The sequence below is a fragment of the Pseudomonas sp. ITEM 17296 genome (genome assembly GCF_028895205.1).
Lineage (GTDB): Bacteria > Pseudomonadota > Gammaproteobacteria > Pseudomonadales > Pseudomonadaceae > Aquipseudomonas > Aquipseudomonas kermanshahensis.
This window is the reverse complement of record NZ_WJRS01000002.1, coordinates 115344-170192: the sequence shown is the minus strand read 5'-3', so window position 1 is coordinate 170192 and position 54849 is coordinate 115344. Positions and strand designations below refer to the sequence as shown.

Sequence of the window (54849 nt, the reverse complement as noted above, 5' to 3'; positions counted from 1 at the left end):
CCTGGTGCGTTGGCCATCTGTTGGAAACGGCGCCTCCTGAGGCCTATGGGGACTACAAGCGCTGGTCACTGGACGATCTGCCCATCATCCCAGTGCGTTGGCAACTGGTCGTCAAACCTAAGGTCGCCAGCCAACTGAAGGTGATTAGCCAATTGCTACGCACCTGCAGCGAGGTGGTGATCGCCACCGACGCCGACCGCGAGGGCGAGATGATCGCCCGGGAGATTCTCGAACGCTGCCAGTACCAGGGGCCGGTCCTGCGCCTGTGGCTCTCGGCCCTGGATGACGCCTCGATCCGTCGGGGCCTGGGTAGCTTGCGCCCGGGCGAGCAGACCTTGCCGCTGTATCACTGCGCGTTGGCCCGCTCCCGCGCGGACTGGCTGGTGGGCATCAACCTGAGCCGGTTGTTCACCGTGCTCGGTCGCCGTGCCGGTGTCGACGGCCTGCTACCGGTCGGCCGGGTGCAGACCCCGACGCTGCGTCTGATGGTCGAGCGCGATCGAGCCATCGCGAGCTTCGTGCCGCAACCGTTCTGGCCCGTCGACGCTCAGCTGGAAGTCGACGGCACGAACTTTCTGGCCCGCTGGCAGCCGCCCGCCACTGTCTGCGACGACGCTGGGCGCTGCATCGACGAGGTAGCCGCACAGGCAGCAGCGCGACGTCTGCTCCAGCAGGGGTCAGTCAGGGTCCACAGTGTGGAGGTCGAACACGTTCGTGAAGGCCCACCGTTGCCCTTTGATTTGGGCACCCTGCAGGAGGTCTGTTCAGCCAAGCTCGGGCTCGGTGCGCAGGAGACCCTGGGGGTCGTCCAGGCGCTGTACGAGACCCATAAGGCGACCACCTACCCCCGGACCGACTGCGGCTATCTTCCCGAGAGCATGCTCAATGAGGTACCGCGTGTCCTTCACGCCCTGGCGGCGGCCATGCCTTCACTGGGACAAACGCTGAAAGACGTCGACCCCTGCCGCCGCTCCCGGGCCTGGAACAGCGGGAAAATCACCGCGCACCACGGCATCATTCCCACCGCTGTTTCGCTGGACCTGGCGCAGCTCTCCGAGCGTGAACGGGCGGTGTACACGTTGATTCGCGCCCGCTACCTGGCGCAGTTTCTGCCCGAGCATGAGTACCTGAAAACCCAGGCGCTGTTGCACAGCCAGGCTGATCAGTTACTCGCCCGCGGCAAGCAGATTTTGAACCTTGGCTGGAAAGCGGTGATCAACGAAGGTGATGGTCACGAACCAGTTGCGCAGGCCCAGCGCCTGCCCGCCCTGCGTGAGGCGGGAGCGCTGACATTGATTGACGCGACGGTCAACGCGCAGCGCACCCAGCCGCCCAAGGCCTACACGGAAGGCACCTTAGTCAAGGCCATGAAAACCATCGCCAACCAGGTAGACGACCCTCGGCTCAAGCAGACGCTCAAGGACAGTTGCGGGCTCGGCACCGAAGCCACCCGCGCCGCCATCATCCAGGGCCTGATCGATCACGGCTACCTGATCAAGAAAAAACGTAGTCTGGCCGCCTCGGCGGCGGCACATACCTTGATCGAAGCGGTGCCACCGGAGGTCGCCGACCCGGTGCTGACCGCGCTTTGGGAACAGGCGCTGGACCGCATCGAGTCAGGGCAACTGAGCGTCGAGACCTTCCTCGCCAAGCAGGCAGAGTGGCTGACCCGGCTGGTGCGCAGTCACGCCTCGCTCAGCCTGCGCCCGCCTCCCAGCAAGGGGCCCTTCTGTCCGGTGTGCCGCAGTGCCATGCGTCAGCGCAAGGGTCGCACCGGCAGCTTCTGGTCCTGCACCCGCTACCCGGAATGCAAGGGCACCAAGCCGGTGGCGAAACCCAAGCAGGGGGAAAAACCGTGACTTGACTAGGCATCATAGCGCTGGTGTAGTGAAGGTGCCCTTCGCCACGAGGCGATCCAAGACCGATTCGCTCCGGGCAGCTCGGTCAGACTCGTAGAGTTCGGAGCCACACTTCACTGCATCTTCGGATGGCTTCACCGCGTTCCCAAGTTGTCCAGGTGGATGACCCGTGCGGCTTGTGCCAGGCCTCAGGGGTCATCCGCTTCGGCGACGATGTTCAGCTCCGGTGCCCGCCGGCGAAACACTGGGCACCTTTTGTGCGCGGATGCGTGCCAGTTGATTCCGACCCAGACCACGACAAGGGTCGGGTGATCCAGGTGGATCAACCGCGGAAGTTTTGCGACGAACTTCGCTGGTAGGTTGCCGGATCAAGGGTGGTCCAATTCTTCCTAGCCTGATGACCGTCGGGCTATTTTTTCGCCTTCGCGAATCCACTGAACTCCACCGCTTTCCACCCGCCCAGATCGCCTGCAATCCACGGTTGACGGGACTTTGCCCGCGTTTTATAGATGAGCTGCACACCGCTGTCGTTGACAGCGTTAAGGTAGCCAGAACCTTCGAGGCTACGCCCATTTCGGGTGGTTCTCCCCAAGTGCGATGCGCGCTCGGCAGCTCGCACGGTCACCGTCCCCTCGGTGATGAGCGCTCTCTACACCGAACCACGTTTTTGCACGTCCCCCTTGCGGCACTCACCCGCCGCCAGGGCCGGTGGCTGTCCGCGTTTCTGCTAAACAGGAGCTCTATCATGACGACTGCAAGCAATAACGCCCCCACCACCTACTTCAACCTGCACACCCAAGGCATTGGTTACCTGAACCGTGTTCGCGAAGTCCCGGTACGCCGCGGCCAAGCCTTCATGGCGTGTGACATCGCCGCCTTGCACGGTGCCTCGGACGACGTCGAGTACACCCGCTTCGACTGCAAGGTCGCCACTGGTGAAGCCGACCGGCTGATCCGTGAACACCTGGAAGACGTCCGTGCAGACCGCAAGGTCCTGATCGCGTTTCGCATCGGCGACATCTGGGTGGATCCCTTCCTGTACGAGAAAGGCGAGCGCAAGGGGCAACCCGGCGCCAGCCTCAAAGGCCGCCTGATCTTCATCGAGTGGATCAAGGTCGATGGCCAGCTCAGCTACCGTGCGCCCGCTCGCACTGACGCTGCCAGTGCCCCTGAAGCTGCAGAGGAAACGGAAGCAGAAAACGCGGACACCGGCGGTGACGCCGATCCACGCCAGTCCAATCCGACCGCCGCACCTCAGCCTGCCTGAGGCAGCTTGACCGCCAACAACAGGTGCTCCCACGAGCGCCTGTTGTTCACTCACGTCGGAGGTTGCCATGGAAAGCTTCTGGCTATGCGAGGACTGCCTACAGGCGGTCGCCTATGACGATTTCAGCGCGCTGTCGCTGTACTACAGCGAGGCTGAAGTTGAGCAACGCATCGCCCATATGCGCACCCAACTCCAAGCCCTGCTGCCACTGAGCGCCGATTTCGACCCACACACCGGCGCCGGTTTCGAGGCCTTTTCCACCCGACCGTGCGAGGGCTGCCAAAGCTCGCTCCACGGTCCCCGTCATCGCTTCACGCGTCTTTGAGTGGCGCATTTCACCAGCCTGGGGCACTCCCCCAGGGGGCGCTCCATCTCCCACGAGGAATTGCCCATGAACACTGCCCTGAACCGGGTCGACCCACTCGACCCCGTATTGGCCCAACGCGTCCGTGAGGATGCGCTGATCACCGAGGCCCTGCAGTTGCTGGACCAGCGTCACTTCCAGCGCGGCGAGCAGTTGATCACCCCCGCCGATGCCGCGGCCTACCTGAAACTGCGACTCGCCCCGTACCACCACGAGGTGTTTGCCCTGCTCTGCCTCGACTCGCGTCATCGCGTGTTGAGCTTCGACATCCTATTCACCGGCAGCATCGACGGGGCCTCGGTGTATCCCCGCGAGGTGGTCATCAAGGCACTGGAGCACAATGCGGCCGCCGTGATCTTCAGCCACAACCACCCTTCCGGCTGCTCGGAACCGAGCGGTGCCGATCGAGTACTCACCACTCGCCTGACCGAGGCCTTGGCCCTGGTTGAGGTCCGCGTCCTGGACCACATCATCGTCGGCGAAGCCACCCCGCTTTCGTTGGCCGAATACGGCTGGCTCTAACAGCCACCTCTGTCCAAGGGGGCCACCGCCAATTCGGGGTGGCCTCTGCGCCTTCGGAGAACCATCATGCCCCCTTCCCTTCGCAACCCGTTTCTTCGCGGCTTCCACGATCTTCGCTTCGAGCGTGTCGTCCAGATCAGTTATGCCGACAACTGCCCGCCCTGCTACCGCGCGCTGCACCCTGCCCAGAACCAGCTACCCAATGAGGCCGTCAACTTGCGGCCATGCCTGTTCAATGACGACTATGCCGTTATCACCGACAGCGAAAGGGTGCCATCATTTGTGCACATGCGCTGCCCGGCGGACGGTCTGGTGAGTACGGTGCTCTACCAGGTCATTGGCAGTCACCTCGGACGCCTGCTGCACCTCGGCGACCTCCCAGCGAGAAAGCTGCACGCGACCTGATCGAGCAGCTGTCCTTTGCCACCGGGCACTACAGCCGCAGTTGGGAAATCAGCAGCGCTCACCTGCCGGCGGAAGCGTTCGAGTACCTGCAAGTACGCGCGTGGTGTAATTCACCGGCGAGCTTCTTCGAGTGTTTTGAACTCAACAGCAGCCATGCCGTGGGCTGCAAGTTGTATTCGACACCCTGGATAGCAGGAATGAAGACAGGAAGCAGCAGTTGCAGCATCGACGAAGTCAGTGCACGCCTGCGCGATGATCCTGTACCGCCCGCGTTACTCCAGTTGCTCCTTCTGGCAGGTAAGGCAGACACCCGTTTTCTGATCTTTGACCCCGACGCAGCAGCGCTTCCGGAACTGCCCCTGTTCACTGAAAACTGATCCAAGGCGCCCCACATGGGCGCCTTTTTTTGTGGCCTCGACGGAAATCTGGCTGACTGGATTCGGTTTTTCAGTGGGGACCCGCCCGCACTTTCGCCAAGGTGTCGGCAACTTTTGTCGAGACCTGGTCATGCATACCTCCCCACTCCCCATCCTCGGTCTGATGATCGCGCTGGTTGGCTGCAGCACACCGCCACCGGCGCCCACGCCTGCACCGGCTGAGCCGTCAACCTCATCGTCCCAGCCAAAGAGCTTAGTACCGGCCTGGGTACGCCAGGACCGCTACACCCTGGCCAATACCCGGCCGACGCTGGAGCAGCGCCAGCCCCTGTACCAGCTCATCAACGTGCACATCGCCCCTGCCCTGCACGCGAGTGTCGGCGAAGCTCTGCGCTACGTGCTTCAGCGTTCGGGCTACTCACTCTGCCCCGACAGCGCGGTGGTGGATCGGTTGTTCCGCCGTCCCCTGCCTGCCGTGCACCACCAGCTCGGCCCGATCGCGCTGCTGGACGCCTTGACCATCATCGGTGGCCCGGCCTGGCGGCTCGACATCGACCCCGTCGAGCGGACCGTGTGCTACGCCCTGCGCTTACCACCGCCCGAAACACCCTTCTCGACCCTGGAGATTGCGCCATGAAGGTTCAACACTTTCAGGCCCTGGTGATCGGTGCGCTGTGTCTCGGCACCGCCGTGCTCGCCGCCGAAACGTACAACCATCACCAGCAACTGGCTGAGCTCCAGGCCGCCGCCCGTAATGCCTCCGCCGATCCCGCGCCGGCCCTGCGCCGCGACATCGATGCACTGAGCAATACGCTCGCGACGCTGCAGCCGCAGGTAGTAGCGCTGGGCGAAGCGCAAGACCAGAGTGCCTCAGCGCAGGTAGGCCTCAGCCAGCAACTGGCAGAGCTGACCGCTTCACTGAAAGAACTTCAAGCGACACCCCGAGGCCCCAGTAGCGCAGATTTGACCGCACTGGAGCAACGACTGGCCACAGCAGAGGCGGCGCTCGAGAAACTATCGTCAACACCGGCTGTGCCAGCGGCCGCCATCACACGGCCGGCTGCTTCCGCCGTCCAAAAAGCCAAGGCCAGAGCCCCGACGCCGCCCTTCACCCTGCTCGGAATCGAGACCCGGGGCGCCGTCAGGTTTGTGGTAGCCCAGCCCGCCGGTGCGGGCGCACTGTCGGATGTGCACCTGCTGCAGCCCGGCGACAGCCTGAACAACTGGCAGTTGCGTGCGATCCGCGCAGACCAGGCCGTGTTCCACGTCCCGGGTCATGACGACCGCACACTGCCGCTGCCGTGAAGAGGTGCTTATGGTTCGGCTCTTCGCCCTCCCTCTCATCCTGCTCCCCGCCGGCCTGCTGGCAGGCTCGGCCTGGAGCGCGCCGACACTGGTCGACTCTGCCCCGCAGTACAGCGAGCAGACGCCACTGGACCAACAGCATTCCGCTGCGACTCAAGCCAAGGCCTGGGGGCTGACCGATGACGAGTGGGCCTTGTTCAAGCGCCTGCAGGCCGGGCCTCGCCACTACTGGTCGCCGCAGCTCGACCCGCTCACCACCCTGGGCGTGGAGGCCAACTCAGACCAGGAACGACAGCGCTATGCCGAGCTGCAGGTCCGCCTCGAAGCCAAACGCGCCGAACGCGAGTTGGCCTACCAGAAAGCCTACACCGCCGCCTGGGCGCGACTGTACCCGGGAATGCTGCCCGTCCAGGGCATGGCCGACGACGCAGCGTCCACGAGCAGCAGCCGCACTGCTCTGTTCGTAGAAGAACATTGCCCAGCCTGTGTGACCCGTACCCAGCAGTGGCTGCGTGCCGGCGCACGCCTGGACGTGTACCTCGTCGGCAGCCAAGGTGACGATGCGCGCCTGCGCCAGTGGGCGCGTGGCGCTGGCATTACCCCCGCCCAAGTCAGCGGCGGTCAGGTGACCCTCAACCACGACCGCGGTCGCTGGTTCGCGCTGGGCGCCAGCCGCCCGTTGCCGGCACGCTTCCAACAGGTAGACGGAAAATGGCAGCGTCTCGACTGATCCTCGCCCTGGCCTTGACCGCGGTCAGCGCTGTCCAGGCGGCCGCCCTGCCGCCGCCAGCCTATCAATTGGCCGCCGCGCGGGCCGGTATCCCCGTCTCCGTGCTGTTTGCCATCGCCCTGCAGGAAAGCGGCACGCCGCTGCGCGGTCACCTCATGCCCTGGCCTTGGACCTTGAATGTTGCCGGCACGCCGCAGCGCTTTGCCAGCCGCCATGAAGCCTGTACCGCACTTCGCCAGGCGCTCGCCGACCACAACCCCAAACGCATCGACGTCGGACTGGGACAGACCAACCTTGGCTACCACCCGGACCGCTACCCCAGCGCCTGCGACGCCCTCGACCCACGCGCGAACCTTGCCGTCACCGCCGACCTGTTGCGCACGCACTATGCCGACACGGGCGACTGGGTCGTTGCGGCAGGCCGCTATCACCGGCCTGCCGGCGGTGCACCGGCGGCGCGCTATCGCAGACAGTTCAGCCGACACTGGCAACGCATCGAGGCGCTTGCGTCTTTTCCTAGAGGGGCGCTGCCATGAACCGCTTCTGCCTGATGGCGCTGGTCATCTGCCTGTCGTTACCGCTCGCCACGATCGCCGCCCCGAGCATGTTCCCCGATCCCAGCAAACTGAAATGGGTGCTGCCGGTGCGCAGTGAGCGCCTCACGCCGGGTACCGTGCAGACTAGAGCTCTGAACCTCCCCGCCATCACACCATTGTTCCTGGTCGGGCAGGACGCCGTCTCCTTGGAGTGGTTGTCCCGCCATGCGCAGGTTCTGCGGGACCTGGGCGCCAGTGGACTGGCGGTCGAGGTCGCCGACGTCCAGGCCTTGCGCCGTATCCAGGCGGCGGCCCCTGGGGTGAAGATCTGGCCAGTGAGTGGCGACGACATCGCCGAGCGGCTGGAGCTGGAGCACTACCCCGTGCTCATCACAGCTACCAGCCTGGAGCAATGAGGAAACATCATGGGCGATCACGCGATGGAATCCCTGCTGCGGCCGGCGGTGGAGCTGTACACCGTGGGCATCTGCGCCGGTGCCGGCGCCTTGTGCCTGCACTCGCCCTGGGCAGTGGCATTGTCGCCCGAGGTCGGCGCCGGGATGGCCCTGGCCTACACCGCGTTCGGCCTCAAGCGGCTCAACGAGGCGCGAATCGTCCTGCGTTATCGCCGTAACATCCGACGCTTACCGCGCTACTCGCTGACCAGCCGGCAGATTCCGGTGAGTGGCAAACGCCTGTTCATAGGCCGCGGCTTTCGCTGGACCCGCCTGCATACGCAGCGCCTGCTTGAGGCTCAGGATCCAGCGTTGGCCCGCTACGTCAACCAGTCAGCCGCCTATCAATGGGCGCGGCGGATGGAACATGTGCTGGAGAAGGCTCCACCCGGGCTGTCGCTGCTGCCCCGCCTGACTGCCTGGGACAGCCCGTTCAATCCGGTGCGTCCGCTGCCTCCGGTCGGCGGCTCACCGTTGTTGCATGGCGTCGAGCCGGATGAGCAGGAGGTCTCGCTGCCATTGATCGAACGCGTGGGCCACACGTTGGTGCTGGGCACCACCCGGGTAGGTAAAACACGGGTAGCTCAGGTATACATCACTCAGGATATCCACCGGCCCTCTCGGGAAGTGGTGATCGTCTTCGATCCCAAGGGCGATGCCGCGCTCCTCACCAGCATGTATGCGGATGCAAAGCGAGCTGGCCGCGAAAACGAATTTTACGTCTTTCACTTGGGTTGGCCGGAGATCTCCGCGCGCTACAACGCCATCGGCCGCTTCGGCCGCATCTCGGAAGTCGCTACACGGATCGCCGGCCAGTTGAGCGGTGAAGGCAACTCCGCAGCGTTCCGTGAATTTGCCTGGCGCTTCGTCAACATCATCGCTCGAGCGCTGATAGAGCTCGGCCGGCGCCCGGACTACCTGCAGATCCAGCGGCACGTGGTGAACATCGATGCACTGTTCATCGAGTACGCTCAGCACTTCTTCGTCCGCCATGATCCGCAGGCCTGGGAAGCGGTCGTGCAGATCGAAGGCCGCCTGAACGAAAAGAACATACCGCGGCATATGATCGGTCGAGAAAAGCGCGTGGTCGCCATTGAACAGTACTTGACCGCCAAGCGCATCTTCGATCCGGTGATGGACGGCCTGCGTTCGGCAGTGCGCTACGACCGCACCTACTTCGACAAGATCGTGGCTTCGCTACTACCGCTGCTGGAGAAGCTCACCAGCGGCAAGACCGCGCAACTGCTTGCCCCCAACTACACCGACTTGGACGACCCACGGCTGATCTTCGACTGGCTGCAGGTCATCCGCAAACGCGGCATTGTCTACGTAGGCCTGGATGCGCTGTCTGATGCTGAGGTGGCTGCTGCAGTCGGCAACTCGATGTTTGCCGACTTGGTCTCCGTTGCCGGCCACATCTACAAGCATGGCATCGATCACGGCCTGCCAGGCTCCTCCAGCGCCACGGACAAGGTGCCGATCAACCTGCACGCCGACGAGTTCAACGAGTTGATGGGCGACGAGTTCATTCCGCTGATCAACAAGGGTGGAGGCGCTGGTATCCAGGTCACTGCCTACACCCAGACCTTGAGCGACATAGAGGCGCGAATCGGCAACCGGGCCAAGGCAGGCCAGGTCATCGGTAACTTCAACACCCTGCAGATGCTGCGGGTGCGGGACACCGCGACCGCGGAACTGTTGACCAATCAGTTGCCCAAGGTCAACGTGCAGACCCGCGCACTGGTTTCTGGCGCGACCGACACCGCCGACCCTGATGCTCGCACCGATTTCACTTCCTCCTCGCAGGACCGAGTCACCACCACTGCCGTGCCGCTGATCGAACCGGCGCACATCATCGCCTTGCCCAAGGGGCAGATGTTTTCGTTCCAAGAAGGCGGGCAACTGTGGAAGGTACGGATGCCACTGCCCAAACCGGCCAGTGAAGATGACATGCCAGCGGACCTACAGACCCTCGCTGCACGCATGCGTGACTCCTACAACGCCAATGCGGGTACTTGGTGGACCAACGCCGGAGGTGCGCCGACGGTCGACTTCGATCCCGAGATACCACCGCCTGGACGTAGACGCTCCTCGTGAACGGCCCGGCAACAATCGAGCCCTGTGGAGCCCGTATGCCCGACACCGCACCCAGCCAACCTCCCGCACAACGACGCCCGGGGCTCATTTTCGGTATGGTCGAGCTATGCCTAAAGCTGCTCGGCCTGCTGTTCGCCGCGCTGGTATTCTCCATCGTGTTGGAGTTCGTTGGCATGGTGTGGTTCTGGCCAGAACAGGGCTGGCATCACAGCCATGCCATGTGGCAGACCGAGCTCGGCTGGCTCAGCAGCCACTTTAAGAGTTCGCTGCTCGTGCAAGAGCCGGCACAAGCGACCGCGACAATCCTTGAGCACCTGAACGACTGGGTCGTGGTCCGCTCTGGCTGGGCGCAATCCGACACGCAGGTAAAACTGCTCAATCGAGAGCCGTCGCTGCAGGGGCAATTTGCCCAGGCCTACGTCGAGGTGCAGAACTACTTGTTGGCAGCCCTGTTTACAGTCTTCACATTTGTGGTTCGCCTGGCCGTTCTCACTCTCGCTATGCCTCTGTTCCTGCTTGCCGTGGTTACCGGAACCATCGATGGTTTGATGCGCCGTGACCTACGCAAATTCGGAGCCGGCCGAGAAAGCAGCTTTATCTACCATCGAGCGAAGCGGACATTGTCGCCATTAGTCGTGAGTCCCTGGGTCATTTACCTCTCCCTCCCTTTCTCGGTGAATCCCTTTTGGGTGTTACTGCCATGCGTCGTACTGCTTGGATGGATGGTGGCAATCACGGCTGCAACGTTCAAAAAATATCTTTGACTGTCCGCTACCGGCTGATTCTGTTGAAAAAGTCGGATTTTCAAATGGACTGAACTCAGGCACGACCACCACCGGAGAACCTGCTCACCACATTGAGTGGTTTTTCGGCCCTTCGATGACCTTTGCTGCTCTGTTATTGGGTTAATTTGAGATTTTTTGCTTGGTGCAGGCGCACCTATCCCGTGACTGGTGGCCCTTGAGATGAAAATTTGGCCAGCCGTCGCAGGTTCTGCACCGCAGCGGCCAGCGTGAATTCATCCGTCGCACCACTCATGCCACGTAGTCTCAGGCGATCCAATTTCAGGATGCGCTTGAGGTGGGCAAACAACATTCGACCTTTTTACGTTCGTGGCGAGAGCGCTGATATGCCGGCGTTGCTGCAATGCGCCGAGCCACATCGCGAGCGGCTTCATGGACGCTGCGAGCGATCTTGCGGAACGCAGTGTTCGGGCAGCACTTGGCTTTCATCGGACAGGCAACGCAGTCGGTCTGCCGGGATCGGAAGATGATGGTGTTGGCTTTGGTGACGTGCGAACGCTCATTCTTGAAGGCTCGCCATTCGCTGCGCAATGGGTTGCCGGCCGGGCAGCGGTATTCCTCAGCCGCTTCATTCCAGTGGAAATCGTTACTCGAAAAACTATCGTTCTTGCGCTCGGTTTTGTCCCACACCGGCACATGCGGCTCGATGTCTTTTTCCTCCACCATCCAGGCCAGCATCGGCGCTGTACCGTAAGCGGTGTCGCCAATGAGGCGTTCCGGCTTGATGTCGAACTGCGCTTCGACCCGTTCGATCATCGTCTTGGTGCTCTCGACTTCTGCGGTTCGATGAGCCGGTGTGGATTCCACATCCACAATCACACTGTGCTCGGTATCGATCAGATAATTCGTGGAGTAAGCGTAGAAAGCTGGGCCTCCTGGAGCAGCGGTCCAGCGGGCCTGAGGATCAGTCAGCGACAGGCGCTTCGGTAGCGTTTCGGCCAGAGCCTCTTCATCGAGTGCCTCAAGGTACTCACGCACGGCGCGGGTGCTCAGAGATGGATCGCTCCAGTTGACCTGTTCATCTCCCGGTACGCCGCGCTGTCGACTCGCATCTGCTTTGATAATGCTGGCGTCCACGGCAAAGCCTTCGCCCTTGACCAGACCGGCGTCCATGCAGCGACGCAGCACTTCATTGAACAACCAGCGAAACAGATCACTGTCCCGAAAACGGCCGTGTCGATTTTTGGAAAACGTCGAGTGATTGGGTACTTCATCTTCAAGGCTCAACCGGCAGAACCAGCGATACGCCAGGTTCAAATGGGCCTCTTCGCACAACCGCCGTTCGGAGCGGATGCCGTAGCAGTAGCCGACGATCAGCATGCGGATCATCAGTTCAGGATCAATCGACGGACGTCCAATCGGGCTATAGAAATCGGAGAGGTAATGGCGCAGGTCGCTCAGATCGAGACACCGATCAATGCTGCGCAGAAGGTGATTGGCTGGGATGTGATCTTCAAGGTTGAACGAGTAAAACAGTCGCTCCTGCCCACTCGATAACTGTCCCATCATGCTGTGTGATCCCCTCCGGCCAATGCGGAGATTTTGCCGGAGGCCAGCCAGGGGAGCTACTTTTTCAACAGAATCGGCTAAAAGCAGCCCCTCAAAGGCGCATAGTATAGCCGGGGCGATTCATTTTAGGCTGGCATAACAATGGAGTATTATACGACATTCATCCAGAGATTATGCGGCAGCATGGGTCGCCTACTTATTACTTAGGAGTAAGGATTGAAACGCCACATTCTAGCACTACTAGTGTCTACTTCGTCACTCACAGCTGCAGCCAGTGAGACGGTGACAATGCCAGGCCCAGCCATTTACTCGTGCACACAATGGAGCGACTCAGCCGGCCATTCATTAAGGCTACCACTCGCAATGTGGCTATTGGGTTTTGCCAGTGGTAGCAATGTGCGCACAGCACCAAATAACCTTCAGGCAGAGATCTATGATAACGATAAGGCACTTGCATTTGCCGATAGCTACTGCAAAAGCAATCCTGATCACTACATGAGTCAGTTAGCACTAGCCTTAGTAGAGAAATTTGGCGGCCCTAAAACTGAGCATGAATGGTCGGAGTAATTCCCATTAATTATGTCAAATCGTTCACTGCACTAGTTTCGTGTATGGCCCCAAGCTGCCCTTTGCGGTGGACAACTTCAGCAAGCAAAGGATCTCGACATGCCACGTCGATCAGCCCCCGATCCTTTCCATCCAAGGTCAAGTCAAACGAGTCAGGTGACTTTGATAACTACTTTGCCAAATATACCTCGTGCCAGATCTTCGAACGCCTTGTGCACGTCGTTGAACGAGTGGGTCTGATCGATAACCGGGCGGAGCTGGTGCTCGTTCAGGAATGCGTTCATGCGATTAAACGACGAACGAGGCGCAACGGCGATGCCACGAATCGTGGTTTGGAGGAAGATCAGCGGCATGAGGCTCAGCAAGGGGGTCTGGCCGGTGAGAAAGCCGATTTGAGCGATCTTGCCGGCGGCTTTGGCTGCCAGGGGACTGTTTCAAACCCTCGCCTGCAGCCACATCAAGAAGCAAATCGACGCCTTTGGCCTTCGGTGAGTTTCAGCACTTTCTCTTCCCGGCGAGGGAAGGCCCGATAATTCACGCCAGCCACTGCGCTGAGCTTTTTCACTGCCTCCAGATTGGCATCGCTGCTGGAGGTAACGATCACCGTGGGCGCCGAGTGCAGTTGCCAACTGCCCGGCAAAAATCGATACCGATGTGTTTACGGCGTTTACACAGAGCCTGGATCCAAAGCAGACATCTGCGATAGGAAGCAGCATCAATTCATTAGCCTGCGATGGCGGCCGCCACTGCAGGTCGTGATTAATGTGGAGTGACGAAAGGGCTTCCGCTGGAATGAAAATGCTTTCGAGCAACAGGGAATGGTTCAGTTGAAATTCTGAGCTGGATTTCTAAACCTGCAAGCAGCCGCTTGGCCCTTTCGGCGTAAGCGTCCGGGTAAGTCACCGTAAGCTCCTGACATCATCCGGTTCTAGCGTCCGGCGCGAGATCCCTACCGGCCCGGCCACCATCTGTCAGGTATGCTTCCACCATTCCCTTCCGTAATTTTTTATTGACACCCCCAAAGCCTCTCAGTATCGTCCTTCCTCCCTCCTTTCCGGCTACCTCTGCCGTGAACCGCCCAGGCGTTAACTCGCGAAGCGGTCATACACGTTGCCGACACTTATACGGTCGCTATCTACTAGCGCGCCTCATTTCCGATATCAAGTGTAAAGGATGATTCTATGATCATTCGTCAGGCTACTAACGCCGACCATCCGCAACTGCTCAACATTTGGCTGCGCTCCGTTCGCGCCACACATCACTTCCTGCAAGAATCCGATATCGAGGCATTGCTTCCTCAGCTCCGCGATATTTACCTACCCGCTGTTGAATTATGGGTTGCGGTAGATGCCGAGGACTGCCCGCTAGGGTTCATCGGGCTCAATGAAAACCACGTAGAGATGCTCTTCATCGAACCAGATCTGCGAGGGAAAGGGATTGGCCGCGCACTGCTGGATCATGCCCGCAGTTCGCGCAGTCAGATGAGTGTTGATGTGAATGAACAGAACCCTGAAGCGGTAGGGTTCTATTTACATTACGGGTTTGTTCAAACAGGTCGTTCTCCGCTAGATGGCGAGGGCCGCCCCTTCCCCTTGTTGCACCTGAGTCTGCCCGGCTAGGGCTGTAATCGTGAATCGCTCCTAAGCTTCTGCTTCGGGGCGATTCATTATTCATCAGGCCGGCATCCATTGATTGGGTAGCAATTGCCCGATATCACTGGCTCGCTGCGTCGGCAGCCGGGTCAGCACATCTCTGAGATAGGCATACGGATCATGCCCATTCATACGCGCCGATTGGATCAGGCTCATGATTGCAGCCGCCCGTTTACCACTGCGCAGCGACCCGGCAAACAGCCAGTTCGAGCGCCCGAGTGCCCATGGCCGTATCTGGTTCTCGACCTGATTGTTGTCGATGGGTACAGCTCCATCGTCCAGGTAGCGCGTCAGCGCTACCCAGCGTTTCAGGCTGTAATCGAGGGCTTTGGCCGTGGCTGATCCGTTGGGCACCATGTCGCGCTGGGCCAACATCCAGTCATGCAGTTTTTTGCTGATCGGTACCGCCAACTTCTGACGTGTTCGCCACCGATCTTCATCACTCATGTCCCGCGCCTGGCGTTCGACCTCGTACAAGCCGCTGATCGAGTGCAGCGCTTGTTCGGCCAACTGGCTTTTGTTCGCGACGTGCAGATCGAAAAACTTGCGCCGGGCGTGGGCCATGCAGCCGATTTCAGTGATGCCTTGCTCAAAACCAGCTTTGTAGCCTGCGAAGTCGTCGCAGACCAACTTGCCGCTCCAGTCGCCCATGAAGTTACGCGCATGTTCGCCGGCACGACTGGGGCTGAAGTCATACACAACGGCTTTCAGTGCTGAAAACGGGGTGGTGCTGTACGCCCAGACGTAGGCCCGGTGGGTTTTCTTCTCGCCTGGCGCAAGCATTTGCACCGGTGTTTCGTCGGCATGAATCACACCTTGGTTCAGCACTGCTTCACGCAGTGCATCGACCAGCGGCTGGAGCCGCACGCCGGTTTGTCCGACCCACTGGGCCAAGGTCGAGCGAGCGATTGCCAACCCGGCGCGGCCAAAGATTTTCTCCTGCCGGTACAGCGGCAAGTGATCGGCGAACTTGGCTACCATGACGTGGGCCAGCAAGCCTGCGGTCGGGATGCCTTTGTCGATTACTTGGGCCGGTACCGGCGCCTGGATCAGTATTTCGCACTGACGGCAGGCCCATTTGCCACGCACATGTTGCTCGACCGTGAACACGCCGGGCGTGTAATCCAGCTTTTCGCTGACATCTTCGCCGATGCGCTGAAGTAAGCAGCCACAGGCGCACTGGGTGTTTTCGGGGTCGTGACGAATCACGGTACGCGGAAACTGCGGCGGCAATGGCGCACGTTTCGGCGATTGCCGTGGCTCGGCCTGTGATGAGGCTGGGAGGAGTTGTTTCAGCTCGGCCTCGATAGCTTCAAGGTCTGTATCGAGCAGGTCATCCAACAAGCTGCCTTGCGCCGGGCTGATTTGCTCGCTGCGCTTGGCAAACTTGTGGCGTTTGAGCAGGGCGATTTCGTAAGTGAGCTGCTCGATGATGGTTTCATCGTTCTGGATCTTTCTGCTCATCGCCTCGACTTGGGACTGCAACTGCAACGCCTGTGCCGCCAAAGCACGAAGCTGTTCCGGGGTCATTTGGTCGAGGTTGTGCGAGAAACTCATGCCGCCGATTGTGCCAGAGCAAGCTTGATACGACGACAAGCAGACCGGCCAAATGGCCGGCGGTTACAGCATGCTGATCACGCCGCCTGAGCCGACCCGCTGCCACGGCAGGCCAAGTACCAACGCTTGGAGTTGCTCGCTGTCGAGTTCGACCTCGCAACCATGGCGAATGCCGGGCCAGTGAAACTTGCCTTGATTCAGTCGGCGCGCGGCGAGCCAGACGCCCACGCCATCGTGCACCAGCACTTTCATCCGGTTAGCCCGTCGATTGGCGAACAGATAAGCGCAGTGCGGCTTCGCCGCACCGAACACCGCGATCACCCGGGCCAATGCCGTTTCGGTACCGGCGCGCATGTCCATCGGCTCGGTGGCCAGCCAGATTGCATCAATGCGGATCATTGAGCGACAGCCCGGATAAATTGCGCGCAGCCCTCGGGATCTGAGGTTGGCCATTTCACTGTGATCACTTGGTCGGCCATGGGCAACTCGATGATCACTGACGCTTCGGCTGGCCGTTTAGGTGCGGCTTTTAGCGGGACGAATTCCGGTAGTGAAGTCGCTGCGGGCTGATCTCGGTAGAGCGGCAGCCATTTGCGGATGACGTTGGCATTGATACCGTGGCTGATGGCGACTCTGGAAATGGATGCGCCAGGTTGCAGGCATTCCTGAACGACCTGGGCTTTGAATGGTTTCGGATAAGAGCTTCGTTGGCGCATGGAAATCCTGGCGATAAGGGTGATCGCGTCCGCTTAAAAATACGCGGACACCATCGCCCTTAAAGCTGGCGTTCGGAAGGTGAGTTCACCGGACGCTTACCTTTCGGCGGGTTCACAGCAGGGCCAAGGTGGGCAGTGCTCTCTTACTTTGTTTCAGCAATGCTCTTCATGGCTTGCCAGCCATGCGTGATGCCTCCACCCGCGCGAAGAGCCGTGGCCACCATGATTGCCTCAGCTACATCTTGCTTCGACGCACCCGTAAGGACAGCTCGCTTGGCATGGTCGGCAATGCAGTAGGAGCACTGCGTCGTGACGGCTACTCCCACAGCGATCAACTCCCGCGTGGCGAGATTCAGGCTACCGACATCCTTGTTGAAGACAGCTTTATCGAAGCCGAAAAAAGCCGCGACCATTTCGGGCGCAGCCTCTTGCAGGTCGCGCATGTAGTTTGCGTCAGCTTGATGGTTGTGCATTTTGAGTACCTTTTGAGCTCTTCATTGGGGGAAGTTAAATTGGAAGCCTGTTCAGTGCTTGGCTAAAGTCAAACTCATGCGGTGGCCGGACTCAAATACATTGAGCCCCCGCTCTGTCAGTGCCCTACCGGCTGGCGTTTGCGGCTCATAGGCAGAGAGATAAGCCAAGCGCTCGGCCGCGCGTTGATTGAGCCAATCAGATGACAGTCGTTTCTCCCGCATTTTCTTAATATCTGAATCAAGTGCTGTTAGAGTGCGTCGCTGCAGCCATGTGTGTTTGGGCGGCCCTAATAGCGCGAACCCCGCATATAGCATGCTGAGACCTGCTGCGATTCCCAACCCAGTGGATAGACACTGATCAATTGCAAATGTCATGTAGTTACTCGGCTGAACAAGCACCGCCAAAGTGAGGCAGAAACCGAGACCGTAGGGGGAGAGCGAGGGTGACGTCATGCTCATCAATCCCAGAAAAAGCGGCGCAGAAAGCACCAAAATCAATATCTCGAAATCGATCGAGCCTTGAGCAAGCAAACCGAGCACGAACAAGATGGCGACAGGGATGGCGATCAACGCTCCTCCCAGCAACTTGGCAGTTGCCACGCGTGGCGCTGGGTGTGAGGAGAATATCTGGGAGAGTAGAACCGGTAGCACGATCATCATGATGAGTGCGGCGTGCCCACCTGACAGGATCCATATCCCGATGGCACTCAGGAAAACAAGCGAGCTGCGCAGTGCCGATCTGAATCCGACAAGCCAGTCACGGTGTCGCTTGAACCTTGCAGGGCGCTGCGTCTCGCCCGGCTCGTCAACGACTGAGAGGGAGGCCGCGAGCATCACTGAGAGTGCTTCGGATACTTGATCCAGACTCTCCATTAATGCGTGCGCAACCCTATCTGCCTGGCCCAAGGCGCGTAACTCTTCGGTCGGCTCGCAATCCTCAAGGGTTCGCCGGCGAGCAGCGGGAGATAGATGATTCAGCGGGTTGCAGCCTTGGGCGTACTGATCGATAAAGCAAGTCAGGGTGTCCGATAGCTGCAGTGATTTATCACCCACTATGCGCTCTATGGTTTGTCCCCAGGCAACGAGGGTTAATGCGTTGCTGGCGGTTAGTAGGGCCGCATCGGTGCTTGCCTGTTCGTAGCGTCCTGCATTGGCGTCGTCGTTTATGGATGTGGCCAGGGCGATGATGCCTATGCGCTGTTGATGGGCCGCTGTTGGATCTGATTGACTTTGAAGGATCGTCGAGACGTGGTTCAGGCTTAAATCCAATAGGCGACTCATGCTCGCCTCAAGCACGGTCTTAAGCTTCAAAGGATAGAGGAGGACGCTAGGCAGGATCGCGCTACTTGCTCCGACGAGAACTTCGCTCAACCGAGCGCGTACCACCATAAAGATCGATTCGCTGCTGGTGGTTGCAGGGTCGGCCATGGCAAAAAGTACAATCAGGGTCGCTGTGACACCCACCAATGCCGTTGCGAAGTAAGCGTCTGCCGAACACATCTTGCACCAGCCCGTTTGGTGTAGACGGACGCTCGAAACACCCTGTCGAGACTATCGCGCTATTCGGTTTCGACGGCAGCTTGCTCCCCCTATGCTCTTGACTCGTCTAGGAGCAGCAACCAGAGCGAGCCCCAGCAACGGGTTCGAACAGTGACTCAACAATCGTACAGTCTGGAGTGTTCGAGCCTAGGCATGTTGACTCACACGTGCCTGTCATTGAGAGCAGCTCTATCCGGATCTGCTGGAGCTTAGCTACCTTAGATTCCACTTCTGCCAAGTGCTTCTTGACCACTGACAACGCATCAGCACACGGACGATCAGCATCTGCCGCGAGCGCAATGAGTTCGCGGATATCGTCGAGTGGAAAGCCCAGTTCACGATTCTGCCTGATGAAGATGAGTCGTGACCGATGCTTTTCGGTATAGATTCGATGCCGCCCTGTCGACCGTAGGGCCGGAGGGAGAAGGCCTATTTTCTCGTAGTAGCGAATCGTTTCAATGTGGCAACCCGTTGATTTCGACAGCGCTCCGATTCCTGACATCCAAACTCCCCAAGCATTTTCTTGAACCTGTAGTAGCTACAGATATTAACCTGCTCAATCGAAAAATGATTTCACGCGTTTTAAGGGCATTCCGTGGACAGAGAGCAGCTAGAGAAGAACCAGATTCCCGTTTACTTCGTCGCGGTCATTGTCGCGGCTATCGGAGGCCTGCTCGCACCTGATGCCTCTCAAGCGTTAGGTGCGTTGGTGACACCAGCCATTGCTGTGCTGATGTACGCCATGTTTCTACAGATCCCATTCCTGGATCTCCGCAAAGGGCTTGCAAACAAGCGTTTCATGACCGCGCTGCTGACCGCCAATTTCGTCGCCATCCCCCTGTTGGTTTGGGCGTTGACGATGGGCCTAGCCGACCACCCGGCGATATTGGTGGGCGCACTATTGGTCTTGCTGACGCCTTGTATCGATTATGTTGTGGTGTTTACCCATATCGGTAAGGGCGACTCCAAACTGACTCTGGCGGCAACGCCATTACTACTCGTGCTTCAGCTTGTGCTACTACCCCTCTATCTAGCCTTCATGGTGAGTGATGACTCGGCGGTGGTTATATCGGTCGGCCCATTTGTTGAGGCCTTCGTAGTGCTGATCGCTTTACCCTTGGTCTTGGCAGTAGCAACAGCTGCCGGGGCAAAGGGGTCACGCGTCGTTGAGGGCTGGAACAATGTATGGGCTTGGATGCCTGTGCCAGCTATGGCGGCTGTATTGGTCGTAGTGATCGGCTCTCAGATTTCAACGGTGGTCAGAGACATGGACAAGCTGCTGCCTGTTATTCCCGTCTACATTGGTTTCATGCTCTTGGCACCCGTGTTGGGTGCGCTGGTGGCTCGGGGGTTTAAGTTACCGGCTAGCACGGCAAGATCAGTCGCTTTCAGCAGCTCGACACGAAACTCATTGGTAGTTCTACCATTGGCATTGGCCTTGCCCGAGGAAATCAGAGGGCTCGCTGCGGCAGCAGTCATTACTCAAACTCTGATTGAGTTGGTCAGCGAACTAATTTACATCCGAGCAATTCCTGCTTTGGTGTGGCGCAAAATGTAGATGCCAGGGAAGACCTAAGGACAAAACACCCTGCGCGATTAAACAGGTGCCCACCTGTGCGGCAGCAGCTTATTAAGCTCACTCGCGCGCTGCGTCGGCAGGCGCGTGAGAACATCCTTTAGATAGGCGTACGGATCATGGCCATTCAGCCGCGCTGACTGGATCAAGCTCATGATCGCCGCAGCCCGTTTTCCGCTGCGTAGCGACCCGGCGAAGAGCCAGTTCTTGCGCCCAAGAGCCCATGGCCGGATCTGGTTCTCCGCCCAATTATTATCAATGGGAACCGCCCCGTCATCGAGGTAGCGCGACAGCGCCGCCCAGCGTTTAAGGCTGTAATCGAGTGCTCTGCTGATGGCCGAACCTTCGGGCACAAGATCACGCTGCGCATTCATCCAGGCATGCAGCCTATCCATCACCGGTACGGCTTTTTCTTGCCGTATTCGGCGCCGTAAATCCGGCTCCAGGTCTCTGACTTCTCTTTCGATTTCGTACAACAACTGGATATAGCGCAGGGCTTGCTCGGCGAGCGTGCTTTTATTCGTAGCGTGCAGTTCAAAGAACTTGCGCCGTGCATGGGCCATGCAGCCGATCTCGGTCACGCCGAGTTCAAAGCTGGCCTTGTAGCCGCCAAAATCGTCGCAGACCAACTTGCCATTCCAGTCCTGAAGGAAGTCGCGAGCATGCTCTCCGGCGCGACTGGGGCTGAAGTCATAAACCACCGCTGCCACATCCGAGAACTGACTGGTAGCGTAGGCCCACACATAGGAGCGGTGGGTTTTCTTTGTTCCCGGCATGAGCATCTGCACCGGTGTTTCATCTGCGTGGATGATTTGTTGCACAAGCACTACTTCGCGCAGCGCATCGACCAGCGGCTGCAACTGAACTCCGGTCACGCCAACCCATTGAGCCAAGGTTGAACGTGGAATCGCCAAGCCCGCTCGACCGAAGATCGACTCCTGACGGTAAAGCGGCAGATGGTCAGCAAACTTGGCGATCATGACGTGTGCGAGCAGGCCCGAAGTCGGGATGCCTTTATCAATGACCTGCGGCGGAGCCGGTGCCTGGATCAGCGTTTCGCAGTTATCGCAGACCCACTTGCCACGGACATGGCGTTCGACGGTGAACACGCCGGGCGTGTAGTCCAGCTTCTCGCTGACGTCCTCACCGATGCGCTTGAAGGCGCAACCGCATGGGCAGTGAGTGTTGTCCGGTTCGTAATGGATCAACGTTCGCGGAAATTCTGCCGGCAATGCCGTGCGCTTGGGCTTTTGCTTTTCCTTGGTCGCCGTTGGTGCTATTTGCAACGCCTGAAGCTCGGCCTCAATCGCCGCGATATCAGTATCGATCAGGTCATCTAGCAGGCTGGCCTGTTCAGGATTCATCTGCTCGCTGCGCTTGGCAAACTTCAAACGCTTGAGCTGGGCGATCTCATGGGTCAGTTTCTCAATGACTGCTTGGTCACGGTTGATTTTCTTGCCCATAGTGTCGCCTTGCGAGAGCAACTGCGCTGCGAGGACGCGCAGTTGATTGGGAGACAGTTGGTCGAGATTGGGCGAAGAAGTCATACGCCGGACTTTGCCAGAGCAGGCGTTTCGCGACGATAGACCGATAGGCTAATGGCAGCCATTAAAGCAGTGTGATCGAGCCTCCAGAACCTGCGCGTTGCCATGGCAGCCCCAGCACCAACGCTTGAAGTTGCTCGGCATCCAGTTCCATCTCAGAACCATGGCGGATGCCAGGCCAGTGGAATCTATGGTCACCCCATTTTTTGCAATACTGTTTAACGGATGAAGTTGTTGGCTTGCTTAAATCTATCCGGCGTCTAATTGGGGTATACCCCGCGCCACGATGAGAGTCGCGCCTGACGAACCTTAAGAACTTGCTCGGCTTCTCTAGCTAGCCGGTTTCACTGTCAGGATCTTCGCCAGGCCGGTAGGCCGTTCATTTCATCTGTTGTTCAGCTATCGCAAAACCTGAAAGGTGAATCGTGGTACAGCATCAACCGCAGGGCTAGGTGTTCAGCGCGTCTGGCCCTGCTTTGTATTGGGTGTGGTGTGCGGCGATTGCCCACGCTATGCGTGCCAGCTTGTTAGCCAGCGCGCAGGCGACTACGTTGGAATGACGTCGCATCAGCAGGCTGCGCACCCAGTCGGCCAGAGCGCCTTTCTGATGCTCTAGACGCTGCATGTAGACCCTGGCGCACTGCACCAAAAGCCGTCTTAGGTTCTTGTCACCACGCTTGCTGATCCCCAGCAAATTCGCCCGTCCGCCCGTGCTGTATTGTCTGGGCACCAGTCCGACGGACGCTGCGAAAGTCGCGACTGCAACCGTATTGCTGGCCATCACCCATTTCTACAGCCAGCAGGCTGGCGGTGATCGGCCCGACGCACGGCATGCTCAGCAAACGACTGCCCAGATCATCGTCAGCAAGTTGGCCTGCTAGCTCTTTATCAAGCCCCTTGACCTGCTCGTCCAGGTAGACGAAATGGTCGTGCAAGCGCTGTAGCAGCATTGTTAACCGAACAGGCAACTCGTGCTCGGCGAGCACATCAGACAGGCGCTTCATGACGGCCAGCCCCTGCGGCAGGCTGACGCCGAACTCCAACAGGAATCCATGCATCTGATTGACGGCCTTTGTGCGGTCGCGGATCAGCGATTCGCGCAGGCGGTGCAATACTGAAAGGGTTTGTTGGGCTTCGGTCTTAGGTGAAACAAAGCGCATTGTCGGGCGCGAAGCGGCCTCGCAGATCGCTTGCGCATCGATGAAGTCGTTTTTGTTGCCTTTGACGAAGGGCTTAACGAACAGCGGGGAAATCAGCTTGGCTTGATGGCCCACAGCTGTCAGCTCGCGCGCTACGAAATGCGCACCAGCGCAGGCTTCCATCACCACGGTGCAAGCGGATAGGTTGGCGAAGAACCGCATCATCTGCTGTCGTGAAAGCTTCTTGCGAAACAGCTCTCGACCGGATTTGTCCTGGCCGTGCAGATGGAAGGTGTGTTTGCCGAGGTCGATACCGACCAGTGCCAAATCGCTCATGGTGATGGTCTCCGAATTAAAAACACCCTGCGAAAGCGTAGCCCTCGCAGGGTGAGGGGTGACCATCTCATTACTTGCCTTGGTTTAACCGGCGCGCCGCCAGCCATATTCCGAAGCCGTCATGCACCAGCACTTTCATGCGATTGGCGCGGCGGTTGGTGAACAGATAAGCGCAGTGCGGCTGCGCCGCACCGAACACCGCGACCACCTTGGCTAGCGCCGTTTCGGTGCCTGCGCGCATGTCCATCGGTTCGGTGGCGAGCCAAATGGAGTCGATGTGAATCATCGCAGAATATCTCGAAGAAAAGTCGCGCAGGCGGCAGCACTTTCAACGGGCCAGTCCACTTTGATGATGGCGCGCGGGTGCTGTATTTCAACGCAGATATTCGATGATGCTGGATGGGAGTTCGCCCCCGCCAGCGGCATGGCTAACGGAATAAATGCAGGTGGGTGCGCCGGGATTTTCTGCGTTTGCAGCCGAATCCATTTGTGGACGAGGTTTGCGTTGAGGCTATGGCCGAGCGCGACGCTGGCAATCGAAGCGCCTGGTTGGGCGCACTCTTGAATGATCTGGGCTTTGAAGGATTTGGAATAGGAACGGCGTGTTGGCTGCATGAAATACCCGCTTGAGAGCTAGAATTGGTGTCCACTTAATTTAAGTGCACACCATGTCTTCGCTTTGCAGGGCTGGGTAGATGACTTGGCCGGACGGTTACGTTGCGAAAACAAAATTGACATGCCGAATTGTAGAGGCAATCGCAGATGTGACGGCAACGCACAGCGCGAGTGCGCCAATGGCTAATACAGGGTAAGGGATCAGGTTATCCAGGATCAGAATAGCTATGACAGCGCCAACCGTTGACCCCAGAATAAGACATACCGCCTTTTCGATGACCAGTCCTGCTTCCGGGCGAGCTTGAAGCATCATCGATGCCACCATCGCCCAGAACGGCTTGTCCAAATCCAGGCTCATTGCTATTGCTAAAGCGAGCGTAACGGCAGAGAGCCCCTTGCAAGCGAACACGATGGTGCGCAAATCAGGCTTCAGGTAATGCATCAGGGCAAGTCTCATCGGTTGCCCATCTCAGTAGGGTTTTTGTAGACCCTCACCGATGCGCTCATGCCAGCAACCAAGCGCGTGCGCGCAGTGTTCGCGTCCAGCTTTATGTCGACCGGTATGCGTTGCGCCAGTCGCACCCAGTTGAAGGCTTGCTGTACCTGAGGCAGTAACATTGGATCTGCTTGTGTATTGGTGTTGGCGACACCTTTGGCGATGCTCAGCACACGACCAGTGACCAACGGCCCTCCGGCCATGAATGAGACATCGGCCAAGTCCCCTTCACGGATATCGAGGAGTTTGGTTTCCTCGAAGTAAGCGGTTACGTAGAACGAATCGTCTTTGACAAGTGAGAAAGCGGGAGAACCTTGGGCTACGTAGTTGTCTTCCTGCAGTCTGACATTGGTAATCGTACCATCCGCCGGGGCCGTCACGGTTGTACGGGCCAAGTTGATCTTGGCAGTTTCCCACTGCGCCTTGTTGACCTCATATTGGGATTTGGCCAGCGCGACTTGGGCATGGGCGTTATCCAGATCCTCAGCACTGATGGCCTTGATCCTGGCCAGGGGAACACGGCGGCGCTCCAGAAGTGCTGCTAGCTCACCCGCATGCCTTGCGTGTTCCATCTTCGCTTTGGACTCGTTCACGAGGGAGCGATAACGGACAGGATCAATTTCAAACAGCAGATCGCCTTTTTTTACCGCCTGGTTGTCTCGCACTTCAAGCTTGGTTACCCAGCCCGCCACATCGGGTGCTATGACCACGACATCGGCCCGAACTCGCCCATCCCTTGTCCAAGGCGAGAGTCGATAGTGGTTCCATGTCCACGACCCTGCCAGCAAGGCGCAGCTGGTGATCAATAACGTTACGCATACCCGGATCGTCGAATTCATCTCCATCCCCCATCGAAAAAGGCAAGAGTAGTGGCGATGTAGCAAACGAATAGGGAAAGCCCCAGCCATGAGCGCTTCCAAATCCATTGCTGCATTACCCATTCCGGAATGAGCAGATGCGTAATCCATGTCAGAGATACCGCTGTGCCAACGCAGATCACCATTGGGGTAATCAACAGGCCCGCGACTGAAAATTCACGCAACATCGACTACCTCACAACTCATCTGTACCGCAATGCGGTGAATGTACCGAAATTTTGCGCTGTATCGCAATATGATACAGTGACCGAAATTTTGGAGGTGACGATGGACGAGCGGGTTTCAACTGTGGTCAACGATGAGCGTGGTGGGGGTATCCAGGTCATTGCCCGCGCGGCGAAAATTCTGAATTTACTGGGAAGAAACGCTGGTGGTATGAGTCTGGGCGAAATAGCCCAGGCAGTAGATTTGCCTCGTTCAACCGTGCAGCGGATTGTAGGCGCGCTCGAAGAGCAGGGAATGATTAGGAGTGGAGGCGCTGGCGGCATCAGCCTTGGCGCAGGTTTGTTGAGGCTTGTAGCGAACGCTCATGTCGATCGCCTGACCGTCGTTCGCCCTTGGCTGCACAAGCTGAGCGAGGGGATTCAAGAGACGGTTGTCTTGTCGAGGCCAGCCGGCATCCAGCTGATTGTTGAAGATCGTGTTGTGGCGGATCGTGAATTGCAGGTCATGCCACGTCTTGGCCAACTGGATACGCCGCTGTATGGAACATCTGCTGGACGGGCCCTTCTGGCTTTGGACAGTGATGAGGATGTCACAGCTTTGCTCGCAGCTGGGAGCGCTACGAAGCAGCAGGCGGCCGCCCAGAGTCTGAGGGTTCAGTTAGAAGCTATTCGAAAAAACGGGATTTCCAGTGACCACGGCGAGCATATCGAGGGAATCACGACGACCGCCGTGGCGCTCGATACGGTGCTAGGACGTTTCGCAATTTCGATGCCTATTCCGACATTCCGTTTCGAGCGGAGCCGCGACTCCTACCTCGAGGAGCTGTTGCGCTGCAAGGCCGGATTACTTAAAGAAGTCGGTATAGATAGCTAACTGGAAAATTATCTAGCATCTGACCACCCATTCGCATTCACGCTGACCAGTCGTTTTCATCCCGGTTGACCACCTGGTTGCAGTCAACTTGACCAATCAGTTGCATCAGTGATGACCGTACGTTCTATCGGGGGATTAGCCACATCAGTAGAAAGCGAACAATTACGATCCGGGACGAAAAAGCTTATTTGAATAGCTAAGCCCCCGTTTGAAGATCAGCTTATTGTTGGTTTAATAGATATTCTGCTTCACACGAAACCCAGGACACCTTCAAGGAGCTCAGTAACAATCATGAAAGACGCTACCATCGCGCTGCACCACGGCTTCAAGTCGGATCCAACCACCAAGGCCGTCGCCGTGCCGATCTATCAGAACGTCGCTTTTGAATTCGATAACGCCCAGCACGGCGCCGACCTGTTCAATCTGGAGGTGCCTGGCAATATCTACACCCGCATCATGAATCCCACCAACGATGTGCTGGAGCAACGGATGGCCGCCCTCGAAGGTGGTATCGCCGCCCTGGCCGTATCGGCTGGCAGCGCCGCAATCCACTATGCGATCCAGACCCTGACCCGAGCTGGTGACAATATTGTCACCACTCCGCAACTCTACGGCGGCACCTACACTCTGTTTGCCCACCTGCTGCCAAGCTTTGGCGTCGATGTGCGCTTCGCCCGCAACGACTCCGCCGAGGCCATCGCCGAACTGATCGATGACAACACCAAGCTGGTGTACTGCGAGAGCATCGGCAATCCAGCGGGTAATATCATCGACCTCGAAGCCCTGGCCCAGGTCGCTCACGCCCGTGGCGTGCCATTGATGGTCGACAACACCGTGGCCACGCCGATCCTGTGCAAGCCGATCCAGTTTGGTGCCGACATTGTCGTGCACTCGGTGACCAAATATGTCGGTGGCCACGGCAATTCCTTGGGCGGTGTGATCGTCGACAGCGGCACCTTCCCCTGGACCCAATACCCGGAAAAATTTCCCGGTCTGAACCAACCTGAGCCGGCGTATCACGGTGTGGTCTATACCGAGAAATTCGGCTCCGCTGCTTTCATCGCACGCGCACGTACAGTGCCATTGCGCAACACCGGCGCAGCGCTGGCGCCGATGAACGCATTCCTGCTGCTGCAAGGCTTGGAAACCCTGGCCCTACGCATGGAGCGCCATACTGAAAACGCCCTCAAGGTCGCGCTATTTCTGCAAGGCCATAGTGAGGTCGAGTGGGTCAGCTACGCTGGCCTGCCAGATCATCCCCACCACGCATTGGCGCAGAAATACATGCAGGGTAAACCGTCCGCGATCCTATCGTTTGGCTTGAAGGGCGGCTATGAAGCAGGTGTGCGGTTCTACGATGCACTGCAAATCTTCAAGCGCCTGGTAAATATCGGTGACGCCAAGTCTCTGGCCTGCCACCCCGCCTCTACCACCCATCGGCAGATGAACGAGCAGGAACAACTCAAGGCCGGTGTAAAACCTGAGATGATTCGTTTATCAGTCGGCATTGAGTCGATTGACGACCTGATCGACGATTTGCAGCAGGCGTTGGGTTCAACACAACTCTGAGGGCAAGTCGTTAGCGTGACGCGCTCAAGTAACGGTGTAGGCATTCTTTACTATAGGTTGTCTTTGATCATGCTAAGAATGCCTGTCGCAACCAAAGCCTGGACCGGCCGAGACACTCACCCAGCGTCAACCCGAGGGTTGGCTATGAGCTCTGGCAGTTTCTGCGCAGCGCGCTCCTGCCAGGTCTGGCGCTGCAGCACCAGCCGTGAACGGTGCATCTGTGCCTGCTTGACGAAGGCTGCCGCCAAGCGGCGGAAATGGTCGATGCTGCTATCGTCCAGCAGCAGGTCGAAGCGCAGCAGCCCATGCACGGCTGAAGGCAGTAGCCGTTTCAACCCCCTGCGCCTGCGCGGCCTGCAATACCTTGCGGCGCTTGCTGTCGGAAACGCTGCCACGCTCGTTGAGTACACGGTCGACGGTACTCAGGCTTACGCCCGCCTGCTGGGCAACGTCGGCCATGCCTTGACGGCGGTCATTCTTGTTCACGGCGAACATCCTGTAGCCTAAGACGCGGAGTCTGCCACGGCCGCAGCTTTTCGCCTACTCCGCGGGCCCGGCTAGCAGCCTTAGGTCAGGGAGGCCTGGCGATCCGAACATGGACACAGCCTTCACCAGGCATCATTTCGCGTATCACCAGTTATAACTAACCGCCCCCACCAAACTCCGCTCATCGCCATACCGGCAGGAATTAGCGCAATACAGATACCGCTCATTACCCAGATTCTGCGCCCGTGCGCTCACCTGCCAGTTCTCGTCCACCCGGTAGGTAATGCGTGCATCGAACAAGGTATAGGCCGGGATCTTGCGGTCGCTGATGCTCGGCACGGTGTGCGTAGTGCCGTTGTAACGAGCGCCGGCGCCGACACTCAGGTTGGGCAAGCCCAGTAGGGCCAGGCGGTAGTCCAGCCACAGCGCGGCGCTGTGGTAAGGGGTGCCTTCGATGCGCGAGCCTTCCAGCGTCTTGTCGTTGTCGGAAATGACATGCGCATCGGTGTAGGCGTAGGTGGCGTTCATCCCAAGGTTTTCGCTCAATTGCGCCTTGGTTTCCAGCTCGAACCCGGTGCTGCGCTCCTTGCCGGTCTGCTCGTCAAAATCGGACCCTGGAATCGAGGTCAGTACATTGCGCTGGGTCAGCCGGTACACCGCCGCGCTGATCAACAGCTCGCGGTCGGCGGGCTTGTAGCGCACGCCTATTTCATATTGCTCGCCTTCGGTAGGCTTGAAGGTGGCGCCGCTGCTGTCGGTTCCGGCGGACGGCAGGAACGACTGGCTGTAGCTGATGTAGGGCGCCCAACCGCTGTCAGTGAGATACACAAGGCCCACCCGTCCGGTGGTCTTACTGTCGCTGACGGTGCTGCGCGAGCCGTCGCGGTAACTGCGGGTGTTGTTTTCGGCCCAATCCTGGCGTACGCCCAGCATCACCACCCAGCGCTCATCGAACTTGGCCTGCTCTTGCAGATAGATGCCCATCTGCGTGCTGTGCAGGTCTGACCCGCTATCGACGGCGGTAATGACGGTGGGCAGGTTGCCGTAGACCGGGTTGGCCAGGTCCAGGGTCGGCGCGCTGCCGCTGTGGCGGTGGCTGTCGTAGGTCTTGCGGTAGTAGTCGATGCCGCCCAGCAGGGTGTGTTGCCAATTGCCGTGGGCGAGGTCCAGGGACAGGTTGCTGTCGCTGGTCCAGCCGGTGGAAATGTCCTCGCGGGAGTTGTAGCTTCGGGTCAGGTTGTTCAGGTTCGCCCCGGTGACGCGGCTGTTGTTCAGGGTGATGTAGTCGTAGTCGCTGCGCGATTCGAAATAACGGGCGGCATGGCGCAGTTGCAGGTTGTCGCTCAGGCGGCGCTCGAACAGGTAGCCAAAGGTCTGCAGAGTGCCGTCGTAGTCGTCGTAATCCGGTTCGCCGGGGAACAGGTCGTACGGCACCTTGTAGCCGGGGGTATCGCTGAACGTGGTCAGGTTGTAGCGGATCGGCGGGGTCAGCGTGGTTTGCGTGCGCTGGTGGCTGGCCAAGAGCGTGAGGCGCGTGTCGTCGTCCATCTGCCAGGTCAGGGCGGGCGCGATGTACTGTTTATCGTCATCGATCGCATCTAACTGGGTGCCGCTGTCACGCACCAGAGCCGTTAGGCGGTAGCTGAAACGGCCCTCCTCATCTAGTGCACCACTGTGGTCGATGGAGATCTGCCGGCGCTGATGGTTGCCGTATTCCAGGTTGAGCTCATGCAGCGGCGCCAGGGTCGGGCGCTTGCTGATGGTGTTGATCAAGCCGCCCGGAGCCAATTGCCCATACAGCACCGATGACGCGCCCTTGAGCACTTCGACGCGTTCCAGGCCGTACGGCTCCTGGCCGCCTTCAAACTGCGTGCTCTGCATTTTCATGCCGTCGCGCAGTACGCTGCCGGTCCGCGGGCCGATGTCGAAACCGCGCAGCCGGTAGTCGTCGGCCACTCGGCTGTAGCCGTTGGGCTGGGTGACGACACCTGCGGTGTAGCCGAGCACGTCGGCCAGGCTGTCGTGCTGGCGCGAGACCATTTCTTCGCGGGTGATGACCGAAATCGACTGGGGGATTTCCACCAGCGGGGTGTCGGTTTTGCTCATGGTTGCGCTGCGCCGGGCCACCTTGCTGTAGGCCGGCCCCCAGGCATCCTGCTCGAACGCCTGGGCCGACACGTTAATGTCAGCAAGGTGCAGCGCATCGGTTGCGTGCGGCTCAACGCTCAAGGCGCCGCTGGCAGTGACATTGAGCTGCAATGCGGTGCCTTGCAACGCTTGATGCAGGGCTTGCTCGGTGCTGAACTGGCCACGCAATGCAGGCGCGTTGAGCCCTCGGGTCAGCGCAGCGTCATAGGAAATGCTGCGCCCGCTGTACCGGGCGATGGCGGTCAGGGTGGCATCCAATGGGCCGGCTGGCAGGTCGAAAACCAACTGTTGCTGCTGCGCATCGGCTTCGCTGGCCAGAGCGGCACATACGGGCAATGCGCTCAGGGCCAAGGCCAAGGCCAGCGGGGTCAGGCAGAAACTGTGTGTCCGGTACATGGGCGGCGGTCCCGATAGGTAGTCGATACCCGCTATGTGGCGCGAGGGGCTGCTTTATTAAGGGGGCAACGAAAATAAAATCAGCGCAGGCTCACCTGGGTCCACAACGGCAGCGGCTGCTCGACGCGCACTGGCAAGGTTTCTTGCAGCGTGCGCAACACGTGTGCGCTGTCGTCCAGCAGGAAAACCCCGGAAACCCGCAACGCAGCAGCCTCAGGGCTGATCCGCAGCACACCACGCCGATACGCACGCAGGGCATCGATCACCACGCCCAGCGGCTGGTCATGGATTTCCAGGTAGCCGTCTTCCCAACGGCCTTCTGCGGCGCGATTGGGGTCCAGGGCATGCACGGCGTTGCTCGTCAGTACGGCGCCCTCCCCACTTCGCAACTGCACAGTGGCGCCATTGGGTGCTTTTACCTGAACGCGCGATTCCTGCACCCAGACATCGGCTGCGCCTTCACGCAGCGTGACGGTAAAGCGCGTGCCCAGGGCCCGAGCCTCACCAAAGGGGGTGACCACGATCAGCGTCCGCTGCGGGTCGGCAGCAACCTGGATGCTCAACCCGCCCTCGCGCAGGATCAACGTGCGCGCGTTGCCAGCAAACGCCAGATCCACCCGGCTTTTCGCGTTGAGCACCACACGGCTGCCGTCGTCCAAGGTGAATGCGCGGCGCTCGGCAAGCCCGGTGTGCAGGTCGCCCTGGGCAAAAGGTAGCAGGCCGCTGCGCTGCAACCACCAGCCGCCAACGCCGATACCGGCGACCGCCAGAGCCCCGCGCAACAGCCCACGCCTGCTAGTCGCCGGGCTGCTGAGCACGTGATGAGCAAGCGGTGGCACATCGGCGAAGGCCTGGCCAAGGTGTTGCTCAAGGCGTTGCCAGGCAAGTGGATGATCTGGGCTGAGTCCTAACCAATGCTCAAAACGCTGGCGATCAGCGTTGGTCATGCTCCCTGAGCGGTGCAGTGCCAACCACTCGATAGCTTCGGCCACTGCGGGTGGCAGTCGGTTGTGCGCCATGCTCACTCCAGCGCCAGGTAGCACAAGGCCAGTGCCTTGGCCACGTACTGATGCACCCGCGGTGCGGAGATGCCCAGGCGTGCACCGATTTCGGCGTAGGTGAGGTTTTCCAGCTGGCTGTACAAAAAGGCGCTGCGCCCCAGTGGCGACAGCCCGTCCAGGATGCGGTCAAGGCTGGCGAGGGTTTCGATGGCCTGCACCTGCTCCTGCGCCGATGGTTGGTAACCCGGTAGCTGCTGGGCCAGCGCTTCGAGGTAGGCACGCTCCAAGTCACGGCGCCGCCAGGTGGCGAATACCAGCCGTTTGGCGATGGTTGTCAGTAGCGCTCGCGGCTGTTGGATAGCTTGCGGGTCGGGCAACTTGACCACTTGGGCAAAGGTCTCCGAAGCCATGTCGGCAGCATCATGGCAGCAGCCCAGCCGCGCACGCAGACGCTGCAGGAGCCAGTCATGGTGGTCGCCGAACATCTGATGCAACACACGGTTGCGCAGGGCCAGACGCTGATTGTCGAGGGGAATGGAGGGCATGCGGTGATTTGCTAATGGGAACTATTAGCAAATGATGCCGGGAGATTGGGTTTATCGCAACTGGAAGCTAGTGTGGTGTTTCAGAAATAACGCTCACGACTTTCTATTCAATGCCTCGGCCGCCCTGCCAACGCTCGCCTATATGTCCTCGGCCTTTCGATACCAGCGGGAGGGTCGAGGTTGGTATTGTGGGTGGTCAGGCAGTACTCAATAGATTCTTCTAGATCTTTCACGCTGGTGTGCGCCTGGCGCTTGATCCACTTCTCACTCAACGTCGAGAAAAAGCGCTCAACCATATTCAACCAAGACGCCGACGTCGGTGTGAAATGGACGTGTAGCGCGGGTGTGCTGCAAGCCAAGCTTTGATCTTGTCGGTCCTGTGAGTCGCATAGTTACCCATCACCAAATGGACGGGTATATCGCCCGGGACGCTGGCGTCCACCTCCTTGAGGAAAGCGAGAATTCTGTGCTTCGATGACGGCGCTTCAATCGCCCAATAACTTCACCCGTAGCAATGTCCAGCGCTGCAAATAAAAACGTAGTTCCGTGCCGCTTGTAGTCGTGAGTGCGAGTGACGGGTTTCCCCGGAGCCAGAGGCAACCCTGGCTGGGTGCGGTTTAACGCCTGAATCTGGCTTTTCTCGTCTATACAGAGCACCAAAGCCTTATCGGGCGGAAGGTCCCAGATGAGGTTTTAGTCCGAAAGCGTGCCATATCCGCATCACGCTGGTAGGACAGATGCCAGTCGCCTGACTCATTGAGCGAGTACTCCAATGGCTGTCATCTTTCGGCTTGGACTTCAGCAGCTGATTCAAGACAGCCTGCACTTGCTCATCAGTGATGCTGCGAGGCCGGCCTGAGCGCTCTTCGTCATTCAGGCCATCGAGCCGCAGTCGGCTGAACCGCACTCGCCAACGCGATTAGGTTCTAAAGCGAAGGCCCGCAGATCCCTTTATTCCGTGCCAAAAAGTGCCTAACCCCTCAGGGTGGATGCCAGTTACTCCGGCCGGATTTCGCCATGAAGACCACTTCCTCGTCCCTGCTACTTGTCTCCTTGTTGTCGCTCGGTGTCACAGCTCAAGACGCGCCCGAGCGCTCGGATCTCGGGCTGGTGCAGCGGCAGATCACTTCCATCGAACTGTTGGTCGACCGCGCCAGCAGCGGCTCAGTCGATGCCGCAGGCGCCCGCTATCGCTTCGATTATTCGAGGTTCGCAGCGGACCTCGAGCGTGTGCGTCAAGGCATCGACAAATACCTTTCGCCCTCCCGCGCGCAGCCAGCTGACATAGTCGAGCTGACCGGTGATTACCGGGCTGAAGCGCCTCACTCGGGTACCTCCGATGAGCATGACTGACGCCCAACTCAGCGCGTTCTCTGCCGTTGCCGGGTTCACCCCGCAGCTCAGCTCAGTGCTATGGCGCTCATCGGTGCTGGTGCTCGCATTGCTCTGGTGCACCTGGGCCCTGTGGACCGGCTACCGCGGCTGGGCGGCCGGCAACCTCAATTTCGGCGCGCTCGGGGGCTGCACGCTGCGCCTAGCCCTCGCCCTGATCGTGCTGATGTTTTTCATGCTGTCGTAATCAGGAGACTTTGCCATGAACCTCTCCCGTCGCTGCCATCGCCCGCTCGCTCTCCTGCAGGAATCCTGTTCTCAAGCCCTGTTCGGTGGCTTGGCGCTGCTGAGCTCGACGCTGGTTTGGGCTGATTTGCCGACCATGGAGGCGCCCTCCCGTGGCGAAGGTTCGGGCCTGATCGACACCATCAAGAACTATGCATACGACGGCGGCATCCTCCTCGGCCTGTTGATCGCCACGCTTGCCTTTCTGGGCGTGGCCTGGCATTCGCTCACCGTCTACGCCGACGTGCAAAATCAGCGCAAGACTTGGAAAGATCTCGGCGCCGTGGTCGGCGTCGGCGCGCTGCTGGTGGTGGTGATCCTGTGGTTCCTCACCAAAGCCGCGACGATCCTGTGAGGTCACCATGTCCGACGCCCCTGCCACCCTGCCTGACGGTACGCTGACCTTCCTGCCGGAACGCCTAAACCGTGATCCGGCCGTTCTTCGCGGGCTCACCAACGACGAGATGTGGGTCGCGCTGATCGTCGGCGCCGGCCTGGGTGTGATCCTCGGTGCACCGCTGGCGGTGGCCACCGCTTCCATCGCCACCCTCCCCACCTGCATGTTCATCTGCATGGCGCTGGTGTTGCTCGGTGGAGGCAAGCTGCTGCGTCGGGCCAAGCGCGCCCGCCCCGAAACCTGGCTTTATCGTCGCCTGCAATGGTATCTGGCAGTGCACTGGGGTGTCGGCACTCATCAGTTGATCCTGCACTCGGGGCCTTGGACAGTGCGCCGTACGCGTCGGCATACGAGGGCCACGTCATGAGCCGCTTCCGCAACAAGGTGGATGCGCAGCAGGCGCATACTTTCAGCCTGCGTCTGGCCGTTTCGATCCTGGCACTGCTGTGCTGCGGGCTTTGGTACGGCTGGCAGTCCGCGCCTTCCGAGCTGACCATCCACGTGCCGCCCGATCTGCGCTCTGGCAGTACGCGCAAGTGGTGGGATGTACCACCGGAAAACATCTACGCCTTCGCGCTGTACATCTTCGGCCAGCTCAACCGCTGGCCCACCGATGGCGAGGTCGACTACCACCGCGCCATCTTTGCCCTGCAGCCCTACCTCACACCGGCGTGCAAGACCTTTTTCGACGGCGACTTCGAGTACCGCAAGACTGCCGGCGAACTGCGCGGGCGGGTGCGCGGCGTGTACGAGGTGCTGGGCCGCGGCTACAGCGACGACCCAGACCTGCGGGTGAAGCAGCTGGACAAGCACAGCTGGCTGGTAAAGCTCGACCTCAACGCCGACGAGTACTACGCCGCCGAGCCGGTGAAGCGCGTGGTCGTGCGCTATCCGCTGCGAGTGGTGCGCTTCGACGTCGACCCCGAGCACAACAAGTGGGGCCTGGCCCTGGACTGCTACGAAGGCACACCGCAGAAGCTGACGCTGCCTGGAGGTGCGGGATGATGCGTATCTTGATCATGATGCTGGCGGTAGCCGCAGGCTGGTGTTCAGCCGTTGGTGCCGTTGAGGTCAAATACTGGGATCGTCTACCGCTGGCCGTTCCACTTACGGTGGGCCAGGAGCGCGTCCTGCTGCTGGATGAGGATGTGCGCGTCGGACTGCCTAGTTCGATCGCCGGCAAGCTGCGTGTGCAGTCCGTCGGCGGTACGGTGTACTTGCGAACCGCTGAAACCCTTCCCCCTACCCGACTGCAACTGCAGTCGGTGAAGTCAGGCGACATCATCCTGATCGACATCGAGGCGCTTGAGGGCAACGAGGCGCTGGAGCCGGTCAAGATCGTGGCCCAGGCTTCGGCACCGGACGTGAAAGCTGCGAAGGAGGCGGCACCTGCTGCGACGCCGGTATCGGTGGTACTCACCCGCTATGCGGCGCAGAACCTCTATGCGCCCCTACGTACCGTGGCCCCACTGCCCGGTGTGCGACGGGTACCGCTGAGCGACTCTGTTGCGTTCAGCTCGTTGCTGCCCACCGAGCGGGTTTCGATCAAGGCACTCGCCGCCTGGCGGCTGGGCGACTACTGGGTGACGGCGGTGAAGATCGTGAATCGCGGTCCTGCCAAGGTCGTGCTTGACCCGCGTCACCTGCAGGCTACGCTGTACGCGGCAACCTTCCAGCACGCGGACCTAGGGCTCACCGGTACGCCTGAAGACACCACCGTGGCCTACCTCGTCACCCGCGGCGGCGACCTGAAGCATGCGCTGCTGTTGCCACCGCCAAAACCGGAGGCTGCCGATCATGAAAGCTAACGGCCTGCTGAAATGGTTGGTACCCGGGGTGCTACTGGGCATCGTGCTGATCATCATCAAATCGTGGGTGGCCGCTCCAGATGGCCAGCCCACTCACGATCCGGAAAACGCTTCACTCAGCGCGGAACAAGCAAAGGCCTTGGGCATCGCCGGTGATACCCCGCGCGACACCGTGGCCACGCTGATCGGCCAGGTCAAGGCGATGCGCAGCGAGATGCAGACGCTGATGAAAGGCAACGATGCGCTGCAGACCGAGAACAACCGGCTGCGCACCCGCGAAGGCAACATCGACACGCGCATCCAGAGCACCTTGAGCAGCGTCACCCAACAGGTTACCGAACAGCGCCAGCAGTCCAACGATGCTCGGCAGAAGGCCGAGCAGCAGCACCGCGAAACCCAAGGCATCTTGTCCAGGCTTAAGGACCAGCTCACCGGCAAGCCAGCCGCAAAGTCGGATGTTCCTGCGGGCTTCGGTCTTGAACCGGGCGACGAGCAGCAGTTTTCCGGCGCTCAAGCACCGGCAGATGCGGTGCAGTGGATCGAACCGTCCAATGCACGCGTCGGGCAAGAGTACATCACCAAAGCCGACGGTCCGCTGTCGTCGCTGACCCCGAAGTTCAAGGACCTGCACGGTCTGGACAATAACGCCATCGACCGTGGCCAGGACCGCTTGCGTGCCGTCGCCAAAGGCGAACGTGACCTGGAGAACGCCCAAGACCGTACCGAAGGTGCCCTTCCCATCTACACCATCCCCGAGAATTCGACGCTGATGGGCTCGATCGCCATGACCGCGCTGATTGGCCGGGTGCCGGTGGACGGCACCGTGAACGATCCCTATCCGTTCAAGGTGCTGGTGGGGCCAGACAACCTCACTGCCAACGGCATCGACCTGCCGGACGTGGTCGGCGCGGTCATGAGCGGCACTGCCGCCGGTGACTGGACGTTGTCCTGCGTGCGCGGCCAGGTCGAGTCGATCACCTTCGTCTTCAGCGACGGTACTGTCCGCACGGTGCCGCAGCCGCAGAAGGTCGTCAGCCGAAATCGCAGCAGCACCCAGACCTCGGACACCGAGAAGATCCGCGGCGGCCTGGGCTACATCTCCGACCCTTACGGCATTCCCTGCATTTCCGGCGAGCGCCGCTCCAACGCCCAGCAGTATCTGGGCAGCCAGAGTCTGATCACCGCAGCCGGCGCCGGCTTCGCTGCAGCCCTGGGCAGCGAGCAGACCAACACCTCGTTCATCAATTCGGCCAGCGGCAGCCTGGGCCTGTCCCAGAACAGCGGCAACAGCGCGCTGAACTCGGTGATCAGCGGGGGTATTGGCGACATCCGTGAGTGGATCAACAAGCTCTACGGTGAAGCATTCGCCGCCATCTACGTGCCGCCTGGGGCCAGAGTGGCCCTGCATCTGGACCACGAAATCAGCATCGACTACGAACCCAAAGGCCGGAGAGTGAACCATGAAAGCCCATCCGTCTCGGTACTGGATCTGGATTAGCCTGCTGCTCGGCCTGCACCTGGCGGGCTGCTCCACCAACAAGGAAGAAATGCTGCCCCACGGTGATCACACCATGCTTGATATCTGGAACGGCGGTGGCTCGGTCGGTACTCAGCAACAGCTGTTGGAGGCGCGTGGCGAACTGCGTCGACCGGTGCTTGATCCCGAACGCCGGATCAACGACCAGAGCGCCTACACGCGCACCGCCGCCAATGAAATCCGTGCTCAGTTCCCACGTCTGCCCAATCCAGACCTGGTCATGTACGTCTACCCGCATCTGGCCGGTACCCAACAAACGCCGGTGCCTGGCTACTCGACCGTGTTCCCGTTGTACGAGAAGGTCCAGTACGCGCTCCCCGGCGAGCGCCTGGACGATCTGTGATGGCCGATGATGCGAGTCGCGACCCACCATGCTGGAAGCCTTGGCGCGCGGCGCAGCGTCGGCGCGCCACGTTGGCCGATGAGGTCGCCCAGTACGCACACAATCCCAGCTTTGCCGACCACCTGCCCTGGGTCGAATACCTCGAGGATGAGCAGTGTTTTCTGCTCGATGACAACCGATCGGTGGGTGCTGTGTTCGAGATGCAGCCTATCGGCACCGAGGGCCGTGAGCCCGAGTGGCTAATGGCGGCACGCGACGCCCTAGAAGATGCGCTGCAGGACAGCTTCGACGAGCTCGACCAGGCACCCTGGGTGGTGCAGTTCTTCTGCCAGGACGACAGTGACTTTGCCCCATACCTCGAACGCCTGGAGCGCTATATCGCGCCCCGCGCGCGAGGTACGCCCTTCACCGAGGCCTTCCTCGCGTCGATGCAACGCCACCTCGACGCCGTCGGCAAGCCGGGCGGGTTGTTCGACGACCATGTGGTGTCTCACCTCCCCTGGCGCGGCAGCAATCGGCGGATTCGGCTGGTGGTCTACCGCTGGCTCGGGGAGCAGGCCGACGAGGATGGGCAGAGCCCGGTCCAGCTGTTGAGCCGCACCTGCGAGCGCCTGGTGGCTTCGCTGCAGGCCTGCGGGGTCTGCCCTCGGCGGCTGAACGGGCGCGATTTCTACGCCTGGTTGCTGCCTTGGTTCAACCCCGCCCCTGCCCTCACCGGCGAATCCCCCGCCGCGTTCTATCGACGTGTGCCCTACCCGGAAGTGGATGACGGCGAGAATCTGCCGCTGCCGTTCGACCACGACTTCGCCGAGCGGCTGTTCTTCCAGGAACCGCGCTCCGATAGCGAGCAAGGTCTGTGGTACTTCGATCAGCAGCCGCACGCCGTGATGGTGGTCGACAAGCTGCGCAGGCCACCGCATATCGGCCAGCTGACCGGCGAGACGCGCAAAGGCGAGGCGTTGAACGCCCTGTTTGATCAGTTGCCTGAGCAGGCGTTGATGAGCTTGACCTTGGTGATCACGCCCCAGGATGTGCTCGAGGAGCAGCTCAATCGCCTGGCGCGAAAAGCCATCGGCGAGAACCTCGCCTCGACCCAAACCCGTCAGGACGTGGAAGAAGCCCGCGCGCTGATTGGTCGCCAGCACAAGCTGTACCGCGGCACGTTGGCGCTGTACTTGCGCGGCGCCGATGAACAGCAGTTGCGCCAGCGCTCGGTCCAGGCTGCCAACGTCCTGCTCGGCGCCGGCCTGCAGCCGGTGCGCGAGGGCGATGAAGTGGCCGCGTGCAACAGCTATCTGCGCTGGTTGCCGATGGTCTACAACCCGGCGCGGGACACACGTAACTGGTACACCCGGCTGCTGTTTGCTCAGCACGTCGCCAACCTGCTGCCCCTCTGGGGACGTAGCATCGGCACCGGCAACCCGGGCATCACCTTTTTCAACCGTGGCGGTGCGCCGCTGTCATTCGACCCGCTATCACGCTTCGATCGCTCGATGAATGGTCACCTGCTACTGTTTGGCCCGACCGGTGCCGGCAAGTCGGCCACTCTGGTTTCAATCCTGATGCAAGTCATGGCCGTGTACCGGCCGCGGCTGTTCATCGTCGAAGCGGGCAACTCCTTTGGCCTGCAGGGCGACTACTTCGCCAAGTTCGGGCTGTCTGTCAACAAGGTTCAGCTCAAACCGGGCAGTGATGTGAGCCTGGCACCGTTCGCCCATGCCCGGCGCCTGATCGAAAATCCGGAGCAGGTCGCCAGCTTGTCGACCGAAGACCTGGTTGAGGCCGCGCCAGACAGTGATGAACAGCGCGACGTGCTGGGCGAGCTGGAGATCACCGCGCGGCTGATGATCACCGGCGGCGAAGCTAAGGAAGAGGCGCGCCTGACCCGGGCGGACCGCAGCCTGATCCGCGAGTGCATCCTCGATGCCGCCCGGTACTGCGCGACCACTAAGCAGCAGGTGCTGACCCGCCATGTCCGCGATGCCCTGCGTAAGGTCGCCAGCGACACCCACCTGCCCGACAAACGCCGCGAGCGCGCACAGGAAATGGCCGAGTCCATCGACCTGTTCTGTCAGGGTTTCGAAGGTGCCTTGTTCGACCAGCCCGGCACACCCTGGCCGGAGAGCGACGTGACGATCGTCGACCTCGCCACGTATGCCCGTGAGGGTTACGAGGCGCAGATGTCGATCAGCTACATCAGTCTGATGAACACGGTGAACAACATCGCCGAGCGCGATCAGTACCTGGGGCGACCGATCATCATGGTCACCGACGAAGGCCACATCATCACCAAGAATCCGCTGCTGGCCCCCTTCGTGGTCAAGGGCACGAAGATGTGGCGCAAGCTCGGTGCCTGGTTCTGGCTGGCGACGCAGAACATGGCCGACTTGCCCAACACGGCGCAAACCATGCTCAACATGATCGAGTGGTGGATCTGCTTGAACATGCCGCCAGCGGAAATCGAGGAAATTGCCCGCTTCAAGAAACTCACGCCGGCGCAGAAGGCACTGCTGCTCTCCGCGAGCAAAGCCTCGGGCAAGTTCACCGAGGGCGTGGTCATGTCGAAGAATCTGGAGACGCTGTTCCGGGCGGTACCACCGAGCCTGTACCTCGCGTTGGCCATGACCGAACCCGAGGAAAAAGCTCAGCGCTGGCGATTGATGGAAGAGCACCAGCAGTCCGAGCTGGAAGCCGCCCTGCAGGTCGCGGCGGAGATTGATCGCCTGCGCGGCATCTCGTGAACGACACCGTCAGGGCTATCCGAACCCTTCTGCTCAGTAAAAATCGGAAAGAGCACATTTGTACTCCCCTGGCAGTTTTCTCATCTCGCGGCGCTAAATTGAGCGCCCGACGAAACCGATCACCCCGGACTCGGTTTGTCCGCCCTCATCCAGCACCGGATCCGGGATGCTGAAACTTGGCGCACGGATGCACACCGCTGCCACCTGCGAGCGTTGCCCATGAACGTCACCGCCTTCACCCGAAGCAAAGCGCCGAAAACCAGAACGGCTCGCCGTGGCCGAACCTTCACCGCGGCAGCACTGCTGGTCGCCGCCGAGCAGTGCCTGGCATTGACCACGCCTACCATCATCGCCTCCGTCGGATCGCTGCAGTGCCTGGAGTATCGAGTCGTCGGCATCTGCTACTGGCTGCTCTGCACGCCGTTCGGCTGCACAGTACGGACCTCACCGAAGATCCGTCACTTCATTCCCGAGCTGGTCGTATCGAGCTATGCCGACACCGGCAGCAATCCCTGGAGCGAGATGTCGGCGCTGTCGACGCCGACGCTGGCGTCGCAAGGGGGTGGCAACCTGATCACGCCTTCGCTGCAGCGCGATAACCTGCCCAGATTCAAGAATGTCGACGGCATTGGGCATCCCGGCGGGGCAGCCCTGACGGCCTTGGCACACACGTTCGGCTATGCGTGCCCAAGCGGAGCCGTGCCCTTTGCGCCCTACTACCTCAGCACACTCGACCCGCTGGCGTGGCGCCAGGCCGCTCCGGAGTCCGTCTACCCGCAGGCACTGGTCCCGGGAATGCGTGAGATCGGCAACCAGGCACTCGGGAACATGTGGGGCAGCGTGTATCCGCGCCACGGTTTTCTGGTGCAGCCCGATGATTTCAAGGCAGCTGCCGTGATGGCACAGCGCGCCAGCGACTTCATCACCCGCGTCGGCCAGCCGCATGTCTATCTACGGCTGCAGCCGATGCCGGCTCCTGGCTATTGGCCGCCGCGGCCGGTGATGGAGAACAACGTCAACAATCACCGCTGGCAGTTGCTGGTCCCGGTCATCCAGAACACCTGCGCCATCTTCCCCAGCCCAACGATCCAGAGCTCCGACGGCGCCTATGCCTGGTCGCTGTGGCGGCCCTACCGCTGCTGCCAGCGTATGGGCCAGACGTTTCTGTTCAGCATCGACTTTGATGGAGGCCAATGATGAAAAACCTCGCGCTCGGGTTGGTGTGCTTTCTCGTGTGCGCCGCGAGCTTCGCCGCAGAGAACGGCTACCACCTCGGTGACCAGGCCCCGGTCCTGGACGACCGCGTGATGTACACCATCGGCGGTGGTACGGCGGCGGGAGCGCCCTCCTCGCTTTACCGTCCCAATGGCCTTGGCGTCGGTATGTCATGGCGCGCCAACATGATGTGCGGAAACATGAACCTCTCGAACACCCTGCAGAACCAGCTCAACGGCGCCACCCAGGGCTTTCAGCAGATCATGGGCAACGTCATCCAGAGCGCCACGAAGGCAGTAATGTCGTTGCCGGCGATGATCATCCAGCGCGCCAATCCCGGTCTGTATGAGCTGCTGAGCAATGGAGTGCTGCAGGGACGCATCGACTTCGATCGTTCCAAGCTCACCTGCCAGGCGATGGCGGCGAAAATGGCCGACAAAGTCGATCAAGCTGGCTGGGGCGCGCTGGCTCAGAATCAGGAAATGCAGCACAACCTCGAGCAGTCCGGCGGCGATGCCGTCATGGCCGTGAAGGATACCGAGTCGAACAACGGCAACAACGGCGTCAGCTGGGTCGGTGGGCAGAAAGCCGGTGGTAACGGACAGCAACCCATCCGGGTGACTTCGGATGTGGTCAAGGCCGGCTACAACCTGCTGCACAACCGGGCCGTCGAGGACACCTCGGCCGTCGGGTCGGCTTGCCAGAATGGCGCTATCTGCCAAGCCTGGTCGAGCCCCGAAGAGGCCTCGGAATGGGCGACACGAGTGCTCGGTGAAACCGAGGTGGAAACCTGCGATGACTGCGAGACGCTGCGTGTAACCGCCGGTACGGGCCTATCGCCTTTGATCCAGGAAACCTACACGGAACACCTGGAAGGCCTGCAGCGCATGGTCTCGGACGCCGACCAGCCTACCCCAGAGAACCTCAGCAAGGTCTCCAGCCCCTTGCTGCAGGTCTCGCGCGGCGTCATTGAGGGGCTGCGCGATGACCCTGATCAGAACCTGCTGGCCCGACGTCTGGCCAGTGAGACCGCACTGTCCAGCGTGATCTACAAGGCGATGCTGCTGCAACGCACGCTGTTCGCCGGCAGCCATGAGCCGAACGTGGCGTCGGCGCAGCCCGCCACCACAGCCCTCAACAGCAACGTCGAAACCCTGGAACGGGAGATCCGCCTGCTGCAAACCGAGCTGCAGGTACGCCAGTCGCTGGCCACCAATACCGCCAGCCTGGTTCTTGATCGCCACGCCGGCGGTGCCGACGCCTCGCGCAGCATCGATCAGCGCGACCCGGTGCCGGACCGACTGCGCCGGGCTGAACAGGAGAGGAACACGCCATGATCACGTCATCTATGAGATCACTGACTGTCCACATGCTGCTGATCATCGGCGCCATGCTGGCCATGTTGCTGATTGCCTGGATGGCACTTCAACTGCCCGCCGCCCAACTGGATTGGCTCGCACCAACGCGGGCGACTGCCGCCTTCTTGGCGTGGTGGCGCACCCTGCTGTACACCCTGATCTTCACAGGTTGGGCCGCAGCGTTGCGCATGCGGCCTGCGCCTGTGGACCAGCAACTGTTAAAGCGTCTGGGGTTGATCGGCTTCAGCTCGATCATCCTGGTCGAACTGTCTCGCGTGTGAGGTGCGGCCATGAACATGAGCACCAACAGCTACCTTGAGTACTACCTGTCGCTGCTGGCCTGGATCATCAACAACGGCATCTGGAATACGCTGGTGGACACCGGGCTGTTCGCCGCCCCCTTCGGTGCGGTCATCCTGCAGGAATGGCTGTCGGCCCGCCAACAGGGTGCTGACGAAGGCAACAAGGGCCTGCTGTCGATCCCTCGCGTCGAGAACCGGCTGTGGATGAGTTACGTGGTCATTCTGTTCGGGTGCATGCCGTTCTTCCCGTTGAGCCTTTCATCGGTGACTTTCGACGATGCCGCGAGCCAGCGCTGTGGGATCTCATTGGTCAGGCCCGCCGACACGGCCTGGGCCACGACTTTCAACACCATCGGCGAGAAGTCAGCGAACGTGCCGGTGTGGTGGTTCCTCGTGCATACCATGAGCAAAGGCATCACCGCCGCTGCCACCGCGGCGATTCCATGCGCGCCCGACATCCGGGCGATGCGCATGGAGATCGACAGTTCGCGGATCAACGACCAGGTGCTGCTACAGGAAGTCGCCGACTTCACCCGGGACTGCTACGGTTTTTCGCGCTCGCGGCTGTTCACCAATCGGCCCGAGCTGGACGAGTCGCAAAGTTACGACGCGTCCTGGATAGGCTCGACGTACCTGCTCAACACACCGGGCTACTACGATACCGACCGCTCGCGAACGCCCCGAGTCGATTGGCCATACGACGAGACCCGGGACACCTCTCTGCCTCAGCTCGACAACGGCGCTGGCTACCCTACCTGCAAGCAGTGGTGGAGCGACGGCACGATCGGACTGCGCGACCGCTTGGTGGCCGAGGTTGATCCATCACTGCTATCGCAGCTACGGGGCTGGCTGACGGGGCGCACCTCTACGGAGGCCGAAGACGCCACCTTACGCGAGCTGGTAAGCCCACGGCAGCAATCATTGAGCATGGCACCTGGGCAGGTGTTCCAAGACTACGGTAGCAGCGCCCGCGGCGGTTCGCTGACGCAAGGGCTGAACAACCTGGCCACCAATACCGGTTTGGCCCTAGGCTCGTTCAGCAACTTCCCGGCAATGAATGCACTACGCGCGGCATTGCCGATGGTCCAGGCCTTTCTGATCATGGGCACGATCATCAGCCTACCGCTGGTGCTGCTGATCAGCACCTACCAGCTCAAGGCGCTCATGACGATCACATTCGCGCTGTTCACGCTGCACATGCTGACATTCTGGTGGGAGCTCGCGCGCTGGATAGACTCGAGCATGCTGGAAACGCTGTATAACCAAGTGTCTACCACGGACCAGGCGCTATTGTCGTTGCCGACTGCAGGGTTCATGGATGGGACCGTTACAGCACAGGTGATCGAGTACGTCATGGGCGCGATGTTCATTGTCTTGCCAGCTTTGTTCGTGGGCACTATGAGCTGGGCCGGCTACGCCGTGGGTAACGGCATCCAAAGCATGTTGGCATACGGGGGCAAGACTGCGACGGACGCCGGCAGCAGAGGCACAGCGCAATTGACGAGCGCCGGTAGGAAATCAATCAGGTGATTTACAATCACCTATGTAGTGGCCGTTGCTATCGTAATCGCCAATATAAAAATCAGCGCCCAAGTAGTCTGGGGATGTATCTTCTCGACTCTCTGTAGGCCCAGTCTTATCCCACCAGCTACGCAGCAGCGCAAATGTCAGGTCGGTGATGATCAGCAAAGCAAAAGCGAGAGCTACAGTAGCAAGACCAAGCAAGCAAAGCAATTTGCTAGCTACTGTCAGCAACAACTGTCTACGTGGTTTTTGAGCCAGACGACGAGAGCCAGATAGCTTGGAGACCCGATTTCGCCAGGCTATTCCCAGGCTAGAACCCAGGCGGCCCGAAAATGAAGGACGGATTGGATTTGTCATCTTGCACCTCCAAAGGCGAACAGCCCGTTGGATCCAAGATTAAAGTCTACTCCTTTCCGAACTACGAACAGCACCGCTCATCGTTCAGAAGCAGACTGAAACATCACCCTGGAACGTTGTGGACTCGCAGCCCGACTGCGCACCCTTCCCGTCGTTGACCGAAGCCATTTTGCTTGGTATTGAGTAAGTGCAATCGCTGGTTTTCCAGCACCCCAGGTAGCCATAACCTTTGAGGCTACGTCACGCATGTGATGGTTACCCCGAAATGCGATTCGCGTTCGGCAGCTCGCATGGTCACCGTTCCCCGGTGATGAACGCTTTCTAATCCCCGGGTTCACTGAACCTGCGTCTTCGTTGCACCCTACTCACATCCAATCCAGTGCTGGGAACTCTCCCTCACGGGATGGTGTTCCTCCGCACTCTCTGGAGGATCTCATCATGCTGCGTTTCACAGGCACTGAACTTCACGCCGTGTTGGCCGAGGCTGGTATCAATGGTTGCAGGCTGATATTGGTGAAGGACCACGGTGTTTACCTCATGTCCGAGATCGGCGAAAGCAAACCGGACGGTGGCGGCCGCAAACGCGTGGCCTATGCCACTGGCTGCAACCCCAACGTCGACGACTTCGACACCTGGTGGAATCGCGCCCGCGATGAGTTCGGCGGCGATGATTTTGCCGAGTATTTCGACATTGATGATCCTGTCCTCGCCAGCCTTCGCGGTACCGCAGGATCGCTGGTGGTGGAGGCCACCTCCACCCACCTGTACCTGGCCGCCGAGGTTGATCCCGCAGGCAAATCTTGACGCAGATGCGAAGTCCACGCGTATCCAGTGCGGCACCTTAACCGGGCCGCTCTGGACGCATCTCGCATTATTCTTCAGTCGCTTGAAGATCGCCATTTGTCAGGAATCCAAGGCCTGTAGTCTTCGCTGGACCTCCCTGGATAGAGCCCTCCATTGGAGGTAGGGATCGGAGATTGACCTCACGTCCAAGCGCGGTTTAATACATGGACGCACCCTGCTCAATGCCTTGTTCAGATTGAGCAGGTCCACGCACGAACCTCACATGAGGTGTCGCGGGATCAGCTACGCGGAGGTCCCAATGTCCAGGATGAAGCGCTTTTCCAATGCGGTGGTGCTGAGTCCAGGCGTTTGGCAGCAGTTCATTGAACCTGCCACAGGCGAGGAACCGATTGGAAAATCAGCCATGCGTTTGGCAGACCTGCTAAACAGCGTGCAGGCTTCGGCTTCGCGTACCTCACACTGCCCCATCGAGCTGCAACTCGACCGTTCGAAGCGCGACGGCACTTCAGTATCTGCTCACCTGCAGCAGCTCCAACTGACTCGGATCACCCCACGCAGCGGCCCGGCCTTTCTGCTCATCCGACTGCCCGGGGAGATCGTTGTCGATATCGCCGCCCTCTGACCCTGTCAGCACCGCTACTGCCTCTACCCCACCGGGAACCCTTCCCGGCTGGGCAGCGTTCCCCTACACGCCCGGAGAACGCCATGTCCGATATCTATTTGGATGTCACCAACAAGATCGTCAGCGCCTTGAGCCAAGGCGTGATCCCCTGGATCAAACCCTGGACCACCACCGGTTCAAGTGCTGACTCCCCTTTCCCCATCAACGCCATCACCAGACGCCCCTACGCCGGGATCAACATTCCTCTGCTGTGGGCCGAGGCGCGCCTGCGAGGTTTCACCCAGGATCGCTGGCTGACCTTCAACCAGGCACGCAAAGCGGGCGGCCATGTACGCAAGGGGGAGCAATCCACCCTCGCGGTGCTGTACAAACCAATGAGCAAGGAAGCGCATGACGAGGACGGCCAGGTCGTTCGCGATGAACAGGGCAATATCGAGATGGTGCAGTTCGCACTCTTGCGGACGCACTGCCTGTTCAACATCGAGCAGACCGAAGGCGTGCCTGGCGAGGAGCCAGGCCCCGCGGAACACACCGAGCCGCCCGCGTTTATCGACCATGCCCCGGCCGAACAGTTGCTGCTAGCCAGCAGCGCGCAGATCGAGCATTGCTACGGCGATAGCGCGTTCTATCAGCCGCTGCGCGATCGCATCCAGCTGCCTACCAAGGCTCAATTCGAGGACGTCGGCAGCTATTACGCGACGGCCCTGCATGAGCTGACACACTGGTCGGGTCATCGATCGCGCCTGAATCGCGATGGCATCACCGGCGGGCACGCCTTCGGCTCCGCAGCCTATGCCTTCGAGGAACTGGTCGCGGAAATGGGTGCAGCGTTTCTCTGCGCATTGACTGGTACGCATGGAGAGTTACGCCACGAGGAGTACCTGGCCTCCTGGCTGAAGATCCTCAAGGAAGACAAGCGCGCGATCTTCCGCGCCAGTGGCCAGGCCCGTGAGGCGTCGGAGTACCTGCTGGCGCTGCAGGCAGACCGCACCACAGAAGCGCCGGAGCGACTCACAGCGTGATTTCCCTCAACCAGCAAAAAGGCCCCGATTTGGGGCCTTTGTTTTTTCTGTGGGGCGGGCATCGACCGCTTACGCGGAGTCGATTACTCCAACCAGCTCTCAACGGTATCCGAGCCGTGTTCCTGCTTCCACTGCTTGAGGATCTTGTGATTGCCACCCTTGGTTTCCACGACTTCGCCACTGTGCGGGTTCTTGTAGCGCTTGACCGCGCGCGGCTTGCGCTGAGTGCCGCTCGACACGCTAGCAGCACTCACGCTCACGCCTTTGGACGGGTCCAGAATGGTGATCACCTGGCGCAGGCTCATGCCGTACTCTTCCAGCAAGGCCTTCAGCTTCTGTTCAAACTCAATTTCCTGCTTCAGGCCCGAATCGTTTTTCATCGCATCCAGCTGTTGAAGTTGCGCGGCCAGCTGCGCTTCCAGTGCTTTAAATTCGGCAAGTTTGGACATGAGAAATTTTTCCTAGGCATGATACATGTGAAAGCATAGTAACTGAGGCAAACTCAATATCCGAGTATTAATTTCCAATCTAAGAGTCATTTCATGCTAATTAATTGCAAAACTCTGTGACAGATCAGTCAGCCAAGTTTTGGCAGAGGTGAGCCACAAATTCGCGAGGCGCCGTACTGCTGCCAATCTTGAACAAGATGTCGCGCTGGCAGCGCGGCAACTTTTTCACATAGCGCTTGGCGGCAGACCGAATGGTAGCATCTGTGCCATGAATTCGGTCCACCAGCAGCACGATCAGTACAGCATCACTCAGCGTCATCAGCGCCCCAGCTCAGAAAAATGATGCCGGGCAATCTAACCCCACTCGAAAGGGTCGGCCATGCCGATCGGCCGGCTAACCCGACACGCCAGACTTCGGATTATCGCACTCGCGAAAAAGGCCAAGGCGGTAAAGGGTAATGGTGTCAATGGAAGGGGGCGCAAGGGTAAGAGGCTTATCCGAAAAGGCAAAAGGACCTTTTGAACGCAAGGCAGGTACTGCGATGAAACGCTGGTGGTTCAAACCGCAAAAAGGCCTTCCCGAAGAGATAATCCCCGCTGCCGAGGGATTTCTTCAACCAGTGTCGGCGGAATCACTGCTCGCTGCCAGCCACCGGAAAAGGCTGCTCGAGCGCATCTGGCAATACACGGCCCTCTCCCCGCTACAGTTCGAACAACTCTACCTCGAACCGATTCGTCGCTACGCCACCTATGTACAGCAACTACCGGCCAGTGAGAGCCATCACCATGCCTATCCAGGGGGCATGCTCGACCACGGCTTGGAGCTGGTGGCGTGCAGCCTGAAGCTGCGCCAGTCCTACCTGCTCCCCAGCGGGGCCGCACCGGAAGACCAGGCCGCACAGGCAGACGCCTGGAGCGCCGCCATTGCCTACGGTGCCCTGCTCCACGACGTTGGCAAGGTTGCCGTCGATCTCCAGGTGGAGTATCAGAATGGCGTGGTGTGGCACCCCTGGCACGGCCCCCTGAACCAGCCTTACCGGTTCCGCTACCACCTCGACCGGGATTACCAGCTGCACGGTGCCGCCGCCGGGCTGCTGTATATGCAGATCCTGACGCCCACCCTTCTCGACTGGCTCAGCAGCTACCCAACCTTATGGGGGCATTTGCTCAACTTGCTCGCCGACCACTACGAGCACGCCGGCAACCTCGGAGAGCTGGTCCTGCAAGCCGACCGGGTATCCACGGCACAGAACATCGGGGCCAACCCGACAAAGGCACTGCAAGCACCCAAGCATTCGCTGCAGCATCATCTGCTAACAGGGCTACGCCACCTGATCAAAAACGAGTTCAAGCTTAACCAGCCCGGCGCGGCCGGCTGGCTCACCGAAAACCACCTGTGGTTGGTCAGCAAAACCGCGACCGACAAACTGCGTGCCTACCTGCTGGCTCAATCGGTGGACGGTGTTCCCTCCTCCAATATCGCCTTGTTCGATGAGCTGCAATCACATGGATTGGTGGACGCATCACCGGAAGGAAAAGCTGTGTGGAGCGCAGCTGTCACAGACGGGGACTGGCAGCATCGCTTTACCTTTCTCCGCCTGCAGCCGAGCCTGGTTTGGGCCGCGGGACCCCGGCCAGGCTGCTTTAAAGGAACGGTGGAGCCCATGATGGAACATCCTTTGCCGGCCGGTGAAACCTGCGAGTCGGCTTTGAATCGACAGCAACCAACGCCGGAAGAAAAACAGCCCGTACACGAGCACCCGAACCAGGATTTTGAGTATCTAGACGATTTGATGGGCATGTTGCAAGAACCGAGCGAGGTCGAAACTGGACCAAGCGCGGGAAGCCTGCAATCCACCATTGCGCCCCCCAAGGATGCCGAGGGGCTGGCCTTCCTCGAATGGCTGCGCAAAGGAGTTCTCAATCATCGCTTGATGGTCAACGACAGCAAGGCCAAGGTCCACACCGTAGACGGCACTTTTTTCCTGGTCACCCCGGGCCTTTTCCAACGCTATGCTGCCGAGCACCCAGAGCAGTCGGAGGGAGGCAACCAGATCGAACATTGGCGGCGCATTCAGCGTCAATTTGAGAAACTGGGCATTCATCAGAAACGAGCTAATGGGCAAAATATTTGGACCTGCGCGGTGAGAGGCCCTCGCAAAAAAAGCGTTCTAAATGGCTACCTGCTGCTAAGAGCAGTAGAACTTACTAGTGAGCATCCGGTAGACAACCCATACCTCGCATTGGTCAGGTAAACCAACCTCGAGGGACAGACAGGGACCTTGAAGCTTGATAGAGAGCTACCCGCTTTGATAGGGAGATTTAGACCATGGCGATATTTGTAAAGGAAGCTGCTAGCGAACCTTTACGCTAAACCCGCTAGCGGAATTTGCGCAGTTGGCTATCGTTCATGCTGTCATATTGGAATCACGACCTGAAGCGAAGGTGATTTCGAGTCAATAAGGATGGGCTGTTTCAAAAAGCGGATGGCTCGGCACAGCAGCTGCTAAGCCATCTGGGCGAGCAGCTACAAACGGAAGGTTTACGACATGTCTAGATGTACAGCACCGGTACATGGTCATCGTTCAGCAAGCGCAAGAGCAGCTTGTCCCGCATGTGGTGGCGGATATAGCGGGTACGGATCGCGATCGTACTCATCCTCGCACTACGCACCATCCTACTCCCCCCCGTCCCAGGGCGGGGGTGGTCGCAGTAGTGGCGGTTCGTCCAGCAGCGCAAAGCCGCGTTGGTCTAAACCCGGATCCTCTGTGGCCTACACCTCAGCGGAGGTAAGAACCCTCACACCGGTACGCGAGAACATCGAAAAGCGTGCGACAGTACCTGATTTACGTGACGTCTTTCTTTGTCACGCCTGGGACGACAGGAAAGGTTCCGCGAAGGAGCTGCATGATGTACTCGAGTCGCTCGGTGTTTCCGTTTGGTTCAGTGAGAAAGATGTCCTTCTAGGCTCTTCGTTACTGCGTGAAATTGATAAGGGATTGGCGAAATCTCGAGTAGGAATTGTGCTAGTCACCCCAGCTTTGCTCCGCCGTCTAACGGCCGAAGGCATCGCCGACAAAGAGCTTTCCGCACTCCTCGCAAGGGATTTACTGGTTCCCATCATTCACGACACAACTTATGAATCGCTGCGCGAAGTCAGTCCTTTACTCGGTTCGAGAAGCGGCCTAAGCACTGCTGAAGATACGTTTGGAGATATCGCAGCCAAGCTTGCCGAGTTGGTGACCCCGTAGTTTCACTGTCCATACGTACTGGTTTTACTTAGAGGCACGTTATCAATCGAAGGAGTTGAGTAAATGAGTATTAAGCCCGGCCCCAAACCGATCGCTGAATCCACCGGCAAAAAGGACCAGCGCCGTCGTGTTACCGAAGAAAACAAATCCAAACATCCTGACCTGGAAGTACATAAACACAAAAAAGGTGACTGACCGTGAAAACAGTGAGAGGGGAAGAACCATCCAGAATAGGCCGCTTCTAAGCGTGTAGCGACGGCCATACCACGACCGTCGCTTTACGTTTTCAGATCTCCGTCGGCTCCGCCATCTCCAATTGTTCATCGAATTCAGTACCTCGTCTCTAAACAGAAGTAGCCCGTCACGCGTCCTGCTCAGGTTCTGGATCACGCGCGGCCCTTTTGAGTGACTGGATAAGGCGCTTGAAGCCTTTGGTTTGAGCAAACTTCTTGTAGAGGGCCGGGGTGATTTCAGACAGCTTGGCAACAGCTTCCCCCATCGTGTTCCTGAGTTCTGTCGAGTACTTGAACGCCGCGATCTGCTCGGCCTTCGCATCGAAGAATTTGGCCAAGGCGGGAAGGCTGTCGGGGTTGCGGCTCAGGTACGCCAAGAACAGGACGATCCGTTGAACCTCTTGCGGGTTAGACGGCTGAACATCCGGGATGAGATGGCCATATTTCGATAGCGGGATTGCGAAATCATCAGGCTCCACCGACTCCGCGAAGAGCATCTTCCTCAATCGAATACCGATGACGTTACGCTGCTGGGCATCAAGCAAACTGAGCAGCGAATCCATCATGGCGTACTGGGGCGCTCCCCACGGCGAAGTCACGGTGCCGCTGGCGACGGAGTTGAGCACGTTGACCAAGGCATCGCCAACAGCCGCGTTCGACTGTATAGGCTCTTGATTGCTCACTATCCCATTGAGGATTGCCTGGTGCTGCTTGGCCCCCGCCGAGATGGTCTGTACCCACTCATCACATGTCCGCTCCTCGCTCGTGAGCTGCTTGAGTAGACCCTCCCGAGTTTTCGGCAGCACAGTTTTATCCGCCTCCATGACGACACTAATCAATCGGACGTCCGCCTTTAGAGCGTCCTTGGTGGCTTCTGCAATATAAGTGTCCCAAGCTGTGAGCCAAGCCGCGAAGTCGGCCTCAGCAAGGCCAACCTTGGAAAGCGCCTGAGTAATCACGCTAAATTTGGTAGCAACCATTTGGGAGCTCAGGTGCCCAATACGCCGCTCTTGAATGAGGTGAGCCAGGTAGGTCGCAACCGACTCACCCACTTGGGCGTCGTCAATCAGTTGGAACAAAGCCGCTGTGGTAAGCGATGCGTTTGCCAAGGCCCGGAAGACTGACGACTCGAAGACATCATCTAGATCATCGAGCTTGGCGAGCGAATCGGCGTCGGCTTGCCGAATGTACGTCACTGCCGCCACCGCCTTTATCAGCGGACTGGTATTGTTCGCCAGCAACGTTGTAATCGCGGTGACGGTGACCTGGTCGACAGTCGCAGCCAACCCAAGCCCCAGCACCGCGCTATCCACTTCGCCTGCAGCGCCTGTGGCTTTCGCCAGAATGGCCACGTCACCAGCCGAGATGCCACCGGTAATACCGCCGCCAAACCTACGCTCGCGGTACAACCATTCAAGCGCAGGCACGACGTAATTGTTCGGCATTGCCGCTATGCCCATCTGGTGATCGGCACAGCTGACCAGCTGCGCGTGTGCATCTGGCAGCCCAGCGTTCGCAAAGGTAAACCCACTGGCCTTGATCACGTTCAGATGGGCAATATCAGGCAGCAGGTGCATCACATACTCGGAACGCTTAACAACAACTGCTTCAAACTCCAGCCCTAGCGCTTGGAGGTAATAGTCGTATTCCTGCATCAGATCCCAGGCCGGCGTCAGCTGCTCAGGATCAAACGCACCGTTCAAAATTTTCAGCAGGCCGGTTTTCAGCTGGCTGCCATGATTAGCAAGCAACCGAGCCTTCAACCCACGGCCTCTGCAATACCGCACGGCTTCGTAGAACTCCTCAGTCCCCGCTTTCGATTCGCCGAACAGATCAAGTTGCGTGTTATTGATCAGCTGCAGGAGCGGCTCAATCCAGTCGCCTTCACGCGCCTGATGTGCCTGGGAAATGGTTGGCAACAGAGAAGCCAGCGATGGACGCTGGGATAGAAGGCGCTTCATGGCGTCAGAGAAGCCGAACAGTGAAGTAAGCTCGCCCAACGCGTCGTGATCCTCGTTGGCAAAGGCTGCTGCCAACGGCGTGTCCAAGAGCTCCGCGATCGCGATATCACCCGTGGTCAGATAATGAATCTGCAGGAATTGGATCTGCCACCCGGTCTCCATGGAATCGCCAAGAGTGGCGCCCAGCAGGGTTTTAGTGTCCTTGACCAGCCCCGCTTGCTCCTCCCCAACTTCTTTCTGATAGGTATCCGAGAACCCATCCGTTCGCAGTGTCTCCACCAGCGAAAGGTCAGCATATTTACAGAGCAGGAGATGGCTGGCGATGGCCAGGAGACTGATCTCCTCCCCTACCACCAAGGCTGTCGTGGCAATGTCGTTGATGAATTTCTTCTGCAGCCGGGGCGTGACCAGGTTGTTGGCCATGGGGCTGTGGCGCTGCAGCAGTTGTGCGCAGTGCTCAATGACGTTCCCATCGCTATCCGGGAAGCTGTGGTTCCACAACTGACGGAAGCCATCTTTCCAGCCCGAGGTGATGACCGGCGGAGAACGGAAAACCACCGGGAATTTTTTCGCTATGAAGTCCCTGGCATCGTACCGTCGATCTCCGTCTGCCTTCAGGTATTCCGCCACCTTGTTGGAGCAAAACGGCACGATCACCGTCAGGTTCGCAGCCTGGGTAGCGACCTCAATAAAGATCTCCAGGTCGCTCCACACCGACCGCAGGCTGTCCTTTGGCAGGCGATCAAGGTTGTCCAGGATGATGACAAAACGCTTGTCCTCAACCACCTTCAACTGTTCAAGAAGGGTC

The 54849-nt window shown here is 59.6% G+C and carries 57 protein-coding genes and 4 pseudogenes (2 of these 61 running past the window's edge); 36 read left to right on the top strand and 25 right to left on the bottom strand.

Annotation, left to right across the window (positions count from 1 at the left end):
- The 13 genes from GIB19_RS03355 to GIB19_RS03295 form a co-directional block, all read left to right on the top strand.
- On the top strand, positions 1-1859 hold the 3' portion of the coding sequence (locus GIB19_RS03355) for a DNA topoisomerase III (RefSeq protein ID WP_274883549.1). 109 nt of this gene lie to the left of the window's left edge; only the last 1859 of its 1968 coding nucleotides appear in the window; its start codon lies off the left edge, out of view; it ends in the stop codon at positions 1857-1859.
- Positions 1860-2604: 745 nt separating this feature from the next.
- Positions 2605-3126: an STY4534 family ICE replication protein gene (locus GIB19_RS03350; protein WP_274883546.1), complete on the top strand. Its 522-nt coding sequence runs from the start codon at positions 2605-2607 to the stop codon at positions 3124-3126.
- A 67-nt stretch (positions 3127-3193) separates the two neighbouring features.
- Positions 3194-3451: a hypothetical protein gene (locus tag GIB19_RS03345; RefSeq protein ID WP_274883545.1), complete on the top strand. Its 258-nt coding sequence runs from the start codon at positions 3194-3196 to the stop codon at positions 3449-3451.
- Between the two features lie 66 nt (positions 3452-3517).
- On the top strand, positions 3518-4012 hold the full coding sequence (locus tag GIB19_RS03340) for a JAB domain-containing protein (RefSeq protein ID WP_274883543.1): 495 nt from the start codon (positions 3518-3520) through the stop codon (positions 4010-4012).
- 66 nt (positions 4013-4078) lie between these two features.
- Positions 4079-4417 (top strand): hypothetical protein, encoded by a 339-nt coding sequence (locus GIB19_RS03335; RefSeq protein ID WP_274883542.1) that lies wholly within the window; start codon positions 4079-4081, stop codon positions 4415-4417.
- A complete protein-coding gene (locus GIB19_RS28340) occupies positions 4306-4794 on the top strand; it encodes a DUF5983 family protein (protein ID WP_446731372.1) in 489 nt (162 codons plus the stop codon). The genes GIB19_RS03335 and GIB19_RS28340 overlap by 112 nt, the downstream gene beginning before the upstream one ends.
- 130 nt (positions 4795-4924) lie before the next feature.
- The gene (gene pilL2, locus GIB19_RS03325) at positions 4925-5431 is read left to right on the top strand and encodes a PFGI-1 class ICE element type IV pilus protein PilL2 (RefSeq protein WP_274883540.1); all 507 of its coding nucleotides are present in this window, start codon (positions 4925-4927) and stop codon (positions 5429-5431) included.
- The gene (locus GIB19_RS03320; protein WP_274883539.1) at positions 5428-6099 is read left to right on the top strand and encodes a hypothetical protein; all 672 of its coding nucleotides are present in this window, start codon (positions 5428-5430) and stop codon (positions 6097-6099) included. Before pilL2 ends, GIB19_RS03320 begins: the two co-directional genes overlap by 4 nt.
- Before the next feature lie 10 nt (positions 6100-6109).
- Complete coding sequence (locus tag GIB19_RS03315; RefSeq protein ID WP_274883538.1) at positions 6110-6829, top strand: TIGR03759 family integrating conjugative element protein; 720 nt, start codon at positions 6110-6112, stop codon at positions 6827-6829.
- A complete protein-coding gene (locus GIB19_RS03310) occupies positions 6811-7365 on the top strand; it encodes a transglycosylase (RefSeq protein WP_274883536.1) in 555 nt (184 codons plus the stop codon). The genes GIB19_RS03315 and GIB19_RS03310 overlap by 19 nt, the downstream gene beginning before the upstream one ends.
- Positions 7362-7781 carry an integrating conjugative element protein gene (locus GIB19_RS03305; protein ID WP_274883534.1) on the top strand — a complete coding sequence of 140 codons (420 nt, stop codon included), beginning with the start codon at positions 7362-7364 and terminating at the stop codon, positions 7779-7781. Before GIB19_RS03310 ends, GIB19_RS03305 begins: the two co-directional genes overlap by 4 nt.
- A 9-nt stretch (positions 7782-7790) precedes the next feature.
- Positions 7791-9917 carry a type IV conjugative transfer system coupling protein TraD gene (gene traD, locus GIB19_RS03300; protein WP_274883532.1) on the top strand — a complete coding sequence of 709 codons (2127 nt, stop codon included), beginning with the start codon at positions 7791-7793 and terminating at the stop codon, positions 9915-9917.
- A 35-nt stretch (positions 9918-9952) separates the two neighbouring features.
- On the top strand, positions 9953-10681 hold the full coding sequence (locus tag GIB19_RS03295; protein ID WP_274883531.1) for a TIGR03747 family integrating conjugative element membrane protein: 729 nt from the start codon (positions 9953-9955) through the stop codon (positions 10679-10681).
- Positions 10682-10856: 175 nt separating this feature from the next.
- Here the strand turns inward: GIB19_RS03295 and GIB19_RS03290 are convergent.
- Both GIB19_RS03290 and GIB19_RS03285 read right to left on the bottom strand, forming a co-directional pair.
- Positions 10857-12229, bottom strand: a pseudogene (locus GIB19_RS03290) (transposase).
- Positions 12230-12948: 719 nt separating this feature from the next.
- Positions 12949-13446 (bottom strand): annotated as a pseudogene (locus GIB19_RS03285) (zinc-binding dehydrogenase); the annotation flags it as partial.
- Positions 13447-13977: 531 nt separating this feature from the next.
- Here GIB19_RS03285 and GIB19_RS03280 point away from each other — a divergent pair.
- Positions 13978-14415, top strand: a complete 438-nt coding sequence (locus GIB19_RS03280; protein ID WP_014717580.1) for an acetyltransferase — start codon at positions 13978-13980, stop codon at positions 14413-14415.
- A 54-nt stretch (positions 14416-14469) separates the two neighbouring features.
- Here the strand turns inward: GIB19_RS03280 and tnpC (GIB19_RS03275) are convergent, their stop codons facing one another.
- The 6 genes from tnpC (GIB19_RS03275) to GIB19_RS03250 form a co-directional block, all read right to left on the bottom strand.
- Positions 14470-16005: an IS66 family transposase gene (gene tnpC / locus GIB19_RS03275; protein WP_196996377.1), complete on the bottom strand. Its 1536-nt coding sequence runs from the start codon at positions 16003-16005 to the stop codon at positions 14470-14472.
- 63 nt (positions 16006-16068) lie between these two features.
- A complete protein-coding gene (gene tnpB, locus GIB19_RS03270; protein ID WP_003189483.1) occupies positions 16069-16404 on the bottom strand; it encodes an IS66 family insertion sequence element accessory protein TnpB in 336 nt (111 codons plus the stop codon).
- Positions 16401-16721 carry an IS66-like element accessory protein TnpA gene (tnpA, locus tag GIB19_RS03265; protein ID WP_196167337.1) on the bottom strand — a complete coding sequence of 107 codons (321 nt, stop codon included), beginning with the start codon at positions 16719-16721 and terminating at the stop codon, positions 16401-16403. Before tnpA (GIB19_RS03265) ends, tnpB (GIB19_RS03270) begins: the two co-directional genes overlap by 4 nt.
- 143 nt (positions 16722-16864) lie before the next feature.
- Positions 16865-17194 (bottom strand): carboxymuconolactone decarboxylase family protein, encoded by a 330-nt coding sequence (locus GIB19_RS03260; protein ID WP_274883516.1) that lies wholly within the window; start codon positions 17192-17194, stop codon positions 16865-16867.
- Between the two features lie 51 nt (positions 17195-17245).
- Positions 17246-18694: an FUSC family protein gene (locus GIB19_RS03255; protein WP_274883514.1), complete on the bottom strand. Its 1449-nt coding sequence runs from the start codon at positions 18692-18694 to the stop codon at positions 17246-17248.
- Between the two features lie 106 nt (positions 18695-18800).
- The gene (locus tag GIB19_RS03250) at positions 18801-19235 is read right to left on the bottom strand and encodes a MerR family transcriptional regulator (protein ID WP_274883511.1); all 435 of its coding nucleotides are present in this window, start codon (positions 19233-19235) and stop codon (positions 18801-18803) included.
- Between the two features lie 93 nt (positions 19236-19328).
- On the opposite strand from GIB19_RS03250, the gene GIB19_RS03245 reads away from it, so the two are divergent.
- Positions 19329-20291, top strand: a complete 963-nt coding sequence (locus GIB19_RS03245) for an arsenic resistance protein (RefSeq protein ID WP_274883509.1) — start codon at positions 19329-19331, stop codon at positions 20289-20291.
- 38 nt (positions 20292-20329) lie between these two features.
- Here GIB19_RS03245 and tnpC (GIB19_RS03240) read toward each other — a convergent pair whose 3' ends face one another.
- The 7 genes and pseudogenes from tnpC (GIB19_RS03240) to GIB19_RS28335 form a co-directional block, all read right to left on the bottom strand.
- On the bottom strand, positions 20330-21856 hold the full coding sequence (gene tnpC, locus GIB19_RS03240; protein ID WP_274883508.1) for an IS66 family transposase: 1527 nt from the start codon (positions 21854-21856) through the stop codon (positions 20330-20332).
- Positions 21857-22301: 445 nt separating this feature from the next.
- Positions 22302-23328 (bottom strand): annotated as a pseudogene (locus GIB19_RS03235) (IS110 family transposase).
- A gap of 70 nt (positions 23329-23398) precedes the next feature.
- Positions 23399-23614 carry an IS66 family insertion sequence element accessory protein TnpB gene (tnpB, locus tag GIB19_RS03230; RefSeq protein ID WP_274883506.1) on the bottom strand — a complete coding sequence of 72 codons (216 nt, stop codon included), beginning with the start codon at positions 23612-23614 and terminating at the stop codon, positions 23399-23401.
- Positions 23611-23943, bottom strand: coding sequence for an IS66-like element accessory protein TnpA (tnpA, locus tag GIB19_RS03225; protein WP_080766454.1), 333 nt, complete (start codon positions 23941-23943; stop codon positions 23611-23613). The genes tnpB (GIB19_RS03230) and tnpA (GIB19_RS03225) overlap by 4 nt, the downstream gene beginning before the upstream one ends.
- A 97-nt stretch (positions 23944-24040) precedes the next feature.
- Positions 24041-24385, bottom strand: coding sequence for an FUSC family protein (locus GIB19_RS03220; protein WP_274883502.1), 345 nt, complete (start codon positions 24383-24385; stop codon positions 24041-24043).
- Positions 24386-24396: 11 nt separating this feature from the next.
- Positions 24397-25278, bottom strand: coding sequence for an efflux RND transporter periplasmic adaptor subunit (locus GIB19_RS03215; protein ID WP_446731371.1), 882 nt, complete (start codon positions 25276-25278; stop codon positions 24397-24399).
- On the bottom strand, positions 25275-25442 hold the full coding sequence (locus tag GIB19_RS28335; RefSeq protein ID WP_446731370.1) for a DUF1656 domain-containing protein: 168 nt from the start codon (positions 25440-25442) through the stop codon (positions 25275-25277). Before GIB19_RS28335 ends, GIB19_RS03215 begins: the two co-directional genes overlap by 4 nt.
- Here GIB19_RS28335 and GIB19_RS03210 point away from each other — a divergent pair.
- Both GIB19_RS03210 and GIB19_RS03205 read left to right on the top strand, forming a co-directional pair.
- Positions 25423-26355, top strand: a complete 933-nt coding sequence (locus GIB19_RS03210; protein ID WP_274883499.1) for an IclR family transcriptional regulator — start codon at positions 25423-25425, stop codon at positions 26353-26355. The genes GIB19_RS28335 and GIB19_RS03210 overlap by 20 nt on opposite strands.
- Before the next feature lie 291 nt (positions 26356-26646).
- Entirely contained in the window at positions 26647-27924 is a 1278-nt protein-coding gene (locus tag GIB19_RS03205; protein ID WP_274883497.1) for an O-acetylhomoserine aminocarboxypropyltransferase/cysteine synthase family protein, read from the top strand.
- A gap of 116 nt (positions 27925-28040) precedes the next feature.
- On the opposite strand, the gene GIB19_RS03200 is transcribed toward GIB19_RS03205, so the two are convergent.
- The 6 genes and pseudogenes from GIB19_RS03200 to GIB19_RS03175 form a co-directional block, all read right to left on the bottom strand.
- Entirely contained in the window at positions 28041-28259 is a 219-nt protein-coding gene (locus tag GIB19_RS03200) for a hypothetical protein (protein WP_274883496.1), read from the bottom strand.
- On the bottom strand, positions 28195-28410 hold the full coding sequence (locus GIB19_RS03195; protein WP_274883495.1) for a LacI family DNA-binding transcriptional regulator: 216 nt from the start codon (positions 28408-28410) through the stop codon (positions 28195-28197). Before GIB19_RS03195 ends, GIB19_RS03200 begins: the two co-directional genes overlap by 65 nt.
- Before the next feature lie 144 nt (positions 28411-28554).
- Positions 28555-30954, bottom strand: a complete 2400-nt coding sequence (locus GIB19_RS03190) for a TonB-dependent siderophore receptor (protein ID WP_274883494.1) — start codon at positions 30952-30954, stop codon at positions 28555-28557.
- 80 nt (positions 30955-31034) lie between these two features.
- The gene (locus tag GIB19_RS03185; RefSeq protein WP_274883493.1) at positions 31035-31973 is read right to left on the bottom strand and encodes a FecR domain-containing protein; all 939 of its coding nucleotides are present in this window, start codon (positions 31971-31973) and stop codon (positions 31035-31037) included.
- A 2-nt stretch (positions 31974-31975) separates the two neighbouring features.
- Positions 31976-32500 carry a sigma-70 family RNA polymerase sigma factor gene (locus GIB19_RS03180; RefSeq protein WP_274883492.1) on the bottom strand — a complete coding sequence of 175 codons (525 nt, stop codon included), beginning with the start codon at positions 32498-32500 and terminating at the stop codon, positions 31976-31978.
- Positions 32501-32638: 138 nt separating this feature from the next.
- Positions 32639-33419: pseudogene (locus tag GIB19_RS03175) on the bottom strand (IS630 family transposase); the annotation flags it as partial.
- Positions 33420-33517: 98 nt separating this feature from the next.
- Between GIB19_RS03175 and GIB19_RS03170 the strand changes: the two are divergent.
- The 13 genes from GIB19_RS03170 (at position 33518) to GIB19_RS03110 (ending at position 45348) form a co-directional block, all read left to right on the top strand.
- Positions 33518-33853: an integrative conjugative element protein, RAQPRD family gene (locus GIB19_RS03170; protein WP_274883491.1), complete on the top strand. Its 336-nt coding sequence runs from the start codon at positions 33518-33520 to the stop codon at positions 33851-33853.
- A complete protein-coding gene (locus GIB19_RS03165; protein ID WP_274883490.1) occupies positions 33840-34079 on the top strand; it encodes a TIGR03758 family integrating conjugative element protein in 240 nt (79 codons plus the stop codon). Before GIB19_RS03170 ends, GIB19_RS03165 begins: the two co-directional genes overlap by 14 nt.
- Positions 34080-34094: 15 nt before the next feature.
- Positions 34095-34472, top strand: a complete 378-nt coding sequence (locus tag GIB19_RS03160) for a TIGR03745 family integrating conjugative element membrane protein (protein WP_274883488.1) — start codon at positions 34095-34097, stop codon at positions 34470-34472.
- A gap of 7 nt (positions 34473-34479) precedes the next feature.
- A complete protein-coding gene (locus tag GIB19_RS03155; protein WP_274883487.1) occupies positions 34480-34881 on the top strand; it encodes a TIGR03750 family conjugal transfer protein in 402 nt (133 codons plus the stop codon).
- Entirely contained in the window at positions 34878-35519 is a 642-nt protein-coding gene (locus GIB19_RS03150) for a PFL_4703 family integrating conjugative element protein (protein ID WP_274883486.1), read from the top strand. The genes GIB19_RS03155 and GIB19_RS03150 overlap by 4 nt, the downstream gene beginning before the upstream one ends.
- Entirely contained in the window at positions 35516-36322 is an 807-nt protein-coding gene (locus tag GIB19_RS03145; protein ID WP_274883484.1) for a TIGR03749 family integrating conjugative element protein, read from the top strand. The genes GIB19_RS03150 and GIB19_RS03145 overlap by 4 nt, the downstream gene beginning before the upstream one ends.
- The gene (locus GIB19_RS03140; protein ID WP_274883483.1) at positions 36312-37820 is read left to right on the top strand and encodes a TIGR03752 family integrating conjugative element protein; all 1509 of its coding nucleotides are present in this window, start codon (positions 36312-36314) and stop codon (positions 37818-37820) included. Before GIB19_RS03145 ends, GIB19_RS03140 begins: the two co-directional genes overlap by 11 nt.
- Entirely contained in the window at positions 37783-38202 is a 420-nt protein-coding gene (locus GIB19_RS03135) for a TIGR03751 family conjugal transfer lipoprotein (RefSeq protein ID WP_274883480.1), read from the top strand. The genes GIB19_RS03140 and GIB19_RS03135 overlap by 38 nt, the downstream gene beginning before the upstream one ends.
- Positions 38202-40943 (top strand): conjugative transfer ATPase, encoded by a 2742-nt coding sequence (locus GIB19_RS03130; protein ID WP_274883478.1) that lies wholly within the window; start codon positions 38202-38204, stop codon positions 40941-40943. The genes GIB19_RS03135 and GIB19_RS03130 overlap by 1 nt, the downstream gene beginning before the upstream one ends.
- A 219-nt stretch (positions 40944-41162) precedes the next feature.
- Positions 41163-42140, top strand: a complete 978-nt coding sequence (locus GIB19_RS03125) for a TIGR03756 family integrating conjugative element protein (RefSeq protein ID WP_274883477.1) — start codon at positions 41163-41165, stop codon at positions 42138-42140.
- Positions 42140-43495 (top strand): integrating conjugative element protein, encoded by a 1356-nt coding sequence (locus tag GIB19_RS03120; protein ID WP_274883476.1) that lies wholly within the window; start codon positions 42140-42142, stop codon positions 43493-43495. Before GIB19_RS03125 ends, GIB19_RS03120 begins: the two co-directional genes overlap by 1 nt.
- Positions 43492-43797, top strand: coding sequence for a hypothetical protein (locus tag GIB19_RS03115; RefSeq protein ID WP_274883475.1), 306 nt, complete (start codon positions 43492-43494; stop codon positions 43795-43797). The genes GIB19_RS03120 and GIB19_RS03115 overlap by 4 nt, the downstream gene beginning before the upstream one ends.
- A 9-nt stretch (positions 43798-43806) precedes the next feature.
- On the top strand, positions 43807-45348 hold the full coding sequence (locus GIB19_RS03110; protein WP_274883474.1) for a conjugal transfer protein TraG N-terminal domain-containing protein: 1542 nt from the start codon (positions 43807-43809) through the stop codon (positions 45346-45348).
- Here the strand turns inward: GIB19_RS03110 and GIB19_RS03105 are convergent.
- Complete coding sequence (locus GIB19_RS03105; RefSeq protein WP_274883473.1) at positions 45337-45699, bottom strand: hypothetical protein; 363 nt, start codon at positions 45697-45699, stop codon at positions 45337-45339. The genes GIB19_RS03110 and GIB19_RS03105 overlap by 12 nt on opposite strands.
- Positions 45700-46137: 438 nt before the next feature.
- Here GIB19_RS03105 and GIB19_RS03100 point away from each other — a divergent pair, with 438 nt between their 5' ends.
- The 3 genes from GIB19_RS03100 to GIB19_RS03090 all read left to right on the top strand — a co-directional run bounded on the left by GIB19_RS03100 (position 46138) and on the right by GIB19_RS03090 (position 48147).
- A complete protein-coding gene (locus GIB19_RS03100; protein WP_019099029.1) occupies positions 46138-46503 on the top strand; it encodes a DUF3085 domain-containing protein in 366 nt (121 codons plus the stop codon).
- A gap of 298 nt (positions 46504-46801) precedes the next feature.
- Positions 46802-47125, top strand: coding sequence for a hypothetical protein (locus GIB19_RS03095; RefSeq protein WP_274883470.1), 324 nt, complete (start codon positions 46802-46804; stop codon positions 47123-47125).
- Positions 47126-47208: 83 nt separating this feature from the next.
- Positions 47209-48147 (top strand): ArdC family protein, encoded by a 939-nt coding sequence (locus GIB19_RS03090; RefSeq protein WP_274883468.1) that lies wholly within the window; start codon positions 47209-47211, stop codon positions 48145-48147.
- An 83-nt stretch (positions 48148-48230) separates the two neighbouring features.
- Here GIB19_RS03090 and GIB19_RS03085 read toward each other — a convergent pair whose 3' ends face one another.
- Together GIB19_RS03085 and GIB19_RS03080 are read right to left on the bottom strand one after the other, a co-directional pair.
- A complete protein-coding gene (locus GIB19_RS03085) occupies positions 48231-48596 on the bottom strand; it encodes a histone-like nucleoid-structuring protein, MvaT/MvaU family (protein ID WP_019099032.1) in 366 nt (121 codons plus the stop codon).
- Between the two features lie 124 nt (positions 48597-48720).
- Entirely contained in the window at positions 48721-48915 is a 195-nt protein-coding gene (locus GIB19_RS03080; RefSeq protein WP_274883465.1) for a DUF7740 domain-containing protein, read from the bottom strand.
- A 223-nt stretch (positions 48916-49138) separates the two neighbouring features.
- On the opposite strand from GIB19_RS03080, the gene mobH reads away from it, so the two are divergent.
- From mobH to GIB19_RS03065, 3 genes are all read left to right on the top strand, one after another.
- Positions 49139-50851, top strand: a complete 1713-nt coding sequence (mobH, locus tag GIB19_RS03075) for a MobH family relaxase (protein WP_274883464.1) — start codon at positions 49139-49141, stop codon at positions 50849-50851.
- Between the two features lie 513 nt (positions 50852-51364).
- Positions 51365-51847 carry a toll/interleukin-1 receptor domain-containing protein gene (locus GIB19_RS03070; RefSeq protein WP_274883463.1) on the top strand — a complete coding sequence of 161 codons (483 nt, stop codon included), beginning with the start codon at positions 51365-51367 and terminating at the stop codon, positions 51845-51847.
- A gap of 63 nt (positions 51848-51910) precedes the next feature.
- Positions 51911-52042 carry a hypothetical protein gene (locus GIB19_RS03065; RefSeq protein WP_256122401.1) on the top strand — a complete coding sequence of 44 codons (132 nt, stop codon included), beginning with the start codon at positions 51911-51913 and terminating at the stop codon, positions 52040-52042.
- 166 nt (positions 52043-52208) lie between these two features.
- Here GIB19_RS03065 and GIB19_RS03060 read toward each other — a convergent pair whose 3' ends face one another.
- Positions 52209-54849 carry the 3' portion of a P-loop NTPase fold protein gene (locus GIB19_RS03060; protein ID WP_274883462.1) on the bottom strand. 746 nt of this gene lie beyond the right edge of the window, so only the last 2641 of its 3387 coding nucleotides appear in the window; its start codon lies beyond the right edge, outside the window; the stop codon is at positions 52209-52211.

What these genes read in the sequence shown, in the direction of transcription:
- tnpB (WP_003189483.1), bottom strand. Translation starts at nt 16,404, where the DNA reads ATGATCCGCATTGATGCAATCTGGCTGGCCACCGAGCCGATGGACATG.
- GIB19_RS03310 (WP_274883536.1), top strand. Translation starts at nt 6,811, where the DNA reads ATGGCAGCGTCTCGACTGATCCTCGCCCTGGCCTTGACCGCGGTCAGC.
- pilL2 (WP_274883540.1), top strand. Translation starts at nt 4,925, where the DNA reads ATGCATACCTCCCCACTCCCCATCCTCGGTCTGATGATCGCGCTGGTT.
- tnpC (WP_196996377.1), bottom strand. Translation starts at nt 16,005, where the DNA reads ATGAGTTTCTCGCACAACCTCGACCAAATGACCCCGGAACAGCTTCGT.
- tnpC (WP_274883508.1), bottom strand. Translation starts at nt 21,856, where the DNA reads ATGACTTCTTCGCCCAATCTCGACCAACTGTCTCCCAATCAACTGCGC.
- GIB19_RS03145 (WP_274883484.1), top strand. Translation starts at nt 35,516, where the DNA reads ATGATGCGTATCTTGATCATGATGCTGGCGGTAGCCGCAGGCTGGTGT.
- tnpB (WP_274883506.1), bottom strand. Translation starts at nt 23,614, where the DNA reads ATGATTCACATCGACTCCATTTGGCTCGCCACCGAACCGATGGACATG.
- GIB19_RS03350 (WP_274883546.1), top strand. Translation starts at nt 2,605, where the DNA reads ATGACGACTGCAAGCAATAACGCCCCCACCACCTACTTCAACCTGCAC.
- tnpA (WP_196167337.1), bottom strand. Translation starts at nt 16,721, where the DNA reads ATGCGCCAACGAAGCTCTTATCCGAAACCATTCAAAGCCCAGGTCGTT.
- GIB19_RS03160 (WP_274883488.1), top strand. Translation starts at nt 34,095, where the DNA reads ATGAACCTCTCCCGTCGCTGCCATCGCCCGCTCGCTCTCCTGCAGGAA.
- GIB19_RS03205 (WP_274883497.1), top strand. Translation starts at nt 26,647, where the DNA reads ATGAAAGACGCTACCATCGCGCTGCACCACGGCTTCAAGTCGGATCCA.
- GIB19_RS03125 (WP_274883477.1), top strand. Translation starts at nt 41,163, where the DNA reads ATGAACGTCACCGCCTTCACCCGAAGCAAAGCGCCGAAAACCAGAACG.
- GIB19_RS03255 (WP_274883514.1), bottom strand. Translation starts at nt 18,694, where the DNA reads ATGTGTTCGGCAGACGCTTACTTCGCAACGGCATTGGTGGGTGTCACA.
- GIB19_RS03185 (WP_274883493.1), bottom strand. Translation starts at nt 31,973, where the DNA reads ATGGCGCACAACCGACTGCCACCCGCAGTGGCCGAAGCTATCGAGTGG.
- GIB19_RS03250 (WP_274883511.1), bottom strand. Translation starts at nt 19,235, where the DNA reads ATGTCAGGAATCGGAGCGCTGTCGAAATCAACGGGTTGCCACATTGAA.
- GIB19_RS03335 (WP_274883542.1), top strand. Translation starts at nt 4,079, where the DNA reads ATGCCCCCTTCCCTTCGCAACCCGTTTCTTCGCGGCTTCCACGATCTT.
- GIB19_RS03305 (WP_274883534.1), top strand. Translation starts at nt 7,362, where the DNA reads ATGAACCGCTTCTGCCTGATGGCGCTGGTCATCTGCCTGTCGTTACCG.
- GIB19_RS03345 (WP_274883545.1), top strand. Translation starts at nt 3,194, where the DNA reads ATGGAAAGCTTCTGGCTATGCGAGGACTGCCTACAGGCGGTCGCCTAT.
- GIB19_RS03155 (WP_274883487.1), top strand. Translation starts at nt 34,480, where the DNA reads ATGTCCGACGCCCCTGCCACCCTGCCTGACGGTACGCTGACCTTCCTG.
- GIB19_RS03215 (WP_446731371.1), bottom strand. Translation starts at nt 25,278, where the DNA reads ATGAATTCGACGATCCGGGTATGCGTAACGTTATTGATCACCAGCTGC.
- GIB19_RS03150 (WP_274883486.1), top strand. Translation starts at nt 34,878, where the DNA reads ATGAGCCGCTTCCGCAACAAGGTGGATGCGCAGCAGGCGCATACTTTC.
- GIB19_RS03090 (WP_274883468.1), top strand. Translation starts at nt 47,209, where the DNA reads ATGTCCGATATCTATTTGGATGTCACCAACAAGATCGTCAGCGCCTTG.
- GIB19_RS03165 (WP_274883490.1), top strand. Translation starts at nt 33,840, where the DNA reads ATGAGCATGACTGACGCCCAACTCAGCGCGTTCTCTGCCGTTGCCGGG.
- GIB19_RS03100 (WP_019099029.1), top strand. Translation starts at nt 46,138, where the DNA reads ATGCTGCGTTTCACAGGCACTGAACTTCACGCCGTGTTGGCCGAGGCT.
- GIB19_RS03180 (WP_274883492.1), bottom strand. Translation starts at nt 32,500, where the DNA reads ATGCCCTCCATTCCCCTCGACAATCAGCGTCTGGCCCTGCGCAACCGT.
- tnpA (WP_080766454.1), bottom strand. Translation starts at nt 23,943, where the DNA reads ATGCAGCCAACACGCCGTTCCTATTCCAAATCCTTCAAAGCCCAGATC.
- GIB19_RS03085 (WP_019099032.1), bottom strand. Translation starts at nt 48,596, where the DNA reads ATGTCCAAACTTGCCGAATTTAAAGCACTGGAAGCGCAGCTGGCCGCG.
- GIB19_RS03315 (WP_274883538.1), top strand. Translation starts at nt 6,110, where the DNA reads ATGGTTCGGCTCTTCGCCCTCCCTCTCATCCTGCTCCCCGCCGGCCTG.
- GIB19_RS03340 (WP_274883543.1), top strand. Translation starts at nt 3,518, where the DNA reads ATGAACACTGCCCTGAACCGGGTCGACCCACTCGACCCCGTATTGGCC.
- GIB19_RS03170 (WP_274883491.1), top strand. Translation starts at nt 33,518, where the DNA reads ATGAAGACCACTTCCTCGTCCCTGCTACTTGTCTCCTTGTTGTCGCTC.
- GIB19_RS03190 (WP_274883494.1), bottom strand. Translation starts at nt 30,954, where the DNA reads ATGTACCGGACACACAGTTTCTGCCTGACCCCGCTGGCCTTGGCCTTG.
- GIB19_RS03220 (WP_274883502.1), bottom strand. Translation starts at nt 24,385, where the DNA reads ATGCATTACCTGAAGCCTGATTTGCGCACCATCGTGTTCGCTTGCAAG.
- traD (WP_274883532.1), top strand. Translation starts at nt 7,791, where the DNA reads ATGGGCGATCACGCGATGGAATCCCTGCTGCGGCCGGCGGTGGAGCTG.
- GIB19_RS03320 (WP_274883539.1), top strand. Translation starts at nt 5,428, where the DNA reads ATGAAGGTTCAACACTTTCAGGCCCTGGTGATCGGTGCGCTGTGTCTC.
- GIB19_RS03120 (WP_274883476.1), top strand. Translation starts at nt 42,140, where the DNA reads ATGAAAAACCTCGCGCTCGGGTTGGTGTGCTTTCTCGTGTGCGCCGCG.
- GIB19_RS03140 (WP_274883483.1), top strand. Translation starts at nt 36,312, where the DNA reads ATGAAAGCTAACGGCCTGCTGAAATGGTTGGTACCCGGGGTGCTACTG.
- GIB19_RS03130 (WP_274883478.1), top strand. Translation starts at nt 38,202, where the DNA reads ATGGCCGATGATGCGAGTCGCGACCCACCATGCTGGAAGCCTTGGCGC.
- GIB19_RS03135 (WP_274883480.1), top strand. Translation starts at nt 37,783, where the DNA reads ATGAAAGCCCATCCGTCTCGGTACTGGATCTGGATTAGCCTGCTGCTC.
- GIB19_RS03295 (WP_274883531.1), top strand. Translation starts at nt 9,953, where the DNA reads ATGCCCGACACCGCACCCAGCCAACCTCCCGCACAACGACGCCCGGGG.
- GIB19_RS03080 (WP_274883465.1), bottom strand. Translation starts at nt 48,915, where the DNA reads ATGACGCTGAGTGATGCTGTACTGATCGTGCTGCTGGTGGACCGAATT.
- GIB19_RS03065 (WP_256122401.1), top strand. Translation starts at nt 51,911, where the DNA reads ATGAGTATTAAGCCCGGCCCCAAACCGATCGCTGAATCCACCGGCAAA.
- GIB19_RS03280 (WP_014717580.1), top strand. Translation starts at nt 13,978, where the DNA reads ATGATCATTCGTCAGGCTACTAACGCCGACCATCCGCAACTGCTCAAC.
- GIB19_RS03095 (WP_274883470.1), top strand. Translation starts at nt 46,802, where the DNA reads ATGTCCAGGATGAAGCGCTTTTCCAATGCGGTGGTGCTGAGTCCAGGC.
- mobH (WP_274883464.1), top strand. Translation starts at nt 49,139, where the DNA reads ATGAAACGCTGGTGGTTCAAACCGCAAAAAGGCCTTCCCGAAGAGATA.
- GIB19_RS03115 (WP_274883475.1), top strand. Translation starts at nt 43,492, where the DNA reads ATGATCACGTCATCTATGAGATCACTGACTGTCCACATGCTGCTGATC.
- GIB19_RS03110 (WP_274883474.1), top strand. Translation starts at nt 43,807, where the DNA reads ATGAACATGAGCACCAACAGCTACCTTGAGTACTACCTGTCGCTGCTG.
- GIB19_RS03105 (WP_274883473.1), bottom strand. Translation starts at nt 45,699, where the DNA reads ATGACAAATCCAATCCGTCCTTCATTTTCGGGCCGCCTGGGTTCTAGC.
- GIB19_RS03260 (WP_274883516.1), bottom strand. Translation starts at nt 17,194, where the DNA reads ATGCACAACCATCAAGCTGACGCAAACTACATGCGCGACCTGCAAGAG.
- GIB19_RS28335 (WP_446731370.1), bottom strand. Translation starts at nt 25,442, where the DNA reads ATGGTGATCTGCGTTGGCACAGCGGTATCTCTGACATGGATTACGCAT.